Below are 57671 nucleotides of genomic sequence, written 5' to 3'. Positions count from 1 at the left end.
TCGGAAGCGAAAACGAAGTAGATGAGAAGCGCCATAACAACCGTGGGGATGGATGAGACCACCACTGAAGAGACGGTAATAACACTGTCTATCCAGGTACCACGCTTCCAAGCCACATAGATACCCAACAACGTGGTAATCGTGTACGAAACCAAGATGTAAGAGCCGACTAACAGTAGCGTCCATAACATGCCGCGTCCGAGTACATCAAATACGGGTTGGTAGAAACGAGTCGATGTGCCCCATTCGCCAGTAAGAATGTTTTGCAGGTAATGAAAGAACTGTTCAATTAATGGAACGGAAGTTGAGTAGCCGTACAGCATCTCGAGAGCGGCCACCATCTCTGGCGTAATTTGACCACCTGATTGAGCTAAACGACCTAAAAATGACTGTATAGGGTCACCTGGCATTAAGCGAGGTAAGAAAAAGTTAATGGTAATGGCACCAAGAAAAGCCAGAAAATAAAAACCAAGCCGGCTTAAAATAAACTTCATAGGAGAACTCCGTATCTATGAAACCGCTTACAACAAAGGTTTAAAATATGCCCGTAAAAACAGGCAATTAGAATTCAACCAATGCCTACCTTGAGAACCGCTTAGGTAGGCATTAGCTAGTTAGTCAGTTAATGAAATAACTATTGAACTCTTGGCTTAAGGTTCATTAGGTGAATCAAGCGATCCATCCCTTCAAAAGGCGCTGGCATAACAAATGGGTTATCCGCTGATGCCCAACCTTCAAAGCGAGAGTCGTTATATACGTACCAAACACCGTTGTAATAAAGAGGCACTTGTACCGCTTGCTCTGCATAAATACGCTCAATTTGCGCGCCTAACTCTTTTTGCTTCTCAACATCACGAGTTTTACCAAGGCTTTCAATGAGGTTATCTAGGTCATCGCTGGTGTAGTTATGCATGCTCGTTGACCACCAGATACCGGTATCTGCATAGCGAGAATGCATCGTTTGATCGTAGAAGCGCCATGCTGAACTTTGAATTGTTCCTGCTGCCATCGTTGCTTCAAAGTCGTTGTTTGCCCAGTTTTGCGCGTAAGCGTTCACTTCAGGGGTAATGATGTTTGCGTTAATACCCGCCATACGTAGGCCTTCAACGGCAATACCCACGTTATTAACCCAATCACTCCAACCACTTGGTACTTGAATGCGGAATGTCAATGGCTTGCCTGATGGTGTTTCAACAAAACCATCGCCAGTAATGTCTTTAAAGCCGCCTTTTTCAAGTTCTGCTTTTGCAGCTTTCACATCGTAACGATACAGCTGATTCCACGTTTCATCCGCTTGATCATCACGCCAAGACCAGTGTGTTTTAGGCAGGTTAGTTGCAGGGTTACCACCTTCTACGTAACCGTAAGCACCAATCATGATCATCGCTTCACGGTCCATAGAAAGGTTCATAGCTCGACGGAAGTTGATGTCACTAAACGCTTCACTCGCCGCTTCATTTTTGGTGTTGTAGTTCATAGCAATACGAACACCGTCATTTGATGGGAACCAGTATTTATTGTTCGGGTGCTTCGAAACAAACGTGCGTTCAATGTCCGGAATGAAAATTCCCGCCCAATCAATCTCGCCTTTCGACAACATTTCTAGCGCCGCATCATTACTAGAGTACTGTGGAAATTCTAAACAATTGATTTTAAGATCTTTGTTCCAGTAATGAGGGTTACGACACTGGATGTACACTTGAGGAGTAAAACGCTGGATTTCAGTAAATGGCCCCGTTCCTACTGGATTTTCATTAACGAATGCCGCTGGAGCATCGATCTTCGACCAAATATGTTTTGGTATCATTCGAACGCCTTCACCAATAATATCTTCGGCGGCAAACGCATTGGCTTCTGGTAAATAAATTTCTACTTTATGGTCATTAATCTTAACGATTTTTTCGATTCGGCTTCCCATGCCCGCACCATCTATCTCTGGGTGCTTAGTTGGATAAGTGTATGAGAACACAACATCGTCGGCAGTAAAGTCTTCACCATCAGACCACTTAACACCTTCACGAAGGTTAACGGTGATCATTTTCATGTCTTGGCTGAGTTCATAACTGCTCGCGAGCCATGGGTGGACCTCAGATGAATCAAGCTGGCTGAAGATCACTAATGATTCATAAGCGAAGTTAGTTCGTCCACCAACCCAAGGGTTAAAGTTACGTACCCAACCCGTTGTACTGTCATTGAGTACTCGTAAGTTCGGCATGTCTTCCGTTGTAACTTCATTCGCCTGTGCAGGCATCGCAATCGCCATTGCTAGTGTGGATGCAGCAAGAAAAGCTCGATTCATTTGAAACTCCTGTAATTATAATCATGAATCATCATTACCTAAACTTGAACCTGAGGTAACGATGAACTACGGAGGAATCATAGAATTTAAAATGAAAGGCTTTTGCTTATTTGGTCACAATAATTCGATCACTCATTCACTAACTATTAAAAGAACAAACTAGGTCTAGTAACACACCAACACCCTGAAACAAACAAAGGAAATCATTAATAATTTCAGTTTCAAAAAACCAAAAACAAAGAATAAACCATTGAATTAAATTGAATTGCGTTATTCATTACTTTCAATAAGACCCAAAATACCCATGAAACAAATAATACCTTCTATGAAAAGTTTCATACTGAGATAAATAGTAAAACCTAACACACAAAATACTTGGCCTTATGACCAAATCTATGAATAGAAATGAATTCATATTGTTTTCAATTTCACAAATGTTATTAATAATTGAAAGATTCATATATTTAAACGAATGAAACACTAAAACTCACCGAAGCATTTTGCTAATACTATTAGGATCAATTTCATAACTGTAACGTAAAAGGATGTATGGAATGTTTCATGACAAGCGGAACTTTTATGCCGTGATTGGGCTGACTTTTTTAACCCTTAGTATTTCATTACCACTTTCAGCTTCAGAACAAAGAACCATGAGTAGTAGTGAGTGCCAATATGAAGTGGAATATAACATTGCGAACCAGTGGCCTTCGGGTTATCAAGCCGATGTTATCATTACAAATTTAGGTAGCTCTGCCATCAATGATTGGTCCCTTTCTTGGGAAAAGAGCCCAGCTGATACATTCAGCCAGGGTTGGAACGTGGAATTTACCGCCTCATTAACTCAGATGAGTGCTACAACAAATACAGATTGGAACCGATCCATTCCATCAGATGGTGGCAAAGTTAGTTTCGGCTTTCAAATGAACACCGACTCAACACCAGAGGTTATCACCACATTTTATCTAGATAGCGCATCTTGTGAATCTGATACGATTACGCCAGCTCCTGCCCCTACTACTTTCGTTCGTGCAAATGGCACTCAAATTATCGATGCGAACGGAGACAACTTAATCTTTCGTGGAATGGGGATTGGTGGCTGGATGGTCATGGAACCTTATATGTTCGAATTCAATCAAAATGCCGATGAAGGACAACATAAAATACTCGACGATATCAGTGCCATTATTGGCGAGGAGCGAACCAAAACCTTTCATCAAGCTTGGCTAGACAACTTTTTCACACAGCAGGATGTCGTGGAGCTGAAACGATCCGGATTTAATACCATTCGCCTTCCTATGCACTTTAACCTCTTTACCTTACCCATCGAGCAAGAGCCAATATTTGGTCAGGACACATGGCTTAACGAAGGGTTTGAGAGAGTTGATGAACTACTCGCATGGTGTAAAGAGAACGAGATTTACCTGATACTTGATCTCCATGCAGCGCCAGGCGGTCAAGGCTACAACGGTAATATTAGTGATTACGACCCAACTAAGCCCTCGTTATGGGAGAGTGAAGAGAATCAACGAAAAATGATCGCACTTTGGGGCAAGATTGCTGAGCGTTACGCTAACGAACGATGGATTGCCGCTTATGACCCAATGAACGAGCCAAACTGGGGATTTGATGACATTCCTGACAATAAAAATGGCTGTACTGAAGTGAGTAATATTCCACTTCGAGAGATGTATTCAAAGCTTATTCCCGAAATCAGAAAGTACGACAAAAACCACTTAATCGCAATTGAAGGAAACTGCTGGGGTAATAATCACTCCAACCTTTGGCCGCTACCGGTGAGTGACGATAACGTTGCAATCAGCTTCCACAAGTATTGGAATGAAAACAACGACGCCTCTATTCAACCTTTTACTCAAATGCGAGATCAATACAACGTTCCGCTCTGGATGAGTGAGTCCGGCGAGAATAGTAACACTTGGTATCGAGAAGCCGTTGAACTACTAGAAAGCAACAATATTGGTTGGTCATGGTGGACGTGGAAAAAGATGGAACACACTTCAGGCTCATTTTCTGTCAAGAAACCCGATGGGTTTCAAGATCTTTTAACTTACTGGGAGCAAGGAGGTACAATGCCTGACGCTGAGCAAGCCTATTCAGTACTTATGACGTTAGTTGAGAATCTAAAGCTCCACAATGCTCATAGAAATGATGACGCTATCAACGCCCTGACTCAGGCGCAGGTGAAATGTGACAGTAAATCATCACTACCCTTAGATAGCTTAATCAGCGCTTTGAGCTACTGCCAGATGAATGGCATTGAAACCCAAGAAGGCTTTGTCGGTTACTTTTCTCAAGGAGATTGGGTTGCCTACCCATTTCATATTCCCGAGTCTGGAAACTACGTTATTGAGTTTGATGTAGCAACACAAAACAATGGAGCCTCATTTACAGTTGAAGAATTTGGTGGATGGCATCAATACGGAACCGCAACAATACCCAACACGAACGGTTGGACTAACTGGCAACGTGTCTCTAAACCGGTTAGCTTAGCAAAGGGGTATCAACATATTGCGATAGTCTCTGACAATGGTGATGTGAACTTCAAAGCATTTCGAATACGCCAATATTAATATTCATCATCTAATGACTCTACATGCTATTGGTTGATGTCACGCTTATCGTCATTGAGGACAAACTGATGGTAAAAATCGCCCATGAACTAGAAAAGGGCAATCGCTTTCTAGTTACATGGGCTTTCGCTATTTAAAAAAGTCAAAAATAAAACACACTTGAGCGAATGAATTCATGCGAAGTGCTACTGAATGAGATCGGTAAGAGACGTAATTTGTTCAACATTTTGAGAGAGTTCGCTGTCAGCTCGTAAAGGATTAAACCATATTGCGGATAGGCCAGCTTGAATAGCGGGTTGAATATCTTTATTGACGGTGTCTCCAACCATAACCACTTGATTAGGCTTTAAACCAATTCTCTTAACAATTTCCAAATAAAACTCTGCTGATCCTTTAGCAATCCCTAAGTTAACCTTACAGAAGTAACCTGATATATATTTATCTAGCTCTACTCGTTGGAAAGCACGCTTGATATCTAACTCTGACGAATCATCTGCGCTAGTAGCAATATAAACATGGCTGTGTTGCGCGATTGTTGATAAAGCTTGTTGCGCCCCCTCAACTGCTTCTACGTAATTCCAGTCACACATTTTTCCTTTCTGGTTGGGGAAATCCACCATTAGCGTATCCCCCCAATCGAAAAGGTAAACTTTAACGGGTGTAGTACCTTTACACATTCACGCTATACCTTAAGTCTTGAACTTCATCACCCGTCATTCCACGGAACCCCCAGCAGTGTGCAGGCTGCTCTTTTATGGTAATTTCCACATCAGTTGGATCGATACCGACTTTCGCTTCAATTACTTCAAACAAAGATTTGATAAGGGCTTTCTTAGTTTCTCTTTGACGGCCCATCATCATATTTACTTCAATAACTGTGTAGGCTTCACTTCGGTCACTAGGATAAAAGAAATCGCTTTTATCCATAGGAATAAAACGATGCGCTCTTTTTCCTTCTGGTATTCCAAGAACCTCCAACATACTAGAGTGGATTGCATCTGATAATGACGTCTTAATTGGATTCAAGTGTTCGCTTATTCCATAAACAACAATCATGGTTAATCCTTTATTTAGTTGATGATTAAGAACGGTCTATTCGAGATTATTTAGTTGCTCAATAATCTCCTCACCGTATATGACCTCTGTTTGCAAGTGCATAGTTAGAAGGCCCAACACAATCACTCCCCAAAAAAGACTAAAACGAAGAATCAAAGGATTATGTTTACGTTTATCAAAAACTGCGACACAAATCCCAACAATTACAAAAGGATATGAGACAAGAAGTAAAATTAAAAAGCCAAGATAACTAGAGATGGCCATTGATGTTTCAGAGCCCATGCATGCTCCACAAGTTGTTCAAAACACCTCAATATAACCATACCTAGATTAGGATAGAGCCTATTGAATTAAAAATGCGAACGACCTAACTATTTCAGCGCATTTTTAAACGATCTGCTTCGTAACCTTACCTAAATTACGCACCCAATAATGGTAGATTTTTGATACTTTGATATCGTAACGACAACTCGATGCAGTGCCTTACTTCTTCAACCGGGAACGACTGCTTTAGGTTCAACACTATGGCTCTATTACCCTCAAACACCAGATCATCGGTATATAACTCACGAAAAGTGTCCACTAACTTAGTTTTGCAGTTAAAAAATACGTAGTACTGATCTGGAGACTTAGCTTTCCAGTCAATACGAACGGTACTGCCCCCTTCTACTAAGTAACTGGGCTCACCCCATTTCAGTGTCTCTTCATAGTCTGAAAACTCACACTCTTCAATGACATTGATGATCGCCTCTCTTAGTTCTAGCATTTTTGGGATGACGCCTTCAGGATATGAGTCGAACTTAGCTTTAACTTGTTCATTCATAAGTAACATCCTGTTAATTAAATAAACCTTGTTCATAAGAGTGAATAACAATTGTAGATACGACTTGTTATTTTATTGTTATCTAAGATAAACAACTAAAGCTGCATAGACAATATTCTAGTTCCTATTGAATGCCTAAAAATGTAACTGACAAGTTAATAACTGCTCACAAAAAACGAGGCTTTATCGCCTCGCTTTCTAGTCAACATCAATAGTGATTAAGGTTCAGTCTTCACTGAGTTGTTCAAATTCGCCTTTTTTACTTTCATACCATGCTTTCATGGCTTCAGGGTCGGCCATCATCTGTTTGATTTTTTCCATCGCTTCCAAATGCTGATTATCGTGTACTTGAAACATTTCCATTCCATGCTGCTTGCTAATCTCGACCATCTGTTCAAATGTTTCAGCATGAAATTTCAGGTCACACGCACCGCCTAACTGCTTGCAAGTCATTGTCTTCAAGATGAATCTCCTTGTCATTTCCTGATTAGTTATCCTTATATCTTTTATAAATAAAGCAGCTAATCAGTAGATTGGAAATGTAAACGATGAAATTTTTGGGCATACAAACAAAAAACGCCAAATGACTCACATCACTGGCGTTTTATAAAAAGTAACTTGTAGAAAAGTAATGGCTAACGCCTACTTCTTAGATCCTGCAGCACGGTTCTTAATCATATTACGCAAACGTGCACGTTTCTCAGCAGAACCTTGGTCCGTATCTGATGGATTATTGGTTCGTGTTTTGCGGTTTTTAAATGCAGGCTTTGAATGCATTTTTTGAATAAGCGCATCGCGATTTTTTGGCTCATAACCCGCTTGCTCTACGCGGCGGATTGTATGGCCAATCAACTGCTCAACTTGCTGAAGGGTTAGCTCTTCATCTCGGTTTACAAAAGAGACGGCGTGGCCTTTCTGCCCTGCTCTACCTGTACGACCAATACGGTGCACGTAATCTTCTGCTAGAAACGGCATATCAAAGTTCACTACGTGTGGAAGATCTTTAATGTCTAAACCACGAGCAGCGACGTCCGTCGCAATCATGACACGCGCTTTACCTTCTTTAAACTCATCAAGCGCTCTACGGCGAGCACTTTGTGCTTTGTCACCATGACACAATACCGCTTTGATACCATCAAGCTTCAGCTCTTTAAGCAGCATATTTGCGGTTTCTTTGTAGTTTACAAAGACCAAAACTTGCTTCCAGTTTTTACGACCAATCAACTCGGAAAGCATCTCATGCTTTCTCTCTTGATCGACGGGATATACAACATGAGCAATGGTATCTGCTGTTACATTCTCTTTTGCTACAGATACACGTTTAGGTTGTTTAAGGATTTCACCAGCCAATTTGTTCATCTGAGGAGAGAAAGTCGCAGAAAACAGCATGGTTTGAGGCTGAGTAGAGACTCCCGCCATGATGGTTTCGATCGAAGAAATGAAGCCCATGTCGAGCATACGATCTGCTTCATCAAACACAAGAAACTCTAGATTTGCTAGCGATACGTTGTTCTCTTCTAAATGCTCGATTAAACGCCCAGGCGTTGCAACTAGCACATCAACACCTTTTTCTAGCTTGTTAACTTGTGATGACATTTTTACGCCACCATAGATTGCAGCGACGGATAGAGAGGTGTATTTAATGTAGTCTTGAATACTTTGAGCAATTTGAGCAGCAAGTTCACGCGTTGGTGCAAGAATAAGTGCGCGTGCTTGGTGATTGTTTTTCGTTTTAGGTTTATCCAACAACTGCTGAACGATAGGCAGTGAGAATGCCGCTGTTTTACCGGTACCCGTTTGCGCATTAGCAAGGATATCGTGACCTTTACGCGCAAATGGAATCGCTTTTTGTTGAACAGGGGTAAGTTTTTCGTAGCCGCACTCGGAAAGTGCTTTCACAATTTCTGGCGCAAAATTCTGAGATGAAAATGACATTGTAATGTTCCTAAACTAAACGGCTACGACCACGTACAGCATAACCAAAAATACGGTGGCAGATTATAGAGCAATACGAATAGGAACGGCACTTTTTTCGTTAATTCAGCACCGAAATCGACAAATATGACTTTAAAGTGACGCTTTCGAATATCAAGTTATCAATTAGGACGCTAAATCGATCACTGCAGATCGTAAAGAGCCTATACATAATAGGCTCCATCATAGATCGTTAAAACATCATCATATAAAGATAACCCGCACTGATAGCCATCGAGACAATCACGGCTAAAAACGCGTAAATCATCTGGTTTTTAAATATCGACTTAAGCAAAATAACTTCTGTTAAGCTTGCCCCTGCACTGCCAATGATTAATGCCATTACCGCACCTAACCCCATCCCCTTCGCAGCTAATGCTGCACTCAGAGGTATCACCGCTTCTGCACGAATATAGAGTGGAATCCCAATAACAGCCGCGACTGGAATCGCAAACGGGTTGTTTTCACTAGCTACGCTCGCAACAAACTCCGTTGGCATGAACCCATAAATCATCGACCCAAGTGCGATACCACCAAATAGATAAGGCAGTACTTTTTTAAAGTCTGCCCACGTTGTATCCCAAATTCGCTTCCACTTGCTAATCGGCGCTTTTTTCGACGAGCATGACGAACCACACCCTTTTTTCTCTGGCGCTAAATAGGCTTCAGGTTTGACGTACTTTTCAAATCCTAATCTTTCCAGTGTATAGCCTGCGAGTACCGATACTCCCATTGCTATAACGAAATAGAACACCGTGACCTTCAAACCAAACGTCACGGCAAATAGCCCAATTATGATTGGATTTAGTAGAGGGCTAGCGAATAGAAACACCATCATGGTGCCAAACCCAGCTTTGGCTCTTAGTAAGCCTTTCAAAAAAGGAATCGTTGAGCACGAACAAAACGGAGTTATCGCACCTAAAAATCCCGCGACAATGTAACCTTTGCCCTTCTTCCCACTTAAAATGCTTTGAATTTTTTCTGGTGGAATGTACTCCTGAAGCACACCCACCAAGTAACTGATCATAAGAAATAGCACGGTTAACTCTACCGCCAAAAACATGAACATGTTCAGTGTCTCTTTCACCATGCTTATATCGATACCCATCATAATTATTTACCTTACCGTTTGTCTTACTTTAAATCTACATTTCTAGAATAATCGAAATATACTCTTGCACATTGGATTGATCAATACATTTCTAGTAATATCGAAATATAATAAAACTCAGCTGACTACAGGCTACTAAATTTTGAAAACCACCAACATGAAACTAAACGACTTAAAAACAGAAACACTCGATGTCGATACCGTGGCAAAAGCGTTAAAAGAGCTTGGTCACCCCACCCGTCTGATGATCTTTCAGAGTGTCATTCGTGCCGGTTTTCAAGGCATTGCCGTTGGAGGGCTACAAAAATCACTGAATATCCCTGGTTCAACGTTATCTCACCACATCTCTGGGTTAGCCTCTGCTGGGCTTATTACTCAGCGTCGTGAAGGAAGAACCCTATACTGCGTCGCTGAATTTACCCAACTTCAGTCCGTGATTGGATTTCTACAAGATGAATGCTGCGTAGATGAAAACCAAGAAAATGAACAACAGAAAGGTGATCAACAATAAAACGAGAACAACCAAGCCAAATCGTTCACTTGAAAACCGATAGGTCGTTAACGCGGCCTATGGTAAGGTGCGCCTCGTGTTCCCGCTTCATTAAATAGTTAAGCCTATGTCATTCTCTAGCCTCAATCTCAGCTCAGCGCTTATTAACGCGTTACCTTCTGCCTTCAAAGTGCCTACTGATATTCAGTCACAATCTATTCCTGTGCTTTTAAAGGGTGACGATCTTCTTGCCATTGCACAAACAGGGAGCGGGAAAACACTGGCTTACGGTTTGCCTGCCGTAGAAAAATGCCTGGCTGACGGTGAAACAAGCCAAACAAATAATGAAGATAACCTTACGACGATTATTATTGTCCCTACACGTGAACTCGCAACTCAAGTGTGTTCCGATCTTGATTCAATAGCCCAACAAGTCAATGTAAAGATCATCAAACTTTCCGGCGGTGTCGATCGAGAACAGCAAGTTGAGCAACTACAAGAAAAACCTAACATTATCGTTGCTACACCAGGACGATTATTAGATCTTATCCAAACTAACACTCTCGCTATTGAAACGGTTGAACGCGTTATACTCGATGAAGCCGACCGACTTCTAGACATGGGGTTCTGGCCTGATATTCAAACCATTCTCAGCAAGCTGCCTTCTAAAAAGCAGACGGTTATGTACTCTGCAACGCTGCCCCCAGAGTTAAGTGAACGTATAAACAGTCAGCTAAACCAACCTAGCTATGTTCAAGTGGGTGAAGCTAATCAGGTAGTGGATAACATTGAAGAACAACTTTTCCTGGTAAATAAAGGAAGCAAAACCAAAGCCCTTATCCAACAAATACAATCATCTGACTGGTCTCAAGTTTTGGTCTTTATTAGTGCTAAAGATAGCGCAGATGGGCTGAGTAAAAAGATGGCTAAAGCGGGAATCAAGTGCGCAGCCCTTCATGGCAATAAAGATCAATTAGATCGTGAGCAAATACTTGAGCAATTCAAAGACAAATCGATTCAAGTACTGATCGCGACAGACGTATTAGCTCGAGGCATTCATATTGAACAACTGCCCGTTGTCATTAATTTTGACCTTCCTTCTGATCCAACAGCCTATGTTCATCGCGTAGGCCGCACAGCACGAGCTGGCCAACAAGGACTTGCTATCTCTTTGGTGTGTCACGGTGAAACTGGATATTTGGAAGCGATACGTAAAAACACTCAGCGTAATTTGGCCGTGCAAACATTGGCTGAGTTCCCAGTCACCGACAAGCCTTCAAGCGGTGAGAGTAAACGCGCACCTAGAGACAAGAAAGCTAACCGTCGAACCAACAACAAGACCAGCATTAAGCAATTCAGTAAAAAGTCACGATCTCCTCGTCAATCTAAGTAGCCAAACCCACCTACAGCAAGATACACACTGGCTTGCTGTAGGTAATGATACTTATCTTCAAATCATAAACACTAAAACTCAATTTCCCCTTCGTATTTCTCGTGTATTGCGATCGCCATAAAGTGTTTTACAAACAATACCATCGGTTTTCTGCAGAGCAGAATAAACAGTTCTATACTCACTAATAATTCTTATTGTTACTTTTATTAGTCGTACTTGAATGACTACAATAATTGAGGACTGAATGAGCACAGAAAATAGCCCAAACGATGAGCTGTTGATGGTTATCGACGATACTTCCGATTCTATTCCCCAACGGTCTCGGACATTATGTTGGCGAATACTCATCGTCGATGACGACAAAGATGTTCACATTGCCACAGAGCTAACATTAAACGATCTCTCTATTGAAGGGCGTCCTTTAGAAATATTGCATGCCTATTCAGCAAAAGAAGCGGAAAGCGTGCTTCAACAGGAACATGATGTCAGCGTCATCTTACTTGATGTCGTCATGGAAACAGAAGATGCGGGGCTTCAGCTTGTGAATACAATTCGCAATAAACTCAACCTGAGCTCGATTAGAATTGTGCTACGAACAGGGCAGCCAGGTTACGCGCCAGAACTCGAAACAATCCAAAAATACGATATCAACGACTATCGCACGAAGTCTGAGCTGACTCGAATTCGTTTATTTACCATTTTGACCAGTGCCATTCGTGCTTATCGACAAATTCAGCAACAGCAAACCATGCGCCAAGGGCTAGAAAGTGTCGTCAAAGCCAGTACCGAACTTGCTCATATTCATGGCATGAGGCTGTTTGCCGAGGGAGCGGTCAAACAGATAAGTGCGCTCATTCAAACTGAGCCTGATGGCTTGATATGCGCTCAGGAAGGCATCCTTGATGACAATAATGGCGCTCAAGTTATTGCCGCATCTGGAAGGTATCGAGATCTTGTACAATCCCCTATCGATAACATTCAATTCGAGGATATTAAGCAGCGTTTAACGGCCTGCCTTAAAGAGAAAAGAAGCTTATTTGATGATGCGATTACCCTTTATTTCTCTACCGAACAAGGTCGTGGGTTGGCCGCTTATCTAGATACCGATCAACCATTAGAAGCGACAGATCGTCACCTTCTAGAAGTTTTTTGCGCCAACATTTCCGTTGGGTTTGACAATGTATTGCTTTACAACAGACTTGAAGAACAAGCCTATATTGACCCACTGCTCAACGTGCCCAATCTAAATTACCTTCTCAAATACCTCTGCTCACCAAGAACCGATGAAAAGTCATCGACACTAGCATTAATCGATCTCGACGATTTTTCGTCTATCAATGACAGCTTTGGGCACGCATTCGGTGACTGTGTTTTAAAAGAGGTCATTGAACGGTTAACTGAACAGTTCCCCCGTTGCTTCTTAGCCAGGGTAAGCAGCGATGTGTTTGCTTTAATTGGTCTTGAATCAGAGGTCAGCTCTTCACAAATAATCGAAACATTTAAGGATGATTTCACTATCGGTGTGCAACCATTCAAACTCAGTGCGAGTATTGGGCTGGTGAAACTCGTTGAACGAACCGAAGAACTTACAGGATTATTCAAAGATGCTCAAGTCGCACTGAAGCAAGCAAAAGTACATAAACGAGGTGGTGCCATCACCTTCTCTCAAGACATGGGAGAATGCGCTCGCGATCGCATGCAACTATTAACGCAGCTTCGAGTGTCGTTGACTCAAAATGCGCTGTTTATGATGTACCAACCTAAATATCACCTTTCTTCAGGCAAAATAACCGGTATGGAAGCCCTGCTACGCTGGAGAAATGACGACGGTGATTTGGTTCCACCAGATAGGTTCATTCCTCTTGCGGAACAATCCGGCATGATGCTAACCATTGGCGCCTTTGTAATCCAACGTTCGTGTGAGCAATTAAAACAGCTCAATGACGCGGGTTACAACGATATCTGTATGGCCATCAATATCTCGCCCGTACAGTTAGAAGATTCCGGATTCGCCTCACTTCTTGAGTACTCATTAAAAAGCACGGGCATTGAGCCTAAACAACTTGAGTTAGAGATAACGGAAACAATGGCGGCTAACAATCTTGATTACATTTGTAACGTGCTCGACAAAGTCAGAGCGCTTGGTTGTAAGGTCGCGATTGACGATTTTGGTACCGGTTTCTCTTCATTAAGTGTATTGCACAAGTTACCAGCCACTCGCCTTAAGATCGATCGAGCCTTTGTCGACGCCATGGAAGACGATGACAGCATCGCTAAGATGATCGTAAATCTAGGTCAAACCTTAGGGCTTGAAGTAACAGCCGAAGGCATTGAAACCCAGAGTCAGTTAGCAAAACTTAGAGCGTTTGGTTGTGAAGAAGGCCAGGGGTGGTTGTTTGCCAAGGCGATGAACCTCGATGACTTTCAAGCATTGCTTGAACAAGATAAACAAAAGTAGCCACTTACGCTGATTGCTAAAAACTCAGAAGGTAAAAACTCCGTGAGCTAACTGCACAATAGGGATATGAAGCGTGAACGATCAACAATCGAAAACAAAAAACTCAAATCAAGAGACAAACCTTAGCTCTAAGGCATTGATTCAACGTTATCGACTGATGATTTACGGGGGTCTACTGCTGATTATTCTGCTTACGCTCGGCAACGCTATCTATTTGAGTAAACAGGTCAAGAACCAAATTCTAAGCCAAGAGCTACACCACGGAGATGAGACACTTCTTGCACTAACGCAAACCATTTCAGTCTCGTTAAATCATATCGACCGAATGCGTTACGCCATAGAAAATGCCCGACAACACCCAGAGTTAACACCAAGAAGTCCTACGATTAAATACCTAGCAGAGCAAGGTAGCAGCACTTCAACGCAAGGGTTATGGGACTCCATCCCTGAGCCACTTAAAGCGTCTGTCGGACAGGTTTTTGTTCTATCGGATATCCGCGACATTACCTTCGATTTAGCGTCACTACTCCCTATGATGCCAGGCGTTGTCGCAACGCATCAACAGCATAGCGAATTCCAATGGAGCTATTACTATGATGGTCAAAAAGCCCTTACCCAACTCTACCCTTGGGTTCTGAGCAGCGACATACTTGCGGCGACCAACACAGATAATATGGATGATGCACTTGCTGTTATTTATGAAGCAGGTGGTACCTTTCCACTCGATCTTGTAGGGGAAGAACAGAATTCTGAAGGGATAAAGGTATGGACTCAACCATACATGGACGCAGGTGGGAAGGGCATGATGATTTCGCTGCTCGCCCCAATCTATGAAAGTGATAATTTTGTTGGGGCTGTGGGTACGGATATCACACTAAAAGTGCTCGACAAAATACTGATTGAATTACGTTCTGATCTTGGACACTTCGCGATTGTGGATCAGAATGGGACAGTAATTGCAGATAGTGAGGGTTACTTAAAAGGTAAAACAGAGGCAGTTAAACAAGAGGAAGTCCTCTCCCTCACCAGCATTGACGAAGCTAGGAAAGTCGAAACAGGTCTGCTTCAAACCGATCAGAATGGGAATTGGGTGAGTTATAAGCTTGAAGATACGCCTTGGAATTTGGTTCTTGAAATCGAGAGCAGTAAAATTCAAAATCACATTTTTGAGACCATTCTCCCTTACCTGATTATGGGTGGGCTTTTTGCTGCACTCTTGTTGTTTACTGTGCTGTATCAGCACTGGAACTTTAGTCAGCCTGCTCTTCAACTCGCACAATTTGTTGAAGAGCTGCCACGGCAATTTCCCATTGATATTCCTGACATACCGAGTAAATGGCAATATTGGTTTGTTAGTGCAGCCAATACGGAAACGGCAAGGCGTCAGCATGTCTCTACGATTGAGAAACAAACCCTTGAACTTGAACAACGTGTTGAGGAACGAACTCATGATCTGCAAGAGGCACTAAAAACACTAAAAGCGACACAAGACGAACTGGTGCATTCTGAAAAGCTAGCTGGGCTTGGCTCACTCGTTGCTGGAATAGCTCACGAACTCAACACCCCTATTGGAAATGCACTGTTAGTGTCTAGTTCAATTAAACAGTTTAATAAAGAATTCGTTACCGCGACTCAAGAAGGGCTAAGAAAATCTGTTCTCGACAACTACCTTGCGCAAAGTAACGAATCAGCCGATAGCATAGAGAGAAACCTTCATCGAGCAGCAGAGCTTATCACCAGTTTTAAACAAGTCGCGGTTGATCAAACAAGCTACCAACGTCGTCAATTTGATTTACCTGAGATACTCCATGAGCTGCGTGTCACCATGACACCCACGCTTTCGAAAGATCTGATCAGCCTAGAGGAAAACCTCACAGAATCCATAGCGATGGACAGCTACCCAGGGCCACTAACACAAGTATTAATGAACCTATTGTCCAACGCTGTAACACACGCATTTTCGGGGAAAGAAAATAGACAAGTAACGATCAGTTGCTCGTTAATTAACGATCATACGGCCGCTATTAAGGTACTCGATAACGGTGTGGGTATTGAACAGGAAGTACTCCCTAAGGTATTTGATCCGTTCTTTACGACTCGCCTAGGGAAAGGTGGATCGGGTCTAGGGTTAAATATTACATATAATATTGTGACTGGACTATTAGGGGGAGACATTAAAGTAGAGAGTACTGTCGGCTCTGGTTCCTGCTTTATTATTGAATTACCGTTAAACGCACCAGAAACGACCTCAAGCACTTGATTGATTACGCCCTAGTTTGCCTGAACTACGCATAAGTTATGCCTTGGCTTTACCTAAGTTATGCCTAAGGTATGCCTAAGTTATACCTTAGGTAAGCCTGAACAGCACAGTGCTTTCGACGCTCTCCGATGACTAGAATCCCACTAAGGGCTCTTTATTTGCTTAGTATGAAAAGTTAAACTAACGCCAAGATAATTAATATGGATACACCATGGCGAAGTTAACCCTACAAGAGCAAATGCTTAAAGCTGGATTAGTTAATGAGAAGAAACTAAAAAAGGCTAAAAAAGGCGCGAAGAAATCTCGCGTTCAAGCTCGTGAAGCAAAAGCAGCCGTTGAAGCAAACAAGACCGCTCAACAAGAGCGTGATAAAGAGCTTAATCAACAGCGTAAAGATGAGCAGTTGAGTAAAGAATTAAAAGCACAAGTTAAGCAATTGATTGAAATGAATAAGATTGAGCTTAAAGGTGACATCAAATACAACTTTACTGACGGCACACTCGTTAAATCTTTGTATGTAGAATCGCTTGAAAGAGAACAGCTCATTAAAGGTATTTTAGCGATTGCACGATATGGTGAAAGTTACGCTGTGATTCCAGGTGGCGTTGCGGATAAAATTGCAATGCGCGACGCAGAGACAATCATCGAGAACAACACATCTGAAGAAGAGATCCCTGCTGAAGATGATCCGTACGCAGATTTCGTCGTACCAGATGACCTGATGTGGTAACCATTAGTTCCTTCAATTCCATGAATTGAGGGAATTTTAGATATATAAAAGCCTGAAAATGTGGAGCATTTTCAGGCTTTTTCTTTAAAGCTAATATAGAGATGAGTTCTCTATAAGTAAACGCTTATAAGTAGTAGCTGTAAGTGAACTTCAGCTCAGTACCTTTATCATTGTGCTTAAGGCTGCTTTCGCCAGCATCAGAGAAAAACTCTGTATACGTTACTTTGCCCCAGTGGCGACGATTACTGTTCAGTGGGAACTGTAGTACCGTATCCATTTGAAGCTGATTAATTGTGCCCATGTCACCACCAAAATCGATGCTGGCAAACTGTGGATTCAATTGAATGTGGGTACCATTTTCATGCAGATAAACTGAGTTTAGGAAATTAAACTGAACGCCGTAGCTCATGCTATCCGCGCCCAAAAGGTTTTCTGCCAAATCGCTGTTTTGACCAACCGCTGCTGCTATGATCGGAAATGAAAGCCAGTTTTTGAATGGCGTATTCATGCGAATTAAGCCACCAACGGCAAACAAACGATCTTGTGTTGCACGGTCACTAAAGCTATTTTCGATGTAGTCTAAAGACACGCCAAGCATTGGTGCGTTTTCCCACTCAGTACGTTTTACTTCAAAGTAACGGGCACGAAGTTGAGTGACTTCAAAGCTATCATCTAATGCAGGAACCGATGAATTAAACTCTTGACCTGTTAGCGCAAGAGAACCAAGGAATAAGTTGCCATTCTCTTTAGCACCTGACATTTGACCGGTTAATTGAAGCCAGCTGTTGTCGTCCTCACCTAGGCTTTGAACACCGTAAGTCGCACTTATAACCGACGATACTTTAGTGTGGTCACCAGGATCGGGAGCATTTTCTTCTGCAGTGTCTTCTGCACTGACATAAGTAGAAAGAGGTAGGAGTAATGCAAGTAATGAAAGTTTCTTAGCTAGTGCCATGATTCAAACCTGTTATTGTAATTAAAGTGTAATTATTTCAGGCACACTGTAAGGAAATGGTTCAGAGGCTTATAGCTAAATAAAACAAGATAAAATTATAAAAAATATACAGCCCAGTAAGCACATGTTTTGTATGGTTTAAATGTAACTTTAGATTGCAAGCTCTCTTAATCTCGCTATTATTTGTACATTCGATATATATATTAATTTATAATTTATTTGTTGAATGGTTGAACAACCAAAAAATAGTTTGTTGTAGATCAAAATGATGTGAGTGCTCTATCCAGTAGGATCCATTGCACTCGTTTTCCCTGAAGTTAGAGGCCTCGTATGACACAACCCGCCCTTGAGCCACCCATTTATCAAGTTGCTGGATTTCAGTACTCCCCCACTTCGGGCGCAATAAAGAATCAAGAAGATAAAATCATTCGCTTAAGAGCAAGAGAAGCAAATCTATTGACCGCTTTAATTGATTCTTTCCCTGAAGTTTTATCTCGCCAGTCAATCGAGGATCAGTTATGGAAAGGGTCTTACGCAACGAATGCCACCATCAATCAAACGATTAAAGCACTGCGATTTTCATTGGAGGATGACCAAAGAGCGCTAATCCGTACCATCCCTAAACAAGGGTACGTATTATCAAGTAAACCACACTTGATAAGCGAAGAGAGCGAACTGGTAGTGATACAACCTGCACCTAAGGCCGAACATGTCGAGGCACCACTGATAGAGAAGACACGCTTAAGACTATCGACTATGTTCTCCCCCCTTCACGTTGGCGCTATTGCTATTAGCTGTTTATTATTTTTTTCTATCGGCTACCAAGGGGAACTTTTCCCAGAAAATGATCGCGTTAGCCATAAAGTCGGCAAGAATTGGATACTGTTCAAACCTGAGCCTGGCGAATTAGAACAACTGAAGCTTGATTCAAAGCACCCTTCTATCATATCGAAAATTAAAACCTACCATCGTATCTGCCAAGTAACCGAAGGATTAACTCAATGCAAAAATCAATAATGTTAAAACTTTCCGTTGCTCTACTTTTTCCTTTACTTGCTTTTGCCATTGGATATCTATTGCACGACCCTTTAAAGAGCCAAATTAATCAACATAGAGGCGTTTGGGAAGGCAAGTCTATTATTTCCGCAGATGCTGGTGATGTCATTAGCCACGCCACGCTTGTTGTCAATAATCACATTCGATTATCCATTGACAATCAAATGGGTGTCAGTAATTACACGTTTGACGCCTATTTGACTTTAAGCGATATTGATGATGAATATGCACGCCTTGAACTCACCGATAGACAAGTCACGGGGTTAGATGCCTTTCAGAAAGAAACCGGTATACGCATGCCGACTACGGCGAACCTCGTTGAACTCTATATGTGGCAGCTTGAAGAAAATCGAGTCTTTTTGGATGTGAGACTCAACAATGGCAAGCATGCTTCATATGTTTTAACCAAGTCACGCTAAGGCCAACCAAAAACCATAAGCAACTGTAATTATTGTTTTTATATTTTTTTTCACTTTGAATATTATTTTTTTGCTTTCAAGAATACTTTTTAATGTTGGATGATAGATGCCGTAGCACGGTCTAATAGTTGCGTTCAAAACTAATTTGAAATAACAACTTCCGAGCAACGGCTCTACAACAGATTAAGGTATCCACAATGACGGTATCAGTGTCAAACAACCCTACGGCAGAACAAACAGGACTCGCAAAATGGTTCCCACTTATCGTTCTACTAATGGCTCAATTCTCAACAATGGCAGACAACTCTGGTCTTGCTATTTCGACAGACGCGCTAATCGCACTTCACGCTGCGACTATGCCACAAATTCAAATGGCTAACGCTATGTACCCGCTAATTGCTGGTGCTGGTATGATTGCTGGTGGTCTTAGTGGACTACTAATCGGTTGGAAACGCCAAATGATCATTGGCGCGGGCATGATGGCAGCAGCTTCTTTCGGTGCCGCTCTTGCGCCAAACATGGAAGTTCTTAACTACGGTGCTCGTGTTCTTGCTGGCCTTGGTGCTTGTTTCCTTATCCCAGCTGTACTTGCAAACGTTGCTGGTATCTACAAAGGTAAAGACCAAGCAATCGCGTTCTCAGCTATCGCCGCTTTAGTTGGCCTAGCAAGTGCTTTAACACCACTTATCTTTGGCTTTATTCTTGACAATGCGAGCTTCTCAGTTGCGTTCATGGGCCTTGGCGTTTACTGCCTGATCGTTATGTTTGGTTCAATGAAGCTACCTGAACTGCCAAAAGCAGAGTTTAAAGGTAAATTCGACATTGTTGGTGTTCTATTAGCCGGTGCTGGCCTTCTATGTTTCGTAACAGGTCTTCTAAAAATCGCTGAGTGGGGTCTAATTGCACCACTGACTGATTTCGCATTCCTAGGCATGTCTCCTGCTCTATTTGTTATCGCATTCGGTGGCGTTTTACTTAAACTTATGATGGTTTGGGAAAAGCGTTTTGAAGAAGCAGGTAACACTCCACTACTTCCACGTTCATACGTAGAGAAGCCACAAGTTGTTGTTGGTCTAGTTCTTTGTGCAACTATCTTCCTTCTGTTCGGCGCGACGGGCTTCATCAACGTTTCGTACATGCAGTTAGTCGCAGGTATGAGCGCGTTCGCCTCTGGTATGGCTCTGTGTGCATTTGCACTAGGTATGATTATCGGTTCACTAGGTGCTCCAGCTAAACTTGGTCACCTAAGCTGTCAACGTATTTGTCAGTACGGCTTCATCATTGCTGCAGCTGGTACGGCTCTAATGTTCTTTGGTTTTACTGCTGAAGGTATCACATTCTGGCAGTACATCTCACTGACTGTCTTCGGTATTGGTGCAGGCCTTCTGGCTTCTCAAGCATCTATCGTTGTTACTTCAGCTCTTTCTGAGAAAGAAGCAATGCAGTCTGGTGGTATCCAAGCAACTTCACGTAACATTGGTCAAGCATTTGGTGTTGCTATCCTTGGTACCGTAATGCTTTTCTCTCTAACGGGCGAAATTAAAAACGGCGTGATGGACCACGAAGCAATCTCTGCTGAAACTAAGCAAATCATTGTTGACGCACCATCACTACCATTCGTATCAAATGAAATGGCCCGTGACCTAATGGTAACGGCTGAAATTCCTGCTCAAGAGCAAGAAACAGTTATCGCAGTAATGGCTGAATCTCGTCTAGCTTCTGTACACTACGCGCTATACACACTTATCGCACTTATGATGGGTGGTTTGGCACTTTGTTCGAAACTTCCTAAACGTTCGTTAATGGACTAATTAACGCATGTAAGAGCCCCAACAGTGTTGGGGCTTTTTTATCCTTATAAGCGGCGAGATGACATCTGTAAATTGATATTACTCATGTTATATTTCTATATACAACGGAGCGAACAACCATCTTTTAATTTTTGCATTGGACGCAGTGATACCCTCTTAGACTGATATTTATAATGAGGATGTTCACTAATAAAAGAATAATAATTATGACAACTCCCCTTACTGACATCCAAAAACGATTGCTGATCATTCTATGTCTGGCACAGTTCACCATTTCAGCCGATATAGCCAATCTCTCAATTGCTACCTCTACACTTGTTTCAACATTTCAAACCGATATTTCAGCCATAAAAACCCTAGGTACAATTCAACCATTAGTTGGGGCTGCACTTATGCTTCCTGCGGGCCTTATAGGACTGTTCATTGGTTGGCGAGTGATGCTTATTACTGGCGCAGTGATAGGGTTTATTGCAACTCTACTGTTTGTTATGGCACCTAATGTTGAGTTTGTTACCTTCTTAGCAAGACCACTTACAGGCATAGCTTCAGCATTAATATTACCGGCCATTCTTGCACTTGTTTCTGCTCGCTTCCCTGGTAAGAGTCGTGCGCTTGCTTTTGGGGTTCTCGCGGCATCAGGTGGGTTGGCTGCCGCGATTGTGCCTATGACGAGCGGATTTATGATGGATCATGCTTCTTGGTCCCTACCCTTTATTTGTATGAGTGCTTTCTACTTATTCACAACAGTATTGGCCATTCGAGGCATCCCACCAATGTGTACAGAAAGTCCTGAGTCATTCGACTTTAAGGGTGTTGCATTAAGTTCTGCAGGGATCGTACTTGTCGTACTTGGCCTAATAAAAGCACCGAGCTGGGGGTTGTCGAAAGCCAATCTAAAAGCCGATATCCCACTATGGTATACCGATTTCACCCATGTAAGTCCATCGGCGGTATTGGTTCTAGTTGGTCTACTGTCGCTATTTACTTTTTACTTTCAGCAACGACAACGAGAGAATAATCAAAAAACTGCGCTATTGCCGACACATTGGCTCAAGAATACTCAATGTGGATGCGGTTTTTTATTGCTCGCCTTTATGTATATGATTTTAGGTGGCGTTAGTTTTATTATTATTACTTATTTACAAGTCGCCATTGCATTAAGTTCTTCCCACTCTGGTTTCGTTATTCTTCTGTTCTCAATATGCATGATTGCCTTCTCAATCATTAGCCCAATTCTTTTCAAATCCAAATCACCTCGATTCTTATGCTCTACCGCTTTCATTGGTTTAGCTTGCTCAGCGATTATCTTAATACTTTCTAGCGGCACGACTCACATCCATGTTCCTTTTTACTTTGGTATGTTGCTGACTGGGGCTTCTATGGGAGTATTGGCTTCTCAGTGTCCAGCTATCATTACCAATGCTCTAGGAGAAGCAGACGCAGCTCAGTCTAGTGGCTTACAAGCGACCATTCGTAATATTGGACTCGTTTTAGGGATTTGTTTACTCGGGGGGACACAACAAGCGGCACTTGAGCATTCTGTCCGACAACACAACGAACAGTCTAAAGAGCTGTTCCCGGCACACTTTGTTGCACAGGTTAAAGATAGCCCTTCACTTCCGTATTTGGATGATATTAGAGTTGCCAACATTGCAGACTCATACGGTATGGATCACAAACAAATTGATACCTTATTGATCTTAAATGCAGATTCGAGGCTAACAAGCTTTCAGAAAGCGCTAATGATGATGATATTCCTAGCGAGCTTAGGGATCATTACCAGTACCCGATTAACGAAAGAAGAATAACCCGAACTATAAGTATATAAATCGACAAATACCGTATAACATTAAACAGAGTAATAATATTATTATTACTTTGTTTAATATTTAAATAACCATAACAAATAATATAGTGACTAACATCCCTCTCATCTCCCCTGCTCTTCCATAACGCTTAAGACCATATTATATAATCGTCTAACCCAGCATTACCCACAACTAAAAGCCCATTTAACCTAGTTATTTGAAACCATTAACCCACCTTCACCAACTCCCCCAAAGCATTGATAAGTAGCAATATAAACCTTTAACACAGACACTCACATCTAAAAAATGAACTCACAACAAGTCAACATGTAAATAATTATAAAAAGTAGATTTAAGAAAAAATTGATAAAGACTCGTTTCAGTCGATATTTACTTTCCGCCTATATTTATATAATTATCACTTCAATGTTGAGCACTACGAAATATATACGTGGTGTCAGAAGCGTTAAACCTACACATTATTATTGAGAACGTACTTATGAAAATGGTAAAAGAAGTTGCAGCGTGCAGCGTCATCGGCACAGTGGTTATGGTCGGATACGGTATTGCTTGGAACTGGGTTACGGTAGAAAATGTTGGTATGGGTGCAATATCTGCCTTGATCATGGCTGTAATTGTTAAGCTCTCGGTCGCTTTCGAAAAAATAACGTCCACCTTTTGTTTAAAACAAAAGTCCCTTGCTAAAGCAAAACGTGTTTTCACTTCTTGGCTTATCTTAGTCGGCTCTAAAGTCGCTGCCATGGGTGCTATTGTTATACTGTTCGGCGAGCAAGTACAGTTCTCTGGGCCTGCAAGCGGTGTTGTCGCATTCTACCTAACTATAATGTCAATACTCATCATCGAATCGATGTTAGGTAAAGTAATGAGCAAACGTAGATTACAGCCAATCACAGATTAAAAAAATTCCCTCTCATAATCCCCTGTTGTGACAGTGACGCATAACAGGGCTATTTCTCTATCGATGTAGTTTATGGCCCCTAAAAAAGCTCAACATCACCACAATCATCTTCTTTAGGTGCCTCATCACTGGGCACTGTTAACATGTCAGCATTCTCAATTTTATTGACCAATTCCTCCAATGTTCCTTGCATCTGGGTTAAGTCGTCCTTTGCAAACTCCATTCGTTTAAGTCCTGACTTAAACAAAGCGGACAATGCCTCTTCTTGTTCATATGAGAGCCCAAGAAAATGGTAACTGGCTTCAAGCTCTTCTTTCGATTCGTTTAAGTTTTCTTCGGAAATGACATCAAATTGATCGATACGGACTGCAACTTGTTGAGCCGTATTAGCGATATCTTTGACAATATCTAACATCATATTCTGTCGCCGAATATCTTGATGCTTTGCTTCCAACCCCTCAATAACAAAAGCGAAAATATCTCTAATTTGCCCGACCAACCTTTCGTCATCTGGCAAATTTTTAATTAGAATTGCGCAGTTTTTATCATTGAATATCAACCGATTATGAAACTGGAAAATACGTCCTTTTGAATGCAGTAAATCAAATATGTTTCGCTCTATTGGGTTGACTACACCCGTCTTATTGTCGAAATAATGATCTTCTTCTTCCCGCACGACCATCGAGGTATGTAAATCCATAGCGTTCGCGGTTTGAAACACTGTAAAACTCAATTGTTCTATATACTGGCAATAAGAAAGGTTGCGGAAAAACTGGACAACAAGCCCATGTTGACTTGCTTCTTTCATAAACTCTGTTGATGCCGATTTCGCCTCTTCGTAATCAGAGCGAAGTTTTTGTTTTTCAATTAAATAGTTATCTATTACCCGCAACTTAGCCGTCAACTCTTGATACTCAAAAGGACGGATTAATACGTCCGTAGCACCCACTTCATACGCTTTCAACCGCTCATCCATTGAGGTGTTTTCTGTCATAAAAACCACGGCGAAATCTTGGTATGACTCTAGCGACTTTAGACCTTTGTAGAATTCAATGGTCGGCTCATTGTTTAACTGGGTATCCAACAAGACAATATGGGGTTGGTGCGTTTCAATAAGATCCTGCGCGCAATTAAAGTTTGTGGCGACATCGACCTCATAACTCCCTTTTAATTGCTCAACCATTTTATTGCAAAATTCAACATCTGATTCGATGATTAATAACTTATGTAAATCAACCATGACTTTTCCTATGCCAACTACGCTCTTAATATCTCTTTTATCGTATATAAGAGATTTCTTTATTAATTGAGTGTAGCAGTTGCTGCATGAGATCAAGGACTTTATGTGATCTTCCCCCAGTAACCTTGTTTGCTGCACACCTCCATTTTTTATCAGGTAAAAAAAAGGCCTAGCTCGAAAACTAGGCCTTAACAGTATGTTCGGTACAAGAAAGAATTTACGCTTGGATAAGCGCTGCAGTTTCTGCCTTTGCTTGTACGTTGTGGATACTCACGTCGCCACCTAGCATTGTTGCATGAACTTTAATGTTCTTCACATCTTGCTTCGCAACTTCTAGAGGGTTTTGATCAAGAATAGCCATGTCTGCAAGTTTACCCACTTCAATAGAGCCGATCATGTTCTCTTGCTCCATCAGGTAAGCAGCGCCCATAGTAACCGCATGAAGCGCTTGTTCAGCCGTTAAACACTCATCTTCACCGTAAACTTTACCTGAGAAAACACATTGGCGGTTCATTGCACCCCACATCATGAACAACGGGTTTACCTGTGTTACTACGTCATCACAATGAATTGAGAACGGAACGCCTTTCTTCGCTGAAGTCGCGAATGGGTTCAGAGTCTTAACACGCTCAGGACCAACCGTTTGAGTTGCGTGTACATCACCCCAGAACGGAATGTGTGTACCAAATAAGTTATGAACAACACCCAGCTTGTTCATACGATCCATCTGCTCTGGTGTTACCATTTGGTTGTGCTCTAAACAGTGGCGTACGTTTGGTTGCGGGCACTCTGTTTGCATGCGCTCAATTAGATCAAGTAGTTTAGTCGTACAACCTTCACCATTACAGTGGAAAGAGATGCTGTAACCTAGTTTGTGTGCATAGAACACATCGGCGTACATTTTCTCATCATCGTACTGGAAGTGCCCACTCTCTTTGCCGTTGTAGTACTTATCACCTTCTTCTAGTGCCGCTGTAAAACCTTGGATTGAGCCATCTGTATTCAGGTATTTAACTTTCGTTGCAAATAGTCGGTCATTACTCGCTGCTTTAAATGCTTCAATCTCTTCAGCTTTAAAGTTTGGAACTAATGGATATGCCGACAGACGTGCTTTAAACATTGGCATTTGAGAAAGAGCTTGATATAGCGGGTAAGGGTTTTGCGGAACTCCCATACCACAATCAGACATAGTCGTTACACCAAGGCGATTCGTGCTATCAGCATAACCAACCATTGCTGCAACAGCATCTTCTGGGCCACCTAGGTCGAATGCTCCAGCTTGAATTGAACGTAAAATATCTGGCATTTCCGCGACTTCACCCGTCAAGCGACCATCCTTTTGGAATACAAATGCAGGGTTGTCATCAAGACTGTAACCAACCTTCTCAATAGCCAAGCTGTTTACTACACTTACGTGACATGAAGCGTGCATGAATAAAATAGGTGAATCAGAACAGATAGAATCTAAGTAATCTCGGTCAATAACAGAGCCATCGTTCATAAGAAGAGGGTCTAAGCCCCACAGGTTAAGCCATTCACCTTTTTTTCCTGCGTTATTGTGTTCAGCAATGAAAGCGTTTAACGTTGCTGTTAGTTCATCTTTCGTTACGCTTGCCGGAAGAGTTTTACCGCCTGAACCTGTTCTTTCGATTTGACCGCCATAGCCAAAACGAGCAGTAAATAGTGCAGCACCAAGTGGGTGCATGTGCGCTTCAATGAAACCAGGAACGATGGTTTTTTCTTTGAACTCTTCATTCAAAGTGTACGCGATAGACTCGTTAGAAAGGAAGGTTTCAGCTTGTTCAACCGTACCAACGAATGTGATTTTTCCACCTTGTACTACAACCGCTTTTGCCATTGGTTGCTGTTCGTTAACCGTAATAAAGTTACCCGAGTAAAGAACTGCATCTTCGTTGTATGCAATACCTGGCTTTAGGATGGTTTGTGTTGTCATTTTTATGCTCCACGTATTTGTAGGATTCAATCAAAACTTGATTACGCAAACACATTGCCAGAACCACAAATGCCGTCGAGAATTAACAAATGAATTAAAATACTTAAAAATAATGAAGGCTAATTTATTATCAGTAAAAAAAAATAAAAATATCTATAAGTGCCGATATTAACGCTAACTTATTGAAAAAAAGACCTAGCTAAAACTAGGTCTTAATTACATAAAAGAGAATGTTGGGATTATGTTTCAGCGAATACAGCGGCTTCAACATTTACAATTAAACTTACATATCAACGAATTCAAGGTTGGCTACTGGGAAGTCACAGAAGTTAAGTCAAAGCATAAGTGCGTTATTAAGGCATATTCAGATGAATTACGAGCCAGTTTTCAAAGCTTCAGCTCTACCTATAGTTAGTGTGTTTTTATGACTTCTTCAGCACCAACTCTGTGCCTTTCGCTATAAATACCATCTGGTGTGCTTACGCCGCAGCTGATGATCATACAAATTTGATCACTATTATCTAACCCAAGTAGCTTTTTCGCTCGCTTCGAATCGAAACCTTCCAACGGACAAGTGTCATAACCTTTGTTTTTCATCGCATACATAAAGGTCATTGCTGCCAATGCGGCGCTTTTGTGCAAAGAGACACGAACGTCTTCTTTAGTTACTTCTCTTACCATTGGTTTATTTCGCCCAACCCATGCACTGAATAACTTTCTGCCTAATCCGCGCAAGCCAATTTTGTCATTGTTATAAATAATAGGAATGAGCTTTTCGTAGTATTTAAGAGCCCGTTTCGCTGTATCGTCATCACGATCGCCAAAGGCGTTACGAATTACATTGGCGTTCATTTCAGCACGCTGTTTCCATTTATCTGGCGTTACCGTTATAACAAGTAATTCATTGGCGGTCTTTGCGGCATTTTGTCCCATACAAATTTCAGCTAATTGAGTTCGCTTCTCTTCGCTTATCACACGGTGAAATGCCCACATCTGCATATTGCTGCTATTCGGGCTTAATGTGGCAAGCTTAATGGCCTCTTCCACATCATTATGATCAAAATCGGCTTGAGAATTGTATTTTCTAACGGAGCGACGAGCATCGACTATCTGCTCAAAAGATAAAGGCTGGGACATCGACTACTCACTATAAACTTAATACTAAAACGTGCGCATTATGAATAATTCCCGATAGCAAATGCAACCAAAATAAACCTAGGGAGTACTTACCATTGTTTCCCTGAACGCCTTATATCTAAGACTTCACACTTATCAATATGTTATCGCTTCAATGTAAAGAATGATCGCTATACTCTGAATGTCATGACTTATAAATGGAGCCAACTAATGCCGTATTTCGCCCCTCAACCTGTCACATTGTCCTCTTTTCGATATCGAATATTCAAAGCACTGCTCATTTTGGCTCTGCTGATGCTTTCATCTATTGCTCACGCTTCAGAACGGGCTGCTATAGGCTGGGAGAAGGTTGCACAAGGTGCAATTTTGATAGATGTAAGAACACTCGAGGAATACCAACAGGGTCATCTGGACGATTCCCTCTTACGCCCAGTACAAGAGATTGAAGCTTGGTATTCAAACCTGCCTAGAGACAAAGAGATAGTGCTTTATTGCCGAAGTGGTAACCGCTCAGGTATTGCCTACAGCAAACTCAAAGAGAAAGGCTTTACCCAAATACATAACGCAGGTGGCTACCAAGAGATGCTTCAAGTGAAGCCATAACTGCGATATTCCTCCCCCTGCTAGCGGTTAATTTTTACTTATATTGTCATATTTTTTGAGACAGTATAACTATCGTAGGGGGCTGACTCTCAGCTTAATACCTTATTAAACTAGCGACCTTTCGACGAACAACAACCTAGAGGCTGCAATGAAACGCCATTTCTTTCTCATTCTGACGCTGCTGATATCAGGGTGTTCCTCACGTGCTTATATTACTAACCCTGCTTCATCTGATTCCGTTTACCTAGAGGCCTCTCCCTACTCACTTGAGCAGAAAGCAAGCCAGCTAAACCAATCAGACACCTTAGTATTGGTCAGCTTTTCTGGTGGAGGCACAAGGGCGGCAGCTCTTTCCTACGGCGTACTTAAAGGGCTCAATGACTACGAACTCGAGGACACCTCGTTGCTTGAACAAGTTTCCGTCATTAGCTCGGTTTCTGGAGGAAGCTTTACCGCCGCCTACTATGGCATCCACGGGAATGAGATATTTAATCACTATGAAGAGGACTTTTTATACCGAGATGTATCAAGAGGTTTGCTCGATATTTTATTAAGCCCTTCGTATTGGTTTTCGAGTTTAGATCGAAGCACCGCAGCTGCCAATTTTTATCACGATGAACTGTTTGATCAGGCGACGTTCTCCGATATGTCTCAAGACGGCCCTATGATTGTCATCAATGCGACAGACCTAGGTGGTGGTGTGCGATTCTCGTTCATACAAGAATACTTTGATTTACTCTGTACCGATCTCAACGATTATTCGGTTGCTCAAGCTGTAACGGCATCTTCGGCCGTGCCTTTTATTTTCCAACCCGTCGTACTGCAAAACCACTCAGGGTGTAATAATCAATTCAACCACCCGCTTGATGAGCGCGGTGAAGCGTCACTGAATTCAGCTTATTTAGCTTCAACAAAAAAAGGGCTTGCTAGTTATTCGGATAAAGAAGAAAGGCCATACGTTCATTTAATCGATGGAGGCATTACTGACAACCTAGGAGTGTTGGCGCTTTATGATGTCATCGAAGCACAAATGGCCTCTTTTAGTCATATGAAGTCAGAGATAAATAATATTGTCATTATTTCTGTTGATGCCTCTACTCAACCGGATTGGAACATCGATCAATCTTCCCAGCCCCCATCCACGAAAAACACCTTAGGCGCGGTGACGGATATCCAACTGCACCGATACAATGATTTGACCAAGCGTCTAATAAATGAACGACTAATACAGTGGGAACAAAAAGAGAGTCACAGATCTTCATATTTTATTGATATTAATCTACTAGATGCACATGATAGAGAAGCATTGTTTGAGATACCAACTGATTTTTCACTAGAAGAACAACAAGTTGACGCTCTGATCCAACACGGATACCAAGCGATCATGAGCAACGAAACGCTCGACAATTTATTAACCCAATAATCTGAGTATCATCGGTTGATACTCCTACGCCATCATCAGAGGAATTATGAATTATTTAGAAGGTGTTCTACACATAGAGTCTTTTTTGGCCGTTACACTCGGAATTGTTGTTCTATTTATCGGTCGCAGGCTGACTCAATCGAGTTACTACCTCAGAGAATTCAGCATTCCTGAGCCTGTCTCCGGTGGTATCTTGGTCTCTGTGCTCTTTGCTATTTTGCATTACGTTACCCAGATCGACATCAGCTTTGATCTTGCCGCTCGTGATTTGCTTCTTGTGTACTTTTTTACCACTATTGGTATTAATGCGAGTCTCTCTGACTTGTTTAAAGGCGGTAAGCCGCTGATGATATTATTGGCTATCACTATCGGCTACATGGTGGTTCAAAATCTCACTGGCATAGGTATCGCGACATTATTGGGCCAACCAGAAGCGTTTGGTTTATTAAGTGGCAGCATTTCACTGATTGGTGGTCATGGTACCGCCATCGCTTGGTCTCCTAGAGTGGGTGAAATGTTCGATTTAGATACTGCGATGGAGATTGGCATTGCAAGCGCCACATTTGGATTGATTTTGGCAAGTTTAATGGGCGGTCCAATCGCTAAATTCCTTATCAAACGACACAATCTAAAAGCCAACCCAGATGAAGCGCCTGATGTCGGCACCGACCAAGCTAAGCCTCAGCCACAAATCAACGCCTATGACTTCCTAGATGCTGTATTAGCGATTCATGTTTGTATCATTTTAGGTGCAGTACTTAACGAAGTGATCGATTCATTTGGGCTTCAACTACCTCTATTTGTTAGCTGTTTGTTCGCAGGTATCTTAATTTCAAACCTTATCCCTAAATCTTACCCTAGACTCACCGGAACTCGCTGGCCTTCTCGCCAACCCGCTGTTGCACTCATAGCTGATATTGCATTGGGTTCATTTTTGGCGATGTCATTGATGAGTATGCAGCTTTGGGTATTGATCGATTTAGCAGGGCCTATTTTTGTCATTCTGTTCGCACAGTTTATTATCGCCATCTCTATCGCAATATTCGTGATATTCCCGTTAATGGGGAAAAGTTACGACGCTGCGGTGATCTGCTCTGGCTTTGGGGGCATATCTCTAGGTTCAACACCTACCGCCATGGCAAACATGTCAGCGGTGACGCAAAAGTACGGTAATTCACACCAAGCGTTTATTATCGTTCCGTTGGTCTGCGCATTCTTCATCGACCTTGCAAACGCAATTATGATTCCTTATTTCATTAATGCTATTTCTTAAATTACAAAATAGACATACCCCATATGACAAATTAAGTATATGGGGTTTTCTTATAATGTATCAATATATTCATACCAATAACTTATTCAAAATTAGTATCAAGATTAATAGACAAAGGCATATAGATACTTCCTATTACAATAATAGGTTCATTCAAATATACCTCGCGAACAAAATTATCTACTCTTATTCCATCAGTTGAACAATTAACACCACTAACTATAAAGAGTCCTATTGTAGTCAAACCACTGCTTTAAACTCTTGTTAAGGAAGAAGAATATGAGTAAGAAACTAACTACTGCTGCTGGGTGCCCTGTCGCTCACAACCAAAATTCAATGACTGCAGGGCCACGTGGCCCTCAGCTTCTGCAAGATGTATGGTTCCTAGAAAAACTCGCTCATTTTGATCGTGAAGTGATTCCAGAACGCCGTATGCACGCTAAAGGCTCAGGTGCTTACGGTAAATTCACAGTGACTAACGATATTTCAAAATATAGCCGTGCGAAAATATTCTCTGAAGTAGGTAAAGAAACAGAACTGTTTGCTCGCTTTACTACTGTTGCTGGCGAGCGTGGTGCAGCTGATGCCGAGCGTGATATCCGCGGATTCGCATTAAAGTTCTACACCGAAGAAGGTAACTGGGACCTAGTAGGTAACAACACACCGGTCTTCTTCCTACGTGACCCTCTAAAATTCCCAGATCTAAACCACGCGGTTAAACGTGACCCTCGCACTAACATGCGCAGTGCAACCAACAACTGGGATTTCTGGACATCACTGCCTGAAGCATTCCACCAAGTTACCATTGTTATGAGTGACCGTGGAATTCCTGCAACATACCGTCACATGCACGGCTTTGGTAGCCACACGTTTAGCTTCATCAATTCTGATAATGAGCGTTACTGGGTGAAGTTCCACTTCAAATCTCAGCAAGGTATTAAAAATCTAACTGACCAAGAAGCACAAGAGATCTGTGGCAAAGACCGTGAAAGCCACCATCGTGACCTGTATGACAGCATTGAAAACAAAGACTTCCCGAAATGGAAGATGTACGTTCAGATCATGCCAGAGCTTGAAGCGGAACAGGTTAACTTCAACCCATTTGATTTAACGCGCGTTTGGTCTCAAAAAGACTACCCACTGATTGAAGTCGGTGAATTTGAATTAAACCGTAATCCTGAAAACTTCTACGCTGAAGTTGAGCAATCAGCATTTAACCCTGGTGCGGTTGTACCGGGTATTGGATTCTCGCCAGACAAAATGCTACAAGGTCGCTTGTTTGCGTATGGCGATGCACAGCGTTATCGCTTAGGTGTTAACCATCACCAAATTCCTGTTAACGCGCCACGCTGCCCTGTAAACAGCTACCACCGTGATGGTGCAATGCGTGTAGACGGAAACTTCGGATCGACTATCGGTTATGAACCAAACCACAAACAAGAGTGGCAAGAGCAGCCAGATTATTCAGAGCCACCAATGAAGATCTCAGGTGATGCTGACCACTACGATCATCAAGTCGAAGACGATTACTTCACTCAAGCCGGTGACCTATTCCGATTGATGACTGCAGATCAACGTCAGGTTCTACTAGAAAATACAGCTCGCTCACTCGATGGGGTGCCAGCGTTTATTCAGCAGCGCCACGTTGATCACGCTTACCAAGCCGATGAAGCGTATGGCAAAGGTCTAGAAACTCTACTAGGTTTATAAGAACAATAAAAAGCGAGGCGCTACGACGCCTCGCATATTCTGAAACAATCACAGGAAGGCTTATCATGAAGAATCTATCTTTTTTCAAACTGTTCGATACCACTGAACTGTTTATTTTTTATTAGTTCAAGGTTGACCTTACGCCCGATGTCACTCGCAACAGGCTAGGAACTAGAGCGTTAGTTTCTCAAACAGTACAAATATATCCGCCTACACCCCTTAGGTTTCTGACACGCTTTACTCAATAAGGAGATGTCTTAATCTGTTCATTTATTCAACAAAAAACTGCAATATAGATCACCTAGCATGCTATTCATAACGTTAAGCGGCCTCTTTCTATACCGACATGATAAATCATTAGAAAGCGCCCGCATGAATAGCAAATGAGTAGAGGTGATATGAGGATTACAGTCGTTGGTTGTGGTTATGTGGGTCTATCAAATGCCGTGTTACTGGCGAAAAATAACCTCGTTACTCTGCTAGATATAGATGAAGAAAAAGTCACTAATATTCAAAATGGCATCAGTCCAATATCAGACCCTGAGATTGAAGATCATCTCAAGAACCACTCCCTCTCTCTTACTGCGACAACAAATAAGTACCATGCCTATTGCAATGCAAACTACATCATTATCGCTACTCCAACCAATTATGACGTTAACACCAACGCATTTGATACCGCAAGTGTCGAGTCAGTCATTCAACAAGTCACCCTGATTAACCCAAGTGCGACCATCGTCATCAAATCAACGGTACCTGTAGGTTTCACCAAGCAGATCTCACAGAAACTAGAGGTTGCTACTGTCATTTTCTCACCAGAGTTTTTAAGAGAAGGGAGAGCTTTGTACGACAACCTCTACCCATCTCGTATTATTGTTGGGGAACGTAGTCAGCGAGCACATGTATTTGCCGAACTCATGCAAGCCGCCGCAATAAAAAAAGACATCGACATTATCCTAACTGACTCAACAGAAGCCGAAGCCGTTAAGTTATTCTCTAATACGTATTTGGCAATGCGCGTTGCCTTCTTTAATGAACTCGATTCGTATGCAGAAAGTCATGATCTAAATACCAAGCAAATTATCGACGGTGTCTGTTTAGACCCTAGAATTGGGGATCACTACAACAACCCTTCGTTTGGATATGGTGGCTATTGTTTGCCAAAAGACACCAAGCAAATCCTAGCGAACTATCAAGATGTTCCTAACAACCTCATACAAGCCATCGTCGATGCGAACACCACTCGTAAAGACTTTATCACTGATGTCATATTAAAACGTGTCCCTAAAAAAGTGGGTATCTATCGTCTCATCATGAAAGCCAATTCGGATAACTTTAGAGCCTCTTCAATCAAAGGAATTATGCGACGTTTGCGTGAAAAAGGGATTGAAATAGTTGTTTATGAGCCATTACTTGAACAAGATGAGATCTATCACTCCACTATAGAAAACGACCTACAACGTTTTAAACAAAGCGTTGATGTCATTGTGACGAATCGCATTACTGAAGAGCTTGAAGATGTCATGAGCAAAGTCTATTCACGAGATGTATTTGGCAACGACGAATAGACTTATTGTTTAGAGAGTGTCCCCATCAATTCAATAAGTAGATGTTTCAATTGATGTGCTTTTTCTGGTTCAAAGTCTACCTGCTCAATCAGCTCAGAAGGTAAACACTCCAGTGTTGTTTTTAGCTCTGCTCCTTCTTTTGTGAGGGTGATGACCATTCTTCGTTCATCATTCTCATCACGCTGTCGGGAGATAAGCTCTGCTTGCTCCATGCGTTTGAGGATGGGTGTTAGAGTATTGCTATTCAGTTGCGCTTGCTTACCAATCTCACCCACGGTGATGCCCTCTTTCTCCCACAAAATCAACAATACAATGTACTGCGGATATGTCAGTTTATGCTTATCAAGTAACGGTTGATATAAGCGAGTCACCATACGAGAAGCTGCGTAAAGCGGGAAGCAGAGCTGATTTTCTAGCTTTTGCTGATCTTTACTAGAATAAGTCGTTTTGGGCATCATTGTATTCCAATTAAGCGAGGGCTTTTTGAATGTAAGACTCAATAGCATCAGGTTTGGTTGTTGGTGCAAAGCGCTTTATTGGCTGCCCATCTTTACCAATTAAGAATTTAGTAAAGTTCCACTTAATACGGCTGCCTAAAACCCCCGACAACTGCTGCTTCAAGTACACAAATAACGGATGGGCATTGTCACCATTCACTTCAATTTTCTCGCTGATAGTGAAGTCAACGCCATAGTTTATAAGACAGCCACCTTGAATCTCACTGACCGAACCCGGCTCTTGTTCACCAAACTGGTTGCACGGGCAACCTAGAATCACCAATCCCTGATCAGCGTATTGTTCATGAAGCTTTTGTAGCCCTTCATACTGAGGCGTTAAACCACATTCACTCGCTGTATTCACAACAAGGACAACCTTGCCTTCTAGTTCGCTTAGCTTTAGTTCTTTCCCTTGCAGGGTATTGATCGTTAACTTGTAAAAATCACTCATATCTGGCTCTTCTAATCTCTGACGATAGTGGATAAACCAAATATATCGTGCACGATATAATCGCACAACGATAGTACGAAAATTGAAGTAATTATTATTGTACTAACTTTGCCGTTCGATATACCAAGTACCACGACACGGACCATTCGCCAGATGCCATTTTCCTTCAATTTTGTTTTTACTCGCCATTGCAGAAAAACGGTAATCCCACTGTCGATTTGAAGCGTAAAGGAGAAGCTCTCCCTCTTCGGATACCCAACCTTGTAGTGGTGTGCCATTGTAGGTAAGGCGAAGCAGTGCTTTGCCGTTGGTAATCGTGCCGGTGATCGTAGTGCGCTCACACATATTATTGCCAGTCACATTGATACGCCTACCCAGCCACTCTCCGTCAAATTGTTTCGATACAGTAAATCCAGCTTCCTCAGGTAATTTAGGAAAGGAGCCTACATCTCTGGAGCCAAAAAGACCGTACTTACTTCCTATAATTAAGAAGACGATCGAACCTAGCAACAATGCAATTACGCGCTTTGTTTTCATTGAAACCCTTAATAACCGTGGTAAAAAAAAGGGAAGCCAAACCGTAAGAACCGTGTTTGTGCTTCCCTTTTAAATTTTCAGAATGTCATATTAGGTTAATGATAAACGACGCTTACTTATAGGTAGACGACTTGAAATTGTTATATCACTCGCGTTAAACATTGTGTCGGTTTGAGCCACCTACATGACTCAAACATTCGTTTAAACGTCTACCCTTTCACCGCACCAGACGTTAGACCCGCAATCAACTGACGTGAGCTGATAGCGAACAAGATCATTAGTGGCAATACCGCAACTGCGATACCAGTAAACATCGCGCCATATGGAATAAGCGCTGTACTGCCTTGCAATGAACGCAGCGCCAATGGAAGCGTGAACATCTCCATGTCATTCATCACAACAAGTGGACCCATAAAGTTGTTCCACTGGCCGATAAACGTCACCAAACCTAATGTACCTAATGCAGGTGTAATGAGAGGAAGAATGATTCTGAAGAAAATCGAGAATTCACCACAGCCATCCATACGAGCCGCTTCAATCAACTCTCTAGGAATAGCAGAGCTGATGTATTGACGCATAAGGAAGATCCCCATCGCACCGACTGCCATTGGAATATAAAGCGCTTTTGGTGTATTCATCCAACCTAACCAAGACATAATCAATGCGGTAGGAATCATACTTAAGAACGCTGGCAGCATCATAGTCGCCATCACAAATACGAACAGACGGTTCTTATGTTTAAACTCGAACATTGCAAACGCATAACCCGCAAGTGAACAGAACAACAAGTTCAAAATCGTCGTAATCAATGCGATGTAGAACGACCAACCTAGGTTCTTCCAGAAGTGCGGAAGGTAACCGATCAGAGCGTTCAGGTTAACGCCTAGCTGGTCACCAAACCACATAGGTGGCGGTACCGAAAGGATCGCTTGGTTATCATGAGTCGCAAAAATGAAGATGAAGTAAAACGGTATCAACATCATCAACGCACCCATGATGACAAAGGCGTACGCGACAAGCTCACTAAGTGTAAATTTGATTTTCATGATTAGCTCTCGCTCTCTTTGTCAGCAAAGATTTTGTTGTTACCCCAAGTCAGGGCTGCAATGATTAAGAATAAGAACCAAGATATTGCGGATGCGGTACCAAAGTCACCTTCTTGGAATGCTGTGATGTACATGTGCATCGCGGCTGATTTAGCGGCTTGGTCAATACCACCCGTACCATCAGTAATAATGAACGGTTCTTCAAAAATCTGCAGGCTACCAATAATCGAAAGCGTTACCGCAAAGAACATCATCGGCTTCAGCATTGGCAGAGTGATATAGAAGAACTGCTTAAGCTTGGTTGCGCCATCAATCGTTGCAGCTTCATACAGATCTTTCGGAATCGTCTGCATTGCTGATAAGTACAAGATGGTGTTCCAACCAACATAGCGCCAGAAAACAACAAACGAAACCATCGTCTTGGTGTACTCAGGCTGGTTCCAATCAATATTTTCCGTTGGGAATAGAATCGCAAACGGCTGGAAATCACCAATGCTGATCGTGCCGATTGAGGTCAACATCATGTTGATCAAGCCATAGTCACGTGAGAATAACGTGGTAAAGATCATCGCTACCGCAACGGTAGAGGTGATGTATGGCAAGAAGTACAAGCCCATGATCGTATTACGACCACGTGTAAATGCGGTATGGATAAAGAACGCCAGAGGAATAGCCACTAAGTGCTGCGGAATACCCGATGCAAGTGCCATCCAAAACGTGTTGTAAAGCGAGGTATGGAACCAATCATCACCAAGGGTAAAGATATAGTTCTCTAGCCCTACCCATTCCATTGCTCCAAACCCTGCTGCTGGCTCCCAGTAATGGAACGATAGAAACAGAGAGAACAACATTGGAAATAAACCAAAAATTGCAAATACGATAAAGAACGGGCTAATGAATACATACGGTATCCACTTGTGGCTATTGGCCTTTAGCTTCTCTATCCGAGAGACAGTTTGTACTGGCTCACTTTTAGTCATGATAGCGTCAGACATAATTACCCCTGCGCAGTGCCAGTAATTGTAAGACCTTCTAGGTCAAACAGGTGTGTACGGTTAAGATCGAAGTAAAGTTCGATTTGCTGATTTTCTAGCTCTTCTAAGCCCGTTGGCGATTCAACTTCCGCCAGTATATTTTGTCCATCCACTGAGCAGTGAAGGTGGTAATTTGAACCCAACAGTTCAACCATATTAACGGTCGCGGTTAAGGTGCCAATATTGTCAGACTGAACCGTTTGACGATTTAGATAGAAATCACTTGGGCGGATACCGTACTCAATATCGAGTGTTGGCAAATCGTGCGCTTTATTTAGCGTCACTGATTGTTCACCGACGGTAACAACCGTGTCGTCAGCAGACGTTGCTCGCGCAGAAAGGATATTCATCTCTGGCGCGCCAATGAATGTCGCCACGAACTTCGAACAAGGAGACTCGAATATCTCTTTAGGTGTACCCACTTGAGAAACATAACCGTCTTTAAGGATAACCACACGGTCAGCCAAGCTCATCGCCTCAACCTGATCGTGAGTTACGTATAACGTGGTGGTTTTGATTTTCTTATGCATCGCTTTAATTTCAGCACGCATGGTTCCACGAAGTTTCGTATCAAGGTTAGAGAGAGGTTCATCGAACAAGAAAACAGAGGGTACTCGAACCATTGCTCGGCCCATAGCAACACGCTGACGCTGACCACCAGAGAGTGCTTTCGGGTAACGTTTCAATAATGGTGTTAACTCGAGTGATTCCGCGATTTCTTTAACGTGCTGCGCAATGACTTCCTTTTTAACGCCCGCCATTTTCATTGGGAAGCCAATGTTTTTCTCTACCGTCATGTGCGGATAAAGTGCGTAGCTTTGGAATACCATCGCCGTATCGCGATCTTTCGGGTGAAGGTCATTCACTAAACGATCGCCAATTCGAATATCGCCCGAAGTAATCTCTTCCAAACCAGCAAGCATGCGAAGTGTGGTTGATTTTCCACAACCCGATGGGCCAAGGAACACCACAAACTCTCCATCATCAATATGAAGATCGAATTGCTTAACTACTTGCGTTTGACCGTACGCTTTTTTTACGTTTTCGAAAGTAACGGAACTCATTATTTGTACCTTTAGAAAAGTGGAACTTGCTAGCGATAAAGGCGGCCACAAAAGTCGTAGCCGCAAAGTTTATTTATTTTTAATTAACGACGAGCGCGACGTTTGATCAACTTAGCTGCATCAGAGAGTGCTTTATCAATGTCGACATCGTGGTTGATAACCTTTTCAAACGCATCGTCAATAATACGCTCTGCGATTGGATCATGACGGTGAGCTGAGATTGCAGGAATACGCTCTGCAGATTCACGCCAGATCAAGCGAGCTTTCTGATTACCAAGAATAGCCATCTCTTCGTTCATCTCTGGCGCTTGTTGCGCTTCAATAGAAGAAGGGAACGTACCAAACTCAAGTGCCGCAATTTGAGTTTCTACGCGATCAGACATGTATTTAATGAATGTCCACGCTTCTTCTTTGTGCTCTGCTCTTGCAGGAATCGATAAGAATGTACCGCCCCAGCTCGCATAAGTCCCACCAGGAAGTTGGGCAGTACGCCAGTAATCGGTATCAGGAGAGATGAAGTCACGAATGTGACCAACAAACCAAGAACCGAACATTTGAGTCGCAATATCGCCACGACGCAAACCTTCGTTCCACTCCGTACTCCATTGGTTTACTTCGGCAGACAAATCATTGTCAAACAGCTCTTTACCAACACGGAAAGCTTCTTTGAAGCGGTCGCTTTCTACTAAGATCTTATTCTCTTCGCCAAAGTAAACTGACTGGCCTTCTTCTAGTCCACTACGAAGTACAATCTTCATCGCTGTCGATGCGTTATCTACGATGTAACTACCGTTGTTCTCTTTAAGCTTTTTACCCATTTCGATAAAGCTATCCCAGTCTTTCAGCATCTCTTCAGCGCTAACTCCGGCTGATTCCAAAACGTCAGAGCGGTAAAAGATAGTGCCTGGGCCTATATCAACAGGAATGGCAGCTTGCTCACCACGGTTATTTTTGCCTAAAGGCACTGTAAACGGTGAGAATTTCTCGGCAAAATTCGCCGCATTATAAGGAGCTTGGTTTAAATCTTCTAAACCGCCCGCATTTGCTAAACGACCAATGAAGCCCACTTCTAGAGCAGCAACGTCAGGCACGTTAGCACCGGTAGAAAGTGACGTTGTCAGCGCCGTATGGTGATCCTGGAACGACAACGATCTTAGGTTAATTTTGATATGCGGGTACTGTTTTTCAAAATCAGGCGTAATCAAACGAACCACTTGGTCGTAGTTCGCAAAAGCGGCGACATTAAGTGTCACTTGTTCCTGTGCTAGTGCAGCCGTAGAAAACAGAGCTGCAACGATAGCGCCAGACACAGCGCTTAATTGTAATTTTTTCATGCCTATCCTTATTGTGTAGAGTATTCGGCTTTAACGCCGTATTAGTTATTCGTTACTTGTTATTAAGAGCGTCAACGGAAGTAATCTTCATATCAGTAAAGTGAACAGGGCCTAAAGAGTTATAGAATCCGACACCACCACATTTGAATGTTTCTGGCATAGCGGCGTCTTTAACACTAAAGGTATCGACACCATTGATTGAACATTCAAAATGATCACCCACAGCCTTAACCTTAAACTCATAAGCTTTATGCGGTTGCCACTCAAATGGAGCGACAGCGATAATACGGGATTCACCGAATGATTCATGTATCAAGATAGCGGTGTCATCTTTTGTCAGTTCTATTCGGTAATAACGAGTGAGACCGAGGTAGCGAACGATAGGACCGAACGCATTTTTTGTTTGCGGTACTAAGCGAATACACAGTTCATAATCTTCGAAGTCTTTACTACCAAACGCGAATACACCAGGGTCTGTGATGTCGTCATTAACAAGACGATATATGTCTTGATTATTGAACTTGATTTTCGTGTCCATCGTATTGATAAAACTGCTTTCCCAAATTTCATGATGCTCGGTTTTATCAAAACCAATAATTTGGGTTGGCGTCCCGGTCCAATCAAGCTGGTGAAGTGTAACCTGACCATGCTGTGAACTTTCTGTCGTCCCTGTGATTTCAATTCCAACATTAGCGATCATTTGGAAATCAGCGGCTGGGATAGTCCACTCAATCGAATTTCGCTCGCCCATTTTCAATCGAACAGGTTCACTTTGTAGCGTCGTTATGTTCAACGCGGTGTCATACATTTCAATGAACAAGCTCGCTTCTACATCAGCATTGGCCTCTTTTGCTAACTCCAGTTCGGCAATAGCAATTTGACCCGGATACAGGGTTGGGCTACCTACAACATGATAAGATGACTCATTAACCTTGCACTCTTTGTCCGTATGAGTCGCCGTTTTTACTTTTAACGGAACACCAGAGATCAGGTTTGCATAGTCAATAGTCAGTGCATTTTCAGGATTAGATAACGAAGCGGTTCGAACATAGTTATGTTTACTATCTAATTGGAACCCTTGCACGGCACCTGGTAGTGAAAAATGAAAACGAGGCTTACGTGTCAGTGTCTCCCCTGTATGCCAACGAACAATCAATTCCATCATCTTATCGGCTTCACGAAGTGCGTCTGAGATATGCTCATGAATGTGTGCAGTAGGAAGCAAGATACGGTCGGCAACAGGGCCACGCCAATCATAACCATCATTAATACTGTCTAGGTCTAAACGAATACCGTTGATACAACCCACATTGGCTGCATTACAATCAGTATCCCAACCCGCGGTGTTAACGATCATCATCGCTTTATGGAAATTGTCTTCTCCGTAAAGTAGAGAAAGGATGATCAACCCGTGATTAGGAACCACATGGCAGGTGCCATCAAATTTGTCATATCCGTATTTTTCACGAAGTTGGGTGAAAGCATAGCGCCAATCTTGTGGGTTTTCACAGTGCCATTGACGCACATCAGCAATCACTTTCTGAATAATGCTGTCTTTACTTATATGGCTTAAAGCAGAATCAATGAGTGTGTTAAGGTTGGTTTCTTCAAAAGCAAGAGATTCAATGACAGCAATCACAATAGCAGCATCAACAGACACCCCATCATGGCTCACTAAACCCGCTTCTCGAGCCATATTGGCTGCTCGATCCGGCATGTTCGGGTTTAACATTCCCCAACCATCTATAAATATTTGAGCGCCAATCTGCTCTGCGACAGTTTGTCCGTTGGTTTCGATAGAGCCGCTTTTCGGAGCAGGAATGCCATTTTTAAGATTTTGCCAAGCGGTATGCTCTGTTGATTGGCCGTACCCCCCCCACCAAAGAACAGTTTTTCCTTTGATTAAGATATCCAACCAAGTTTGACCTACATGTACTGAAGAGAAATCTTTACGAAATAGATGATCTTCCAGAGCATGTGTGAACATAAATGTACCGGTGATATCATCATCGCTACAAATTAAAGGGTGATCGACTTCTTCGTTAACATAACAATTAATATCGCCAAAGGTTTCACTTATTTGACTATAATCCCAACCTTCGAAAGGCCTTCCAACATATACACCGACAATCTTACCTAGTATTCCAGAATATATTTTACGGTATAAACCTTCGCTATACATCATATCTCCAACGCTATAAAATTATTGTTACTTTATATTTTAGGAAGCAGTAATAACTTCTCATCTGATGCGGATGATACAGAGTTCCACCTCTGTAAATTGTGATCAAAGCACTGAAAGCGATTCTCGACTCTTTCCAATAACCAAAAAACAATTCACAGTAGGTTATTGATTTTTTGAAATAAAAAATATTATTTCCAAAATAAATTCACACTTTAATTGTTGAAAGGGATTTACATCACACTAATAACGATTATATTCGAATGAAATTCATACGATCTCATAACCTTGGCCATTGAATTTACTTGCCGCCGTTCAATTCGTGCTAGAAGAACAAATAAATTCACACTAAGTAATTGTAAATCATAAAAATAACAATAAAACAAACAAAACAATTCATGAATAAGCATGAAAATGTGTATTGAATTTAGTTTTGAGTAATATAAATGCTTGAGTCATAAGAACGAGACCAAGATCACAAACCAAGGGGTATTTTCAAAGGTAGTATCCGCCGTATTAGAAATCCGGCAATTTATATTACTTAGGTGTTTAGAATGACAATTAAAAATAGTCTTCCTTATTTTAAGGATTGGCCAAAGATTGAATCCGCTATAAAGAAAGATCCTATTATTGAAGATGAAATAATTGAAATTCTTCAACAAATGACATTGGAAGAAAAAATTGGTCAGATGATCCAGCCTAATCTTCGTGAAGTCACGCCTGAAGAAGTCTATGAATATAAATTGGGCTCAATTCTTAATGGGGGAGGCGCATGGCCAAACGAAAACAAACACGCCTCAGCTCAAGATTGGGCAGATTGCGCTGACACATTCTGGGAAGCTACAGAAAGAATGTTTGAAGGTCGCGGTTTTCGAATTCCTTTTGTGTGGGCTACCGATGCCGTTCATGGTCACAACAACGTGTTCGGGTCGACCGTCTTTCCCCATAACATCGGATTAGGATGTGCACGTGATCCAGAGCTTATTCATAGCATTGGTGAAGTAACCGCTCGCGAAGTTGTAGCAACCGGACTGGATTGGACATTTGCACCTACCGTTGCAACACCACGTGATTATCGTTGGGGCCGTGTCTATGAAGGGTACTCTGAAGATCCTGAAGTAACCTATGAATATGCTGCTAAAATGGTGCAAGGCTTACAAGGCAACGCAGAGCAACTAAAAAGCGAAGAACGTGTTCTTTCGAATGTTAAACACTTTGTTGGTGATGGTGGTACACGTACCGGCATTGACCGTGGCGTCAATGGTTACAGTGAAGAGCACCTGATCAATATTCATGCAATGGGTTACTTTAGCGGATTAGAAGCAGGCGCACAGGTCGTTATGTCTTCATTTAATAGTTGGGAAGACAAAGCAAACTATGATCACTCACCTAAAGAAGGTGAAGAATACAATCAAAAAATTCACGGTAGTAAGTACCTGCTTACTGACGTACTAAAAGACAAAATGGGCTTTGACGGCCTGATCGTTACTGATTGGAACGGCCATGCCGAAGTCAGTAAGTGTACTGACACCGACGCCGTTTACGCGATTAATGCGGGTAACGATGTTCTTATGGTTCCAGTTAGAGAACACTGGAAAGGTGTGATTAAATCAACCTTGTCTGCAGTAAATAGCGGCGTTATTGCTATGGATCGTATTGACGATGCGGTAACTCGAATTCTTCGCGTTAAAATGCGCGCTGGGTTATGGGATAAACCACGCCCTAGCCTACGTCAATTCGCAGGAAAACAAGCTCAACTTGGAGCAGAGTCTCACCGTGAGATTGCAAGAGAGTCTGTACGTAAGTCTCTTGTATTGCTGAAAAACAACAATGATATTCTTCCATTGTCTCGTGACCAAAAAATCACGTTAACAGGTAGCGCTGCCAACGATTTACAAAAACAATCTGGCGGTTGGAACCTAACGTGGCAGGGTGATGAAAACACGCTTGATGATTTCCCAGGGGCAACCACCGTTAAAATGGCACTTGAGGCCGAACTTGGTACTGAAAATGTCATTTTAGACCCAGACCTGAGTTCAGATTTCAAAGCTGGTGACATCGCTATTGTTGTATTCGGTGAAGACCCTTACGCCGAAATGATGGGCGATATTAAAGCGTGGCAATCGCTAGAGTTCTCAAAGCTAAAACGCAGCTATAATGCAGATTGCGAGAAAGTCGCACAGTTAAATAAACTCGGCGTTAAAGTGATTAGTATTTTCTTTAGTGGCCGACCGCTTTACATCAATGAAGAGATTGCGCAATCGGAAGCCTTTGTTGCTGCTTTCCTCCCAGGTAGTGAAGGGATGGGCATCACCGATGTACTTGTTCGTGATGAACAAAATAACATCCGTTACGATTTCGTTGGCCAACTGTCATACTCTTGGCCGAACAAGAAACGTAGTGTAACCGTTAACCGTATTCCACAGCACATCCCAGACTACGTTTGCCCAGACAATGAGCAAGATCCAAATGGCGAGCATGCGCCATTGTTCGAATACGGGTACGGACTCAACTATTCAGATCGCAAGCAAACGCGCGACCTTGATAACATTGAATTAGATAATGATGTGGTAAACCAAACAGAAACGGCAACCGAATCCAACCATCTATACGGTGTACGTTCAAACATTGGTGACTACAATCTAAAAATCTCAGACCTCGGTCACTGGATTGGATCTGAAGTGTCCAGAAATAACCCTATGGCGATTGAAGCAATAGAAACAGAACCGTATAACTATGAGCAACAACAAGATGCCATTAGAATTAACTTTAATGAACAATTTGGTGCTACATATATCCAAGTTGGAGATGGCTCAGTAGAGGACTTCTCCCAATATAGAAATGGTTCGATTACTTTTGAAATTAAAGTTCAAGAAGCACCAACAGAACCCGTTAAAATATCCATTCAAAAATGGACTAAAAACGAAGAACCTATTGGTGTCGCGTCAATCGATATAACTGATCAATTAGTTACTAGTGATAAATTTATTAAAGTATCCGTACCTTGTCAGGACTTTATCGTCCAAGATGTTGACCTACGCTATTTAGATACACCATTTATGATGTATACAAAAGGAAAGCTTAATGCAGTCCTTGCAAATATTTCATGGAATGCTTAATAACTGAATTAATGTCACAGATATATTGGCCCCTTTAAAAAGAAAGCTCACTTATTAAGTGAGCTTTTTTATGATTAATAAGAAACCACTAAAAATAGTTAAACCACTATATTGATTATTATCTCAGATACAGAAATAGCCATGAAATGAAGTAACTAAAAATCGAATTAGAACTTTTAAAACATAAACTTAACCGTGAATCGTTTTAAGTTTAATATAAATACACCATTCTAAAAACTCTATATCTCTCACATCAAAGCACCTAAAACTCAATATAGAATACTGCCATCCAAACAGTGGGATTAGTCGATAGAATATTCACTTAAACACTGTCAATAATAAATATAGCTTTCTCTTACTTTGTCCTTGAATAAACATAGGTATAAAATGAAATTTAAACCAACTAAAATTGCCTTAGCTTGTGGTGCAATGCTATTCACATCCAGTGCAATGGCTACCTCTGATATTGATTTCTTCGGTTACATGCGCGCTGGGGCTCATGTTTCACCAAACAGTAACAATGGTAACGGTCACCCTGACTACATTTCTGCGGAAGGTGCTGCGGGAAAATATCGCCTTGGTAACGAAGATGACTGGATGGAGTTTGGCCTTAAATCCGACCTCATTTCTGAAAATGGTCAACGCGGTCAAATTGGTATCATGATCGGCTCTTGGCACGACGTACAAGAATTTGGTGGCGGCATCTCTGATTCATTTGACGTGATGCAAGTTTGGGGACAATTACACGGCGTTTTCGGCAGTGATGTAACCAGCATGTGGGCAGGTAAGCTTTACCCTCGCTCTATTGCCGATGACATGTTGGATTACGAGTACTGGGATAACTACGGTCGTGGTTTCGGTCTACGCGACATCGAATTGCCGGGCATGCTGATGGACGTTACCTACAACTACAACAATGGTGAAATGACGCAATCTCCACCTGCAGGTGGTGATAATGACGACCGATTCATTACAGCGGTACATCTTCCTGAGCTACGTGTTCATGGCATTGACGTTCCTGGTGGTCACCTAGCGCTTGGTGTAAACCTAGCGAGTGTCGTTGATGATTCAGTTCTAAAAGAAATAGTAACTAACGCTCAAACAACAGGCTACATGTTAACCGCTTCTCATCGCGGCAACTTTGCTGGCTTTGACAACATCTTAACTCTTCAATACACAGACGGTATCGGTGTTGCTGGTTGGTCTGGTACCCAGATTGTCAATGTTGAAGCACCAGGTAGCAGTGTCCGACTGTTTAACCACGGAAACTATACGTTTAACGATAAGTGGAGCGCGGGCTACTCGATTGCATTCGAAGACATTGATATGGACTTTGATAACAAAGACGGAAAAGAGTGGTTTAACGCCGGTATTCGCCCACGATACAACTGGAATACCTTTACTCAGACAGAGCTAGAGCTTGGTTACCAGCAGGCGAAATCAAAAACTTACGACGGTACAAACACATCAGCTAAGGCAACACTTTCTCAAAAATTCCATTTTGGTGATGTGCCACATATCCGCCTATACGTAACATATGCTGAGAAAGATACTCACTGGGAAGAAAGATCATTTGGTGAGCACGCTTCAGTGTCAAACGATAAGTTCGATTCAGTAAGCTTCGGTGCTCAGTTTGAAGCTTGGTGGTAATGGGTAATACCCTCTTATTTTCTGTCTAGTCCAAACAGCATATTAAGAGAACAGGCCGCTACTTTTGCAAGTAGCGGCCATTTTTATAGCAATTTAACTGAAATGAGTAGAGTCTAGGTAGATTCTCGAATGATAAGTTGCATTGTAGGCATCTTATATTTCGGTTTATTACCTGATATCAAATCCAATATGTAGGCAATCGATAACTCCCCCATTTTCTCGAAAGGTAACCGAACGGTGGTAAGCGGTGGAACGGTGTAACTTGAAAGTGGCATATCATCATAGCCTATTAGTGCAATGTCTTTTGGTACGTTCAGCCCCTCTCGATAGAGGCCATGCATTGCACCAAATGCACTTTCATCATTACATGTAAATATTGCCGTAAATTCGTGGTTATTCGAGACCAATCGACGAATGGCCTGACTGCTTTTTTCAGAATCAAAATCGCCCCAAATGACCAAATCATGATCCACTGACAGCCCGGCGCTTTCCATTGCCCTCACAAATCCAGAATAACGAGCATCTGCATCACTGTTATCTTTCGGCCCTCTAAGGTGCACGATTTTGCGATGACCTTTTTGAATCAAGTGATTTACGGCTAAATATGCCCCCAATTCGTTATCCATACTTAATTGTGGTAGCCGTTTTTCTCCATGATTATTTGTTGATAATGCAGGTGTACCAAATATTAATGTTGGTACACCTTTTAGTAACTGACTTATTTCTTTCTCGCTAAGAAATGAGCCAATAACAATCATACCATCTACTTTTTTAGCAACCATATCTTTAAGTATTCGACGTTCACGATCAATTTCGTAGTTACTCACTTCTACATTAATTCGATAAACATGTTTTGATACCGCTCGATTCATTCCTGCAAATATACTGGTTACATGGTTGCTGTCATAGCTGGGTGAAAGTACACCAATAACCATCGTTCTAGCCGCAGCTTGAGTGAGAGACTTTTTTTGTTCGTACCCAAGTTCACTCATTGCATTTTCAATAGCTTGAACTTTTTCCTTTTCAATAAATGAACTGCGATTAAGATATCTAGAAACAGTGCTAGGTGAAACGTTAGCATGCGCAGCTATCATTCTAGATGTTACTTTTCCCATATTTTCATTTACCTTTCTGGATTGGTTGATATCAATTCGACACGTAGATTTTAATATAAAAATATATACGAGTTAATATTATTCACTGGCACTACCTCGTGATTAGTCACAAAATAATATATTCTTACAAAGAAATCACCAAGTGCGTTTATTTTATTTAAAAACAAATAGATTGAGTTTATGTATATACAAGGTGACCATTATAATTAAGTATATTTTATACTCAGTCTAAAATGTTTAGATTCATATAGCTGAAAATGATATGTGATTGCTAGTTGTTATCATTAAAATGCAATACAATAATTTTTTGTTATCACCAACAGAGTCGACCTCATGATCAATCCAGTTTGGTTACACACGTTTCGGACACTCATAGAAGTTGGCCACTTTACCCAAACAGCCGAAAAACTTTATATGACCCAACCCGGGGTTAGCCAACATATTAAGAAGCTAGAAACCGCCTGTAAACATGCACTGATCAAACGCGAAGGAAAAAGCTTTGAACTGACTGAGCAGGGAAGGATTGTTTACCATTACGCAGTTAAGCTCGAAAAAGAGAGTGACTCTCTTATGGACCAACTTAACTTTGATAACCCAAATTCTGGTAGGTGCTCACTAGCATGTTCGGGTTCACTCGCCCTACTACTGTACCCGAAGTTATTATTACTACAAACAGAACACCAGGGGCTCTCGATTCAGCTCGAGTCGGCACCGAATAAGAAGATACTAAACGACTTAGACACTGGATTGATTGATATTGGTATTGTCACACACCAACCAAACAGTAGTTTATACCAAAGCAATATTGTGGGTAATGAAGAGCTCTGTCTCGTTATGCCTAATCGTTATAATTCGATGAAACTCACCACGGACACGTTATTCGAGTGTGGACTTATTGGCCACCCTGACGCTAACCACTATTTATCGTTGTACTTTGAATTATGTGGGAATAACGATCTAGAGAAGATAAACCTCGATGAGATCCCTAGAACAGGTTACATCAACCAACTGAGTCAGATCTTACTTCCTGTCACGAAAGGGCTCGGCTTTACCGTGCTGCCCCGAGGTGCCTTAGACAGCTTTGCTGACAAAACACAACTGCACATTGCCTCAACTCAGTTCCCCGTCAAAGAAACGCTCTATTTAGTTCAAAAGCGACACCGAAATCTACCGGCCCGTTATGAGAAAATATGCTCATTGATTAAAGAGGCGCTGACTTAACACATCACTGAAATGACCATTACAGTTGATAAAGAGCTAACTGGGCGGCGAACACCATAAAAATACCACCAACCGAATAATTGAGTATGCGAGCCGTCTTACGCTGAGTTAATAAATGTTTTAATCTTTGCGCCAATACAATGACAACACAGAACCAACTCGCAACAACCGTTGCTTGTACCATTCCGAGCATCAAGCTATCTGAGATAACCGTTTTAGTTCCTACAAACTGAGGAAAAATCGACAAATAGAACAGGACGATTTTGGGGTTAAGAAGATTAGTTAGGAGACCTCTACGAAAATGCTGCCAAAACATCCCCTCTTTTGGTGTTGGGATAGCAATAGAGCCATCAAGCGTCAGGTATCCATGACGGATATTCGAAAAACCAAGCCAAAACAGATAACAAGCACCGACCCATTTTAACATTGAAAATGCCATCTCAGATTGCGCAAGTAATAAGCTCATTCCCGTTGCAGAAACAAACGCATGAACCAAGAAGCCGATGGACACACCAAAGATATTTGCGGCCGCATGGCGCTTTCTAGTAGAGAGTGACGTGCTTAATACGAGTAATGCATTAGGGCCGGGAACAACGGCCACAAAGAAGACAATTCCGACAAACAGCCATAGGCTTTCAAGTGTCATAGTAATAACCACAGAAAAAAACAGGATCATTCTATGAGAAAGTCCTAACTCAGGCAAAGAGAATATAACGAAAGAATTTTACGGTTAAATACCACTAATATTATGCAAGGCACTCTCGCATTTTAGCGTAGTAGGCAGGGTATTCTTGGCGAACATGACGCTGTTCTTGAACCATATCTTTAAAGCTTGGACCTTTAGACAAGAGAACAATGACTTCATTTTGATCAAGGCGAAGTACGGCACCTTCTACACAAATCACAGTATCATCATGCAGACTCAAAACACCAGACATACTCAGACCATGATGCACTGTGTTCGGGTCATCAATAATAAACCGAATCCCTTTTTCAGATACTTCACTGACATGGTAAAAAGCGTCTTGGATTTGCATAACGGGTCTTGCACGCTTCGGGTATTTTAAGCGGTAGTATTCCCGTTTTTGTATCGAATCTTCACCCATGAGGCTTAAACTCCCTCTTATCCTAGTGATTTAACAACCACGCCTCTGTAACAAAGCGTTACAACCTGACCTTTAATACCTTATTTTCGACGTATACGCTATAAACTTTAGCAGATCGCCCCTTTATTATCCAAAGTGGCTTCAAACAATACACTCTCTTTTCCTCATTTTTACCCTTCAATGAATTCAATTTGGTACACTGTGTTATCGTACTTGATTGATAATATGTCATTACTTTTTATCTAAGGGATTCAATGCTTCATTTTACTTCTGCTCGCTTTCGCTCTATATCGATGTTGATGATGGCTATCGCTATTCAAGGCTGCTCAAATCAACAAGCAAGTGCTGTTGGCATGCGTAAAAGTACGGTGACTGCCTATCCTCAAAATATGACGAATACACAACTTTGTGAAACCCTTTATTACTCACGCTCATCAACTCAAACGAAAGCCGCTATTGGTTCTGAATTCAACCGCCGAGGACTGAGCCGCTCACAATGTGATGAGCAAAATAAGAAACTCTACTTGGTGAAAGCTATCGATGAGATATTAAGTAAAGTCGAATAGATCACGACTGCTTTCGTCGCTATCGTAAAGCCAACTAATGACGCTCACTAAACCACTAAACCACTAAATACTAGATTTAAAGTGGAGACATGAAGTAACTCCCTTCTCCAGATTGACGATGTACTACTTGACACCAAAAAAAAATTTTCAGTCCAATTATTTTTTTAACTCCCGTTACTTTCTGATTCTATAGCTGTTTTTTAAAGACAGAAATATAACAGAAAGAAAGTCTCAAAATTACGCCAAAATCGATTTGACGCTAATGTGATTAACTTCTAACTTTTGTTATTAAGTCTATTAACTAGGAGGTCATTGAGGATGAAGCGAGCAAGTACTGCATATCGATTACAATTGATAAAAGAGGTTGCGACAAAAAGGCAGCGCGAACTATCAAACGACGCAATGGCTAACTATATTCACGACTTACTGAACGATCAGCCTCAACGGGAAGAGAACGTTGAACGGAATCACCGCTTTAGTGGTAGTCACTTTGATGAAGGTGCCGGAGGTTGGGTTAGTGATACTTGGAGTCTAAAATAGATAAAAAGTGGTATTGCTATTGCGCCGCTATAATCAGCGGCGTTTTCGTCTCTATTAAACGCCTTTTAAAAACCCGAACCAACGTTGAAATAGAAGGCATTGTCATCTTCACTAAATGCAAAGTCCATTCCCATGTGGATACCATACCTACGAGCAATTAGGTAACGAAATCCCGCCCCATACGCCACATGAGAGTCATCATAGAGTCCATCCACTTCATTACTAGCGGAACCCACTCCGGTAAACCCAGAGATTGTCCAGCGGTTATCAATATGCCACATCAATTGTGACTGAATAGCTGATACATAGTTATCTTGATAACGAAACGCCGATACCCCCCTAAGCTTCACGTAGGGCTTAGCCAATGGTGGTAAAATGCCACGTTCTGTTTTCGTTAAAGACTCATAGCCCCCCGCAAAAGCGATAGTCCAACTATCAGATATAGGATGAAACCATTGCCCGGCTAATTCAAAAGTGTCATAACTGTTGTCACTTCCGAATGAGTCTCGATACATCATATACTCAGCGTTTATCGAATACCCATCAGTTGGGAAAAAGAAGCTATTTTTCGTGTCATACTCGGCGTTAACACCCACCCCTGACGCCGTGGTTTCTAAACCAATTAAATTTTCGATAATCGCGTTAACGGTATCATTCGATGAGCGAACTTCTGACCTTGCCCAAAACTGTGAAACACCCAAAAACAGTGGTGTATCACCGACTCGAAATTGAAGCTTCTGCATGCCGCCATAACCTTTGTTGTCACTTTCAAAGCTCACGCTCTGATTAGGGATCCATTGGTTATCAGACCCTATATCGGCATAAATATCGATAAAGGCGTTACCGTAACCCATTCCGCCCATATATCGGATTGAATCTTGATTCCATGTTCTTCGGTGGCCAATAATTCCAAACCAAGTACCGTTTTGAGTAGCGCCACCACCTGCGACTGTTACGGCAGGTGGAATAAGATTTGCGCCACCATCAATCGATTCTAACGCGAGTTTTTTTCGGGTCTCTTTCTCTTGTTCTGATTCATGGAGAAACACCCCCATAAACCCGCCACCAACACCTAAAGCAGGCTCAGTAATGATCACTGGAACCGGGAGGAAACCGTAAGCATTTTCCGCGAGATACTCCCCCATATCGAGCATGCCATCGATTGGGTCAGTAAATGAGACAGCGAAAGAAGAGGCCGATAACGCTGCACTACTTACTATGAGAGATCGGTATATTGTTCTATTCACTAGGCATTCCAAAATGGGGAAATCGATAAAGACAAAACTATTAAAAGAGATCTTGCTGCGGATTACTAGTGTCTACTTCTTCGGGAGCCTTTTTTTTGCCCTGTTGCATTTTTCGACGGTAACGTAATTTACAAAGTTTGATGACGTGTAGTTGTTGCATTGGTGTCATTGATAACCAATTAAACCTTTCCTCACGCTTACGCATGCAACCTTGGCAATATCCTTTAGGATCAACATTGCAAACCCCCACACATGGGCTTGGCACTGTGAAAAATTCTAACTGCTCCATTTACGCCTCCCCCACCACCTAAGTGTCAAAATTGATATTTCTCTTACTTTCAGTATGTTACCTATGTATATCTAATAGCGTAAATAACACTATTAAACTGTGAACCACCCTAAACTATGACTTACTTCTGACAAAAACAGTGTTTTATTGGCTATACTTTTTAACAATCTTAAGGCCTATGACGTATCGCTAGGTCATTATTTCCAATTGTGGAGTTACTTATTATGAAGCTTAGTTTAAAAACGCTGGCTGTTGCTATTTCTGTACCTGTATTACTCACTGCTTGTGTAAGCAATGGCGAGGAAGCGCAAATGATCACATCTCAGGACCTACAACACCACAACTGGGAACTGGTAAAGATTGATGGCAAAGACATCGTTAAAGGCGAAAACAACAAACCAATTCGTCTTGAAATCGGTGAGAACATGAGCGCAAACGGCCACGCTGGTTGTAACAACTTCTTCGGTCAAGCAGAACTGAACGATGACCAATTCCGCATTGAAAAAATGGGCATGACCATGAAGATGTGTGGTGAAGAAGAGATGAATACTGAAATGGCAATGTCTCAAGTTCTCACTAACTGGAGTGACATTACATTAACGAAAGACAGCTTAGTACTTCAAAACGATGTCCACACTCTAACGTTCACACTTCGTGATTGGGTTAACTAGAAAGTAACTATCCTGGCGTGAGAGGTTTTGAAATAAAAAAGAGCGGTTATCCGCTCTTTTTTAATTTCCGTAAGAAAACCCCCAATCCCTTTTAGTTTCGAAGCTTTAGATTCAGAGCTTCCGCTGAGCTTGTTCATTGACGATGAAGAAGTCCATCACGGACTGCAATTTTTGAGCTTGATTGCTGAGCATCTCAGACGTTTCCGTTAATTGAGCCGAGCTAGAAGCATTTTGCTGGGTAATTTGTGTTAGTTGCATCATCGTCGTATTTATCTGGTTGACGTTGGTTTGCTGCTCTTCAGACGCCGCACTTATCTCTTGAACCAAGTCTGAAGTCTTAGCGATTGAAGGAACAATCTTATTTAACAGACCACCCGCTGATTCTGCAAGCTCTACGCTATTAGATGCAACCTCGCTGATCTCTTGCGCAGATACTTGACTACGCTCTGCTAGTTTACGAACCTCCGCGGAAACAACAGCAAACCCTTTACCATGCTCTCCTGCCCTGGCTGCTTCGATAGCCGCATTTAACGCCAGTAAATTGGTTTGATAAGCAATGTCATCAATGACGCCAATTTTTTCGGCAATTTGCTTCATAGCAATAACCGTATGCTGCACAGCTATACCGCCTTCTCTTGCTTCATTCGATGCCTTTGACGCCATACTTCCCGTTGCTTTTGCATTGTCGGTGTTTAAACTTATTGAGCTGGTCATTTCCTCTATTGAGTTCCTTGTAAATTCAACACTATCTGCTTGATCGGAAGAGGAAGACCTCATCACTTGTGCCATTGAACTCACCTTTTCAGAGGCGTTAGATAAACTATTAGCCGCCTCTCTAACATCCCCAATAATGGCAGACAACTGTTCTACCATGTGCTTCATCGCTCGAAGTAATTGGCCCGTTTCATCATTACTCTCAACCCTTATCTTTGACGTAAGATCGCCTTTAGCTAACCGATTAGCAACGACGACGGCTTCCCGTACTGGGGTGGTGATAATTCGCGTAATGACAATGGCTAATATTATGCCGAGTATGCTTGCGATAATACTGATTGCAATGACAAACGCTTTCGATTGATCATTCGACTTTTGTAACTGAGGCCCGAGTAAATCTTGTTGATCTTTGATCTCTAGTTTTAAATTTTCGATCAAACTGGCAGATTCTGCTCCTGCCTGATCTAGCCATTCGGACTTTAATCGATTACGCTCGTAAATAACCTCAACAAGTTCTTGGAATGCTGAAATATAACGAATGTTCAACCTTTTAACCTGACTAATCATCGCTTGATGCTCAGGGTTACTCGTTGTTTGAGTCAGGTGATTAAACATTCGTTGATAGCTACTAAACTCACTCTCTACTCTATCGACATCTTGTTGAGAATTACTGCTTAGAAACTTAGTGACATAAAGCCTTGCCAATAATAAATGCCTCATTGACTGTGCTACCTCAAAAGCTTCCTCCATATTCCCATCGTGTTTACTCCCTAATAGCAGCGACGTGATCTGTTTTTCTATTTGAGGGCCTAATACATCTAAGGTGTCGTGAACTAATATGTGTCGACGCTCAATTTTTTTCTTTATTAAATTAAACGCTTCGTCATAAGACAGTAGGTGTTGCTCTACGCTTTCAAACGTCTCTTTCTGATCTTTAGACGAAGCTTCTTGCCTTGCTTCTAGCATGAGTGTTTTTAGCTGTTCAAAACGCCCCTGCTGAACATCTAAAAACTCTAAATTTGAACTGTCTATATATTTGAGCGCGGCCAATCTAACACTGAGTAAGTTTGCTTGAACTCTACCTGCATTATTTGTATTTCTTGCTAGAGAACGGTAATCAGAAAAACCCGAAGATGCGGTTTGAAGTGCATTAAAAGACAAATATGCGGTTATGATCAGCAACATCAGAACCAGCCCAAACCCTAACCCTAACCGACCTCCGATCTTCATGTTTTGGAACATACTTGGCACCCTTCCCCTGGCTTGATTGGTTAAGTTATTGATAGTTTTATTGAATAGCTTTATTTGTCACTCTGGGATCCAATATTTTTAACCACTAATCTCTAAACTTACCCACATTGCTTATCGCAAAGATTGCTCTTTCCACTAACACAATATTAGAAGGTATTTAGATTTTTGTTCGAGCAGTAAAAAATTAACACCACCATTTCAGGCATATACTTATGATTAGGACGATAAAACCGAAGGACTATTTTCACCTTCTTTGTAATTTTTGTTGCTCTAGTCAGGTCTTTACTTCCACTCATTATTTACACGTATTGGTCACTTATTCTTCTTAGACTCACGAGAGAGACCACCTTCTAGTAAATAACATTGATAAATTAATGAGATAGATTAGTATTTCTGTTCAAGGGAATACGCGACAACTATCAAATAACATGGAAAGGGTTATGAAAAAGAGATTTTGTACAATCGGGCTTGCGGCGGCAGCACTTACTACAACATTTTCAACGAATGCGATGGACTGGTCTCAGGTTGAAACCGAAGCCAAAGGACAAACTGTCTATTTTCACGCATGGGGCGGTAGCCAAGAGATCAACCGATACATTCAATGGGCAGGGTCCGAGCTTTCAAAGCAGTACGGCGTTACTCTGAAACATGTAAAGGTCACTGACATAGCAGAAACAACTACCAAGCTGATTGCAGAGAAAGCGGCAGGAAAGAATTCCGGTGGCAGTGTCGATATTGTTTGGATTAATGGCGAAAACTTTAAGTCTATGAAAGAGAATCAGCTGTTATTTGGCCCTTTCACACAATCACTACCCAATTGGCAATATGTTGATAAATCTCTACCCGTTGATGTCGATTTCTCAGAGCCAACACTCGGCTTAGAAGCACCTTGGGGCGTTGGGCAATTAGTCTTCATTCATGATGACGAAGCTCTACGCAACCCACCTCGCTCGTTTGCGGAAATGCTCAGCTACGCACA

General features: G+C 41.9%; 50 protein-coding genes (2 of these 50 running past the window's edge). 23 read left to right on the top strand and 27 right to left on the bottom strand.

From position 1 onward, the window contains the following. Together KP803_RS06635 and KP803_RS06630 are read right to left on the bottom strand one after the other, a co-directional pair. Window positions 1–494: the 5' portion of an ABC transporter permease gene (locus tag KP803_RS06635; RefSeq protein ID WP_248008061.1), read on the bottom strand. 499 nt of this gene lie to the left of the window's left edge; 494 of the gene's 993 nt are visible here — the first part of the coding sequence; the start codon lies at window positions 492–494; its stop codon lies off the left edge, out of view. 140 nt (window positions 495–634) lie between these two features. Beyond that, a complete protein-coding gene (locus KP803_RS06630; RefSeq protein WP_248008060.1) occupies window positions 635–2299 on the bottom strand; it encodes an ABC transporter substrate-binding protein in 1665 nt (554 codons plus the stop codon). Between the two features lie 554 nt (window positions 2300–2853). Here KP803_RS06630 and KP803_RS06625 point away from each other — a divergent pair. Continuing rightward, window positions 2854–4887 carry a cellulase family glycosylhydrolase gene (locus KP803_RS06625; RefSeq protein WP_248008059.1) on the top strand — a complete coding sequence of 678 codons (2034 nt, stop codon included), beginning with the start codon at window positions 2854–2856 and terminating at the stop codon, window positions 4885–4887. A gap of 185 nt (window positions 4888–5072) precedes the next feature. Here the strand turns inward: KP803_RS06625 and KP803_RS06620 are convergent, their stop codons facing one another. From KP803_RS06620 to KP803_RS06590, 7 genes are all read right to left on the bottom strand, one after another. Then, complete coding sequence (locus tag KP803_RS06620; RefSeq protein ID WP_248008058.1) at window positions 5073–5564, bottom strand: HAD family hydrolase; 492 nt, start codon at window positions 5562–5564, stop codon at window positions 5073–5075. Next, the gene (locus KP803_RS06615) at window positions 5557–5943 is read right to left on the bottom strand and encodes a tautomerase family protein (protein ID WP_248008057.1); all 387 of its coding nucleotides are present in this window, start codon (window positions 5941–5943) and stop codon (window positions 5557–5559) included. The genes KP803_RS06620 and KP803_RS06615 overlap by 8 nt, the downstream gene beginning before the upstream one ends. Before the next feature lie 36 nt (window positions 5944–5979). Next, a complete protein-coding gene (locus tag KP803_RS06610; protein WP_248008056.1) occupies window positions 5980–6225 on the bottom strand; it encodes a hypothetical protein in 246 nt (81 codons plus the stop codon). A gap of 136 nt (window positions 6226–6361) precedes the next feature. Then, complete coding sequence (locus KP803_RS06605; protein ID WP_248008055.1) at window positions 6362–6766, bottom strand: DUF1801 domain-containing protein; 405 nt, start codon at window positions 6764–6766, stop codon at window positions 6362–6364. Between the two features lie 225 nt (window positions 6767–6991). Continuing rightward, window positions 6992–7219 carry a DUF1059 domain-containing protein gene (locus tag KP803_RS06600; RefSeq protein ID WP_248008110.1) on the bottom strand — a complete coding sequence of 76 codons (228 nt, stop codon included), beginning with the start codon at window positions 7217–7219 and terminating at the stop codon, window positions 6992–6994. A gap of 189 nt (window positions 7220–7408) precedes the next feature. Further along, window positions 7409–8701, bottom strand: coding sequence for a DEAD/DEAH box helicase (locus KP803_RS06595; protein ID WP_248008054.1), 1293 nt, complete (start codon window positions 8699–8701; stop codon window positions 7409–7411). A 232-nt stretch (window positions 8702–8933) separates the two neighbouring features. Next, window positions 8934–9851, bottom strand: coding sequence for a permease (locus KP803_RS06590; RefSeq protein WP_248008053.1), 918 nt, complete (start codon window positions 9849–9851; stop codon window positions 8934–8936). Window positions 9852–10008: 157 nt separating this feature from the next. Here KP803_RS06590 and KP803_RS06585 point away from each other — a divergent pair, with 157 nt between their 5' ends. The 5 genes from KP803_RS06585 to KP803_RS06565 all read left to right on the top strand — a co-directional run bounded on the left by KP803_RS06585 (window position 10009) and on the right by KP803_RS06565 (window position 17182). Beyond that, on the top strand, window positions 10009–10362 hold the full coding sequence (locus tag KP803_RS06585) for an ArsR/SmtB family transcription factor (protein WP_248008052.1): 354 nt from the start codon (window positions 10009–10011) through the stop codon (window positions 10360–10362). A gap of 106 nt (window positions 10363–10468) precedes the next feature. Continuing rightward, complete coding sequence (locus KP803_RS06580; protein WP_248008051.1) at window positions 10469–11734, top strand: DEAD/DEAH box helicase; 1266 nt, start codon at window positions 10469–10471, stop codon at window positions 11732–11734. Between the two features lie 244 nt (window positions 11735–11978). Next, window positions 11979–14192 (top strand): EAL domain-containing response regulator, encoded by a 2214-nt coding sequence (locus tag KP803_RS06575; RefSeq protein WP_248008050.1) that lies wholly within the window; start codon window positions 11979–11981, stop codon window positions 14190–14192. Between the two features lie 73 nt (window positions 14193–14265). After that, on the top strand, window positions 14266–16452 hold the full coding sequence (locus KP803_RS06570; protein WP_248008049.1) for an ATP-binding protein: 2187 nt from the start codon (window positions 14266–14268) through the stop codon (window positions 16450–16452). Window positions 16453–16663: 211 nt separating this feature from the next. After that, window positions 16664–17182 carry a DUF2058 domain-containing protein gene (locus KP803_RS06565; RefSeq protein WP_248008048.1) on the top strand — a complete coding sequence of 173 codons (519 nt, stop codon included), beginning with the start codon at window positions 16664–16666 and terminating at the stop codon, window positions 17180–17182. Window positions 17183–17306: 124 nt separating this feature from the next. Here KP803_RS06565 and KP803_RS06560 read toward each other — a convergent pair whose 3' ends face one another. Continuing rightward, a complete protein-coding gene (locus KP803_RS06560; RefSeq protein WP_248008047.1) occupies window positions 17307–18137 on the bottom strand; it encodes a hypothetical protein in 831 nt (276 codons plus the stop codon). Between the two features lie 330 nt (window positions 18138–18467). Between KP803_RS06560 and KP803_RS06555 the strand changes: the two genes are divergently transcribed. The 5 genes from KP803_RS06555 (at window position 18468) to KP803_RS06535 (ending at window position 24150) form a co-directional block, all read left to right on the top strand. Next, window positions 18468–19154, top strand: coding sequence for a winged helix-turn-helix domain-containing protein (locus tag KP803_RS06555; RefSeq protein WP_248008046.1), 687 nt, complete (start codon window positions 18468–18470; stop codon window positions 19152–19154). Then, window positions 19139–19612: a hypothetical protein gene (locus tag KP803_RS06550; RefSeq protein WP_248008045.1), complete on the top strand. Its 474-nt coding sequence runs from the start codon at window positions 19139–19141 to the stop codon at window positions 19610–19612. Before KP803_RS06555 ends, KP803_RS06550 begins: the two co-directional genes overlap by 16 nt. Window positions 19613–19809: 197 nt before the next feature. Beyond that, complete coding sequence (locus KP803_RS06545) at window positions 19810–21423, top strand: MFS transporter (RefSeq protein ID WP_248008044.1); 1614 nt, start codon at window positions 19810–19812, stop codon at window positions 21421–21423. Window positions 21424–21629: 206 nt separating this feature from the next. Next, the gene (locus KP803_RS06540; RefSeq protein ID WP_248008043.1) at window positions 21630–23231 is read left to right on the top strand and encodes an MFS transporter; all 1602 of its coding nucleotides are present in this window, start codon (window positions 21630–21632) and stop codon (window positions 23229–23231) included. A 499-nt stretch (window positions 23232–23730) separates the two neighbouring features. Beyond that, window positions 23731–24150, top strand: coding sequence for a hypothetical protein (locus KP803_RS06535; RefSeq protein WP_248008042.1), 420 nt, complete (start codon window positions 23731–23733; stop codon window positions 24148–24150). A 79-nt stretch (window positions 24151–24229) separates the two neighbouring features. Here KP803_RS06535 and KP803_RS06530 read toward each other — a convergent pair whose 3' ends face one another. The 3 genes from KP803_RS06530 to KP803_RS06520 all read right to left on the bottom strand — a co-directional run bounded on the left by KP803_RS06530 (window position 24230) and on the right by KP803_RS06520 (window position 28481). After that, the gene (locus KP803_RS06530) at window positions 24230–25390 is read right to left on the bottom strand and encodes a response regulator (protein ID WP_248008041.1); all 1161 of its coding nucleotides are present in this window, start codon (window positions 25388–25390) and stop codon (window positions 24230–24232) included. A gap of 217 nt (window positions 25391–25607) precedes the next feature. Then, on the bottom strand, window positions 25608–27344 hold the full coding sequence (locus KP803_RS06525) for an amidohydrolase (RefSeq protein WP_248008040.1): 1737 nt from the start codon (window positions 27342–27344) through the stop codon (window positions 25608–25610). A 411-nt stretch (window positions 27345–27755) separates the two neighbouring features. Then, a complete protein-coding gene (locus KP803_RS06520; protein WP_248008039.1) occupies window positions 27756–28481 on the bottom strand; it encodes a nitroreductase family protein in 726 nt (241 codons plus the stop codon). 210 nt (window positions 28482–28691) lie between these two features. Here KP803_RS06520 and KP803_RS06515 point away from each other — a divergent pair, with 210 nt between their 5' ends. The 5 genes from KP803_RS06515 to KP803_RS06495 all read left to right on the top strand — a co-directional run bounded on the left by KP803_RS06515 (window position 28692) and on the right by KP803_RS06495 (window position 35058). Then, window positions 28692–29084, top strand: a complete 393-nt coding sequence (locus tag KP803_RS06515; protein WP_248008038.1) for a rhodanese-like domain-containing protein — start codon at window positions 28692–28694, stop codon at window positions 29082–29084. A 148-nt stretch (window positions 29085–29232) separates the two neighbouring features. Continuing rightward, window positions 29233–30507 (top strand): patatin-like phospholipase family protein, encoded by a 1275-nt coding sequence (locus KP803_RS06510; RefSeq protein WP_248008037.1) that lies wholly within the window; start codon window positions 29233–29235, stop codon window positions 30505–30507. A 46-nt stretch (window positions 30508–30553) separates the two neighbouring features. After that, window positions 30554–31780: a sodium/glutamate symporter gene (gltS, locus tag KP803_RS06505; RefSeq protein ID WP_248008036.1), complete on the top strand. Its 1227-nt coding sequence runs from the start codon at window positions 30554–30556 to the stop codon at window positions 31778–31780. Window positions 31781–32059: 279 nt separating this feature from the next. Further along, window positions 32060–33490: a catalase KatE2 gene (gene katE2 / locus KP803_RS06500; RefSeq protein WP_248008035.1), complete on the top strand. Its 1431-nt coding sequence runs from the start codon at window positions 32060–32062 to the stop codon at window positions 33488–33490. A 398-nt stretch (window positions 33491–33888) separates the two neighbouring features. Continuing rightward, window positions 33889–35058 (top strand): nucleotide sugar dehydrogenase, encoded by a 1170-nt coding sequence (locus KP803_RS06495; RefSeq protein ID WP_248008034.1) that lies wholly within the window; start codon window positions 33889–33891, stop codon window positions 35056–35058. A gap of 2 nt (window positions 35059–35060) precedes the next feature. Here KP803_RS06495 and KP803_RS06490 read toward each other — a convergent pair whose 3' ends face one another. The 8 genes from KP803_RS06490 to KP803_RS06455 form a co-directional block, all read right to left on the bottom strand. After that, window positions 35061–35516 (bottom strand): MarR family winged helix-turn-helix transcriptional regulator, encoded by a 456-nt coding sequence (locus KP803_RS06490; protein ID WP_248008033.1) that lies wholly within the window; start codon window positions 35514–35516, stop codon window positions 35061–35063. Between the two features lie 10 nt (window positions 35517–35526). After that, window positions 35527–36006: a glutathione peroxidase gene (locus tag KP803_RS06485; RefSeq protein WP_248008032.1), complete on the bottom strand. Its 480-nt coding sequence runs from the start codon at window positions 36004–36006 to the stop codon at window positions 35527–35529. 102 nt (window positions 36007–36108) lie between these two features. Next, window positions 36109–36543 (bottom strand): hypothetical protein, encoded by a 435-nt coding sequence (locus KP803_RS06480; protein ID WP_248008031.1) that lies wholly within the window; start codon window positions 36541–36543, stop codon window positions 36109–36111. Between the two features lie 209 nt (window positions 36544–36752). Beyond that, entirely contained in the window at window positions 36753–37589 is an 837-nt protein-coding gene (locus tag KP803_RS06475) for a carbohydrate ABC transporter permease (protein ID WP_248008030.1), read from the bottom strand. A 2-nt stretch (window positions 37590–37591) separates the two neighbouring features. Further along, window positions 37592–38584 (bottom strand): carbohydrate ABC transporter permease, encoded by a 993-nt coding sequence (locus tag KP803_RS06470; RefSeq protein ID WP_248008029.1) that lies wholly within the window; start codon window positions 38582–38584, stop codon window positions 37592–37594. 2 nt (window positions 38585–38586) lie between these two features. Continuing rightward, window positions 38587–39687 (bottom strand): ABC transporter ATP-binding protein, encoded by a 1101-nt coding sequence (locus tag KP803_RS06465; RefSeq protein ID WP_248008028.1) that lies wholly within the window; start codon window positions 39685–39687, stop codon window positions 38587–38589. A gap of 83 nt (window positions 39688–39770) precedes the next feature. Beyond that, a complete protein-coding gene (locus tag KP803_RS06460; protein WP_248008027.1) occupies window positions 39771–41021 on the bottom strand; it encodes an ABC transporter substrate-binding protein in 1251 nt (416 codons plus the stop codon). Between the two features lie 52 nt (window positions 41022–41073). Then, window positions 41074–43206 (bottom strand): ADP-ribosylglycohydrolase family protein, encoded by a 2133-nt coding sequence (locus KP803_RS06455; RefSeq protein ID WP_248008026.1) that lies wholly within the window; start codon window positions 43204–43206, stop codon window positions 41074–41076. A 551-nt stretch (window positions 43207–43757) separates the two neighbouring features. Here KP803_RS06455 and KP803_RS06450 point away from each other — a divergent pair. Further along, the gene (locus KP803_RS06450) at window positions 43758–46322 is read left to right on the top strand and encodes a glycoside hydrolase family 3 protein (protein WP_248008025.1); all 2565 of its coding nucleotides are present in this window, start codon (window positions 43758–43760) and stop codon (window positions 46320–46322) included. 387 nt (window positions 46323–46709) lie between these two features. Further along, window positions 46710–47972 carry a carbohydrate porin gene (locus KP803_RS06445; RefSeq protein ID WP_248008024.1) on the top strand — a complete coding sequence of 421 codons (1263 nt, stop codon included), beginning with the start codon at window positions 46710–46712 and terminating at the stop codon, window positions 47970–47972. A 113-nt stretch (window positions 47973–48085) separates the two neighbouring features. Here KP803_RS06445 and KP803_RS06440 read toward each other — a convergent pair whose 3' ends face one another. After that, entirely contained in the window at window positions 48086–49087 is a 1002-nt protein-coding gene (locus KP803_RS06440; RefSeq protein ID WP_248008023.1) for a LacI family DNA-binding transcriptional regulator, read from the bottom strand. 333 nt (window positions 49088–49420) lie between these two features. Between KP803_RS06440 and KP803_RS06435 the strand changes: the two genes are divergently transcribed. Then, complete coding sequence (locus KP803_RS06435) at window positions 49421–50308, top strand: LysR family transcriptional regulator (RefSeq protein WP_248008022.1); 888 nt, start codon at window positions 49421–49423, stop codon at window positions 50306–50308. A gap of 19 nt (window positions 50309–50327) precedes the next feature. Here KP803_RS06435 and KP803_RS06430 read toward each other — a convergent pair whose 3' ends face one another. Further along, window positions 50328–50954: a LysE family translocator gene (locus KP803_RS06430; protein ID WP_248008021.1), complete on the bottom strand. Its 627-nt coding sequence runs from the start codon at window positions 50952–50954 to the stop codon at window positions 50328–50330. Between the two features lie 100 nt (window positions 50955–51054). Then, window positions 51055–51414, bottom strand: a complete 360-nt coding sequence (locus tag KP803_RS06425; protein ID WP_248008020.1) for a PilZ domain-containing protein — start codon at window positions 51412–51414, stop codon at window positions 51055–51057. Between the two features lie 254 nt (window positions 51415–51668). Between KP803_RS06425 and KP803_RS06420 the strand changes: the two genes are divergently transcribed. Further along, window positions 51669–51980, top strand: coding sequence for a hypothetical protein (locus tag KP803_RS06420; RefSeq protein WP_427916924.1), 312 nt, complete (start codon window positions 51669–51671; stop codon window positions 51978–51980). A gap of 318 nt (window positions 51981–52298) precedes the next feature. Further along, complete coding sequence (locus KP803_RS06415; RefSeq protein ID WP_248008019.1) at window positions 52299–52520, top strand: hypothetical protein; 222 nt, start codon at window positions 52299–52301, stop codon at window positions 52518–52520. A 65-nt stretch (window positions 52521–52585) separates the two neighbouring features. Here the strand turns inward: KP803_RS06415 and KP803_RS06410 are convergent, their stop codons facing one another. Together KP803_RS06410 and KP803_RS06405 are read right to left on the bottom strand one after the other, a co-directional pair. Next, window positions 52586–53767 (bottom strand): BamA/TamA family outer membrane protein, encoded by a 1182-nt coding sequence (locus KP803_RS06410; protein WP_248008018.1) that lies wholly within the window; start codon window positions 53765–53767, stop codon window positions 52586–52588. 40 nt (window positions 53768–53807) lie between these two features. Further along, on the bottom strand, window positions 53808–54056 hold the full coding sequence (locus KP803_RS06405) for a DUF1289 domain-containing protein (RefSeq protein WP_248008017.1): 249 nt from the start codon (window positions 54054–54056) through the stop codon (window positions 53808–53810). Window positions 54057–54280: 224 nt separating this feature from the next. On the opposite strand from KP803_RS06405, the gene KP803_RS06400 reads away from it, so the two are divergent. Next, the gene (locus KP803_RS06400; RefSeq protein ID WP_248008016.1) at window positions 54281–54727 is read left to right on the top strand and encodes an META domain-containing protein; all 447 of its coding nucleotides are present in this window, start codon (window positions 54281–54283) and stop codon (window positions 54725–54727) included. 111 nt (window positions 54728–54838) lie between these two features. Here the strand turns inward: KP803_RS06400 and KP803_RS06395 are convergent, their stop codons facing one another. Then, window positions 54839–56683, bottom strand: coding sequence for a methyl-accepting chemotaxis protein (locus KP803_RS06395; RefSeq protein ID WP_248008015.1), 1845 nt, complete (start codon window positions 56681–56683; stop codon window positions 54839–54841). Window positions 56684–57120: 437 nt separating this feature from the next. Between KP803_RS06395 and KP803_RS06390 the strand changes: the two genes are divergently transcribed. Next, a protein-coding gene (locus tag KP803_RS06390; protein WP_427916923.1) for an ABC transporter substrate-binding protein crosses the window boundary here: on the top strand, window positions 57121–57671 show its 5' portion. 613 nt of this gene lie beyond the right edge of the window; the window shows 551 of its 1164 coding nt (coding positions 1–551); it begins with the start codon at window positions 57121–57123; its stop codon lies off the right edge, out of view.

This window comes from Vibrio amylolyticus (genome assembly GCF_023145695.1).
In the GTDB taxonomy this organism is placed as follows: domain Bacteria; phylum Pseudomonadota; class Gammaproteobacteria; order Enterobacterales; family Vibrionaceae; genus Vibrio; species Vibrio amylolyticus.
Note: the sequence above shows the minus strand (reverse complement) of the source record. Positions and strands in the feature narration are given on the sequence as shown.

Bases quoted from the DNA above. Each gene is read 5' to 3' on its own strand.
- KP803_RS06455 (WP_248008026.1), bottom strand. From the start codon at position 43,206: ATGATGTATAGCGAAGGTTTATACCGTAAAATATATTCTGGAATACTA.
- KP803_RS06475 (WP_248008030.1), bottom strand. From the start codon at position 37,589: ATGAAAATCAAATTTACACTTAGTGAGCTTGTCGCGTACGCCTTTGTC.
- KP803_RS06435 (WP_248008022.1), top strand. From the start codon at position 49,421: ATGATCAATCCAGTTTGGTTACACACGTTTCGGACACTCATAGAAGTT.
- KP803_RS06540 (WP_248008043.1), top strand. From the start codon at position 21,630: ATGACAACTCCCCTTACTGACATCCAAAAACGATTGCTGATCATTCTA.
- KP803_RS06480 (WP_248008031.1), bottom strand. From the start codon at position 36,543: ATGAAAACAAAGCGCGTAATTGCATTGTTGCTAGGTTCGATCGTCTTC.
- KP803_RS06590 (WP_248008053.1), bottom strand. From the start codon at position 9,851: ATGATGGGTATCGATATAAGCATGGTGAAAGAGACACTGAACATGTTC.
- KP803_RS06520 (WP_248008039.1), bottom strand. From the start codon at position 28,481: ATGTCCCAGCCTTTATCTTTTGAGCAGATAGTCGATGCTCGTCGCTCC.
- KP803_RS06425 (WP_248008020.1), bottom strand. From the start codon at position 51,414: ATGGGTGAAGATTCGATACAAAAACGGGAATACTACCGCTTAAAATAC.
- KP803_RS06605 (WP_248008055.1), bottom strand. From the start codon at position 6,766: ATGAATGAACAAGTTAAAGCTAAGTTCGACTCATATCCTGAAGGCGTC.
- KP803_RS06545 (WP_248008044.1), top strand. From the start codon at position 19,810: ATGACGGTATCAGTGTCAAACAACCCTACGGCAGAACAAACAGGACTC.
- KP803_RS06440 (WP_248008023.1), bottom strand. From the start codon at position 49,087: ATGGGAAAAGTAACATCTAGAATGATAGCTGCGCATGCTAACGTTTCA.
- KP803_RS06610 (WP_248008056.1), bottom strand. From the start codon at position 6,225: ATGGGCTCTGAAACATCAATGGCCATCTCTAGTTATCTTGGCTTTTTA.
- KP803_RS06405 (WP_248008017.1), bottom strand. From the start codon at position 54,056: ATGGAGCAGTTAGAATTTTTCACAGTGCCAAGCCCATGTGTGGGGGTT.
- KP803_RS06625 (WP_248008059.1), top strand. From the start codon at position 2,854: ATGTTTCATGACAAGCGGAACTTTTATGCCGTGATTGGGCTGACTTTT.
- KP803_RS06525 (WP_248008040.1), bottom strand. From the start codon at position 27,344: ATGACAACACAAACCATCCTAAAGCCAGGTATTGCATACAACGAAGAT.
- KP803_RS06565 (WP_248008048.1), top strand. From the start codon at position 16,664: ATGGCGAAGTTAACCCTACAAGAGCAAATGCTTAAAGCTGGATTAGTT.
- KP803_RS06560 (WP_248008047.1), bottom strand. From the start codon at position 18,137: ATGGCACTAGCTAAGAAACTTTCATTACTTGCATTACTCCTACCTCTT.
- KP803_RS06400 (WP_248008016.1), top strand. From the start codon at position 54,281: ATGAAGCTTAGTTTAAAAACGCTGGCTGTTGCTATTTCTGTACCTGTA.
- KP803_RS06460 (WP_248008027.1), bottom strand. From the start codon at position 41,021: ATGAAAAAATTACAATTAAGCGCTGTGTCTGGCGCTATCGTTGCAGCT.
- KP803_RS06415 (WP_248008019.1), top strand. From the start codon at position 52,299: ATGAAGCGAGCAAGTACTGCATATCGATTACAATTGATAAAAGAGGTT.
- KP803_RS06535 (WP_248008042.1), top strand. From the start codon at position 23,731: ATGAAAATGGTAAAAGAAGTTGCAGCGTGCAGCGTCATCGGCACAGTG.
- KP803_RS06615 (WP_248008057.1), bottom strand. From the start codon at position 5,943: ATGATTGTTGTTTATGGAATAAGCGAACACTTGAATCCAATTAAGACG.
- KP803_RS06620 (WP_248008058.1), bottom strand. From the start codon at position 5,564: ATGTGTAAAGGTACTACACCCGTTAAAGTTTACCTTTTCGATTGGGGG.
- KP803_RS06430 (WP_248008021.1), bottom strand. From the start codon at position 50,954: ATGACACTTGAAAGCCTATGGCTGTTTGTCGGAATTGTCTTCTTTGTG.
- KP803_RS06575 (WP_248008050.1), top strand. From the start codon at position 11,979: ATGAGCACAGAAAATAGCCCAAACGATGAGCTGTTGATGGTTATCGAC.
- KP803_RS06550 (WP_248008045.1), top strand. From the start codon at position 19,139: ATGCAAAAATCAATAATGTTAAAACTTTCCGTTGCTCTACTTTTTCCT.
- KP803_RS06595 (WP_248008054.1), bottom strand. From the start codon at position 8,701: ATGTCATTTTCATCTCAGAATTTTGCGCCAGAAATTGTGAAAGCACTT.
- KP803_RS06465 (WP_248008028.1), bottom strand. From the start codon at position 39,687: ATGAGTTCCGTTACTTTCGAAAACGTAAAAAAAGCGTACGGTCAAACG.
- KP803_RS06530 (WP_248008041.1), bottom strand. From the start codon at position 25,390: ATGGTTGATTTACATAAGTTATTAATCATCGAATCAGATGTTGAATTT.
- KP803_RS06555 (WP_248008046.1), top strand. From the start codon at position 18,468: ATGACACAACCCGCCCTTGAGCCACCCATTTATCAAGTTGCTGGATTT.
- KP803_RS06515 (WP_248008038.1), top strand. From the start codon at position 28,692: ATGCCGTATTTCGCCCCTCAACCTGTCACATTGTCCTCTTTTCGATAT.
- KP803_RS06450 (WP_248008025.1), top strand. From the start codon at position 43,758: ATGACAATTAAAAATAGTCTTCCTTATTTTAAGGATTGGCCAAAGATT.
- KP803_RS06395 (WP_248008015.1), bottom strand. From the start codon at position 56,683: ATGTTCCAAAACATGAAGATCGGAGGTCGGTTAGGGTTAGGGTTTGGG.
- KP803_RS06420 (WP_427916924.1), top strand. From the start codon at position 51,669: ATGCTTCATTTTACTTCTGCTCGCTTTCGCTCTATATCGATGTTGATG.
- KP803_RS06470 (WP_248008029.1), bottom strand. From the start codon at position 38,584: ATGTCTGACGCTATCATGACTAAAAGTGAGCCAGTACAAACTGTCTCT.
- KP803_RS06580 (WP_248008051.1), top strand. From the start codon at position 10,469: ATGTCATTCTCTAGCCTCAATCTCAGCTCAGCGCTTATTAACGCGTTA.
- katE2 (WP_248008035.1), top strand. From the start codon at position 32,060: ATGAGTAAGAAACTAACTACTGCTGCTGGGTGCCCTGTCGCTCACAAC.
- KP803_RS06445 (WP_248008024.1), top strand. From the start codon at position 46,710: ATGAAATTTAAACCAACTAAAATTGCCTTAGCTTGTGGTGCAATGCTA.
- gltS (WP_248008036.1), top strand. From the start codon at position 30,554: ATGAATTATTTAGAAGGTGTTCTACACATAGAGTCTTTTTTGGCCGTT.
- KP803_RS06490 (WP_248008033.1), bottom strand. From the start codon at position 35,516: ATGATGCCCAAAACGACTTATTCTAGTAAAGATCAGCAAAAGCTAGAA.
- KP803_RS06630 (WP_248008060.1), bottom strand. From the start codon at position 2,299: ATGAATCGAGCTTTTCTTGCTGCATCCACACTAGCAATGGCGATTGCG.
- KP803_RS06495 (WP_248008034.1), top strand. From the start codon at position 33,889: ATGAGGATTACAGTCGTTGGTTGTGGTTATGTGGGTCTATCAAATGCC.
- KP803_RS06510 (WP_248008037.1), top strand. From the start codon at position 29,233: ATGAAACGCCATTTCTTTCTCATTCTGACGCTGCTGATATCAGGGTGT.
- KP803_RS06600 (WP_248008110.1), bottom strand. From the start codon at position 7,219: ATGACTTGCAAGCAGTTAGGCGGTGCGTGTGACCTGAAATTTCATGCT.
- KP803_RS06585 (WP_248008052.1), top strand. From the start codon at position 10,009: ATGAAACTAAACGACTTAAAAACAGAAACACTCGATGTCGATACCGTG.
- KP803_RS06485 (WP_248008032.1), bottom strand. From the start codon at position 36,006: ATGAGTGATTTTTACAAGTTAACGATCAATACCCTGCAAGGGAAAGAA.